General features: G+C 51.7%; 44 protein-coding genes (1 of these 44 only partly in view). 19 read left to right on the top strand and 25 right to left on the bottom strand.

What is annotated here, in order from left to right; translation table 11 throughout:
- Window positions 1–66: 66 nt before the first annotated feature.
- From HRH59_RS12950 to HRH59_RS12940, 3 genes are read right to left on the bottom strand one after another with little or no spacing between them, the layout of a single operon-like run.
- Window positions 67–1452, bottom strand: a complete 1386-nt coding sequence (locus tag HRH59_RS12950; protein WP_173501691.1) for an efflux transporter outer membrane subunit — start codon at window positions 1450–1452, stop codon at window positions 67–69.
- Window positions 1445–4624, bottom strand: coding sequence for an efflux RND transporter permease subunit (locus HRH59_RS12945; protein ID WP_173501697.1), 3180 nt, complete (start codon window positions 4622–4624; stop codon window positions 1445–1447). Before HRH59_RS12945 ends, HRH59_RS12950 begins: the two co-directional genes overlap by 8 nt.
- A gap of 6 nt (window positions 4625–4630) precedes the next feature.
- Window positions 4631–5902, bottom strand: coding sequence for an efflux RND transporter periplasmic adaptor subunit (locus tag HRH59_RS12940; RefSeq protein ID WP_173501690.1), 1272 nt, complete (start codon window positions 5900–5902; stop codon window positions 4631–4633).
- Between the two features lie 479 nt (window positions 5903–6381).
- On the opposite strand from HRH59_RS12940, the gene HRH59_RS12935 reads away from it, so the two are divergent.
- Window positions 6382–6996: a TetR/AcrR family transcriptional regulator gene (locus HRH59_RS12935; protein ID WP_173501689.1), complete on the top strand. Its 615-nt coding sequence runs from the start codon at window positions 6382–6384 to the stop codon at window positions 6994–6996.
- A 122-nt stretch (window positions 6997–7118) separates the two neighbouring features.
- Window positions 7119–8018, top strand: a complete 900-nt coding sequence (locus tag HRH59_RS12930; protein ID WP_218573516.1) for an AraC family transcriptional regulator — start codon at window positions 7119–7121, stop codon at window positions 8016–8018.
- Window positions 8019–8029: 11 nt separating this feature from the next.
- Here HRH59_RS12930 and HRH59_RS12925 read toward each other — a convergent pair whose 3' ends face one another.
- On the bottom strand, window positions 8030–8941 hold the full coding sequence (locus HRH59_RS12925; protein WP_173501688.1) for a LysR family transcriptional regulator: 912 nt from the start codon (window positions 8939–8941) through the stop codon (window positions 8030–8032).
- A gap of 104 nt (window positions 8942–9045) precedes the next feature.
- On the opposite strand from HRH59_RS12925, the gene HRH59_RS12920 reads away from it, so the two are divergent.
- Together HRH59_RS12920 and HRH59_RS12915 are read left to right on the top strand one after the other, a co-directional pair.
- Window positions 9046–9807: an SDR family NAD(P)-dependent oxidoreductase gene (locus tag HRH59_RS12920; RefSeq protein ID WP_173501687.1), complete on the top strand. Its 762-nt coding sequence runs from the start codon at window positions 9046–9048 to the stop codon at window positions 9805–9807.
- A gap of 89 nt (window positions 9808–9896) precedes the next feature.
- On the top strand, window positions 9897–10820 hold the full coding sequence (locus HRH59_RS12915) for a DMT family transporter (protein WP_173501686.1): 924 nt from the start codon (window positions 9897–9899) through the stop codon (window positions 10818–10820).
- Between the two features lie 30 nt (window positions 10821–10850).
- Here the strand turns inward: HRH59_RS12915 and HRH59_RS12910 are convergent, their stop codons facing one another.
- From HRH59_RS12910 to HRH59_RS12895, 4 genes are all read right to left on the bottom strand, one after another.
- Window positions 10851–11165, bottom strand: a complete 315-nt coding sequence (locus tag HRH59_RS12910) for a DMT family transporter (RefSeq protein ID WP_173501685.1) — start codon at window positions 11163–11165, stop codon at window positions 10851–10853.
- 146 nt (window positions 11166–11311) lie between these two features.
- Window positions 11312–12574 carry a serine hydrolase domain-containing protein gene (locus HRH59_RS12905; protein WP_173501684.1) on the bottom strand — a complete coding sequence of 421 codons (1263 nt, stop codon included), beginning with the start codon at window positions 12572–12574 and terminating at the stop codon, window positions 11312–11314.
- A 62-nt stretch (window positions 12575–12636) separates the two neighbouring features.
- Complete coding sequence (locus HRH59_RS12900; RefSeq protein ID WP_173501683.1) at window positions 12637–13467, bottom strand: DNA ligase; 831 nt, start codon at window positions 13465–13467, stop codon at window positions 12637–12639.
- 197 nt (window positions 13468–13664) lie between these two features.
- Window positions 13665–14087 (bottom strand): hypothetical protein, encoded by a 423-nt coding sequence (locus HRH59_RS12895; protein ID WP_173501682.1) that lies wholly within the window; start codon window positions 14085–14087, stop codon window positions 13665–13667.
- A gap of 228 nt (window positions 14088–14315) precedes the next feature.
- Between HRH59_RS12895 and bla the strand changes: the two genes are divergently transcribed.
- Complete coding sequence (bla, locus tag HRH59_RS12890; protein ID WP_173501681.1) at window positions 14316–15227, top strand: subclass B3 metallo-beta-lactamase; 912 nt, start codon at window positions 14316–14318, stop codon at window positions 15225–15227.
- Window positions 15228–15374: 147 nt separating this feature from the next.
- Here the strand turns inward: bla and HRH59_RS12885 are convergent, their stop codons facing one another.
- Window positions 15375–16016, bottom strand: coding sequence for a hypothetical protein (locus HRH59_RS12885; protein WP_173501680.1), 642 nt, complete (start codon window positions 16014–16016; stop codon window positions 15375–15377).
- Window positions 16017–16158: 142 nt separating this feature from the next.
- Here HRH59_RS12885 and HRH59_RS12880 point away from each other — a divergent pair, with 142 nt between their 5' ends.
- From HRH59_RS12880 to HRH59_RS12870, 3 genes are all read left to right on the top strand, one after another.
- Complete coding sequence (locus HRH59_RS12880; RefSeq protein ID WP_173501679.1) at window positions 16159–16644, top strand: hypothetical protein; 486 nt, start codon at window positions 16159–16161, stop codon at window positions 16642–16644.
- Window positions 16645–16816: 172 nt separating this feature from the next.
- Entirely contained in the window at window positions 16817–17254 is a 438-nt protein-coding gene (locus tag HRH59_RS12875) for a hypothetical protein (protein WP_173501678.1), read from the top strand.
- 263 nt (window positions 17255–17517) lie between these two features.
- The gene (locus tag HRH59_RS12870) at window positions 17518–18552 is read left to right on the top strand and encodes a hypothetical protein (protein WP_173501677.1); all 1035 of its coding nucleotides are present in this window, start codon (window positions 17518–17520) and stop codon (window positions 18550–18552) included.
- A gap of 431 nt (window positions 18553–18983) precedes the next feature.
- On the opposite strand, the gene HRH59_RS12865 is transcribed toward HRH59_RS12870, so the two are convergent.
- From HRH59_RS12865 to HRH59_RS12845, 5 genes are all read right to left on the bottom strand, one after another.
- Window positions 18984–19457 (bottom strand): ImmA/IrrE family metallo-endopeptidase, encoded by a 474-nt coding sequence (locus HRH59_RS12865; RefSeq protein ID WP_173501676.1) that lies wholly within the window; start codon window positions 19455–19457, stop codon window positions 18984–18986.
- Complete coding sequence (locus tag HRH59_RS12860; protein WP_173501675.1) at window positions 19417–19824, bottom strand: helix-turn-helix domain-containing protein; 408 nt, start codon at window positions 19822–19824, stop codon at window positions 19417–19419. Before HRH59_RS12860 ends, HRH59_RS12865 begins: the two co-directional genes overlap by 41 nt.
- Before the next feature lie 328 nt (window positions 19825–20152).
- The gene (gene tmpT, locus HRH59_RS12855; RefSeq protein ID WP_173501674.1) at window positions 20153–20800 is read right to left on the bottom strand and encodes a thiopurine S-methyltransferase; all 648 of its coding nucleotides are present in this window, start codon (window positions 20798–20800) and stop codon (window positions 20153–20155) included.
- 30 nt (window positions 20801–20830) lie between these two features.
- A complete protein-coding gene (locus tag HRH59_RS12850) occupies window positions 20831–23047 on the bottom strand; it encodes an exonuclease domain-containing protein (protein ID WP_173501673.1) in 2217 nt (738 codons plus the stop codon).
- 10 nt (window positions 23048–23057) lie between these two features.
- Complete coding sequence (locus HRH59_RS12845) at window positions 23058–24029, bottom strand: calcium/sodium antiporter (RefSeq protein WP_173501672.1); 972 nt, start codon at window positions 24027–24029, stop codon at window positions 23058–23060.
- Window positions 24030–24165: 136 nt separating this feature from the next.
- Between HRH59_RS12845 and HRH59_RS12840 the strand changes: the two genes are divergently transcribed.
- Window positions 24166–24354 (top strand): hypothetical protein, encoded by a 189-nt coding sequence (locus tag HRH59_RS12840; protein ID WP_173501671.1) that lies wholly within the window; start codon window positions 24166–24168, stop codon window positions 24352–24354.
- On the opposite strand, the gene HRH59_RS12835 is transcribed toward HRH59_RS12840, so the two are convergent.
- The 3 genes from HRH59_RS12835 to HRH59_RS12825 all read right to left on the bottom strand — a co-directional run bounded on the left by HRH59_RS12835 (window position 24323) and on the right by HRH59_RS12825 (window position 29458).
- Window positions 24323–27466: an efflux RND transporter permease subunit gene (locus HRH59_RS12835; protein WP_173501670.1), complete on the bottom strand. Its 3144-nt coding sequence runs from the start codon at window positions 27464–27466 to the stop codon at window positions 24323–24325. The genes HRH59_RS12840 and HRH59_RS12835 overlap by 32 nt on opposite strands.
- A 3-nt stretch (window positions 27467–27469) precedes the next feature.
- A complete protein-coding gene (locus HRH59_RS12830; protein ID WP_173501669.1) occupies window positions 27470–28552 on the bottom strand; it encodes an efflux RND transporter periplasmic adaptor subunit in 1083 nt (360 codons plus the stop codon).
- 87 nt (window positions 28553–28639) lie between these two features.
- On the bottom strand, window positions 28640–29458 hold the full coding sequence (locus HRH59_RS12825) for a M90 family metallopeptidase (RefSeq protein WP_218573515.1): 819 nt from the start codon (window positions 29456–29458) through the stop codon (window positions 28640–28642).
- A gap of 163 nt (window positions 29459–29621) precedes the next feature.
- Between HRH59_RS12825 and HRH59_RS12820 the strand changes: the two genes are divergently transcribed.
- Window positions 29622–30080, top strand: a complete 459-nt coding sequence (locus HRH59_RS12820) for a tellurite resistance TerB family protein (protein WP_173501668.1) — start codon at window positions 29622–29624, stop codon at window positions 30078–30080.
- A 157-nt stretch (window positions 30081–30237) separates the two neighbouring features.
- Here HRH59_RS12820 and HRH59_RS12815 read toward each other — a convergent pair whose 3' ends face one another.
- Window positions 30238–30543 (bottom strand): hypothetical protein, encoded by a 306-nt coding sequence (locus tag HRH59_RS12815; RefSeq protein WP_173501667.1) that lies wholly within the window; start codon window positions 30541–30543, stop codon window positions 30238–30240.
- Window positions 30544–30664: 121 nt separating this feature from the next.
- On the opposite strand from HRH59_RS12815, the gene HRH59_RS12810 reads away from it, so the two are divergent.
- Window positions 30665–31846, top strand: coding sequence for a cellulose-binding protein (locus tag HRH59_RS12810; protein ID WP_173501666.1), 1182 nt, complete (start codon window positions 30665–30667; stop codon window positions 31844–31846).
- Here the strand turns inward: HRH59_RS12810 and HRH59_RS12805 are convergent, their stop codons facing one another.
- The 3 genes from HRH59_RS12805 to HRH59_RS12795 form a co-directional block, all read right to left on the bottom strand.
- Complete coding sequence (locus HRH59_RS12805; RefSeq protein WP_173501665.1) at window positions 31847–33025, bottom strand: ABC transporter permease; 1179 nt, start codon at window positions 33023–33025, stop codon at window positions 31847–31849.
- Window positions 33022–33951, bottom strand: coding sequence for an ABC transporter ATP-binding protein (locus HRH59_RS12800; protein ID WP_173501664.1), 930 nt, complete (start codon window positions 33949–33951; stop codon window positions 33022–33024). Before HRH59_RS12800 ends, HRH59_RS12805 begins: the two co-directional genes overlap by 4 nt.
- Before the next feature lie 107 nt (window positions 33952–34058).
- Window positions 34059–36332 (bottom strand): patatin-like phospholipase family protein, encoded by a 2274-nt coding sequence (locus HRH59_RS12795; RefSeq protein ID WP_173501663.1) that lies wholly within the window; start codon window positions 36330–36332, stop codon window positions 34059–34061.
- 156 nt (window positions 36333–36488) lie between these two features.
- Here HRH59_RS12795 and HRH59_RS12790 point away from each other — a divergent pair, with 156 nt between their 5' ends.
- Window positions 36489–38819, top strand: coding sequence for a putative bifunctional diguanylate cyclase/phosphodiesterase (locus tag HRH59_RS12790; protein ID WP_173501662.1), 2331 nt, complete (start codon window positions 36489–36491; stop codon window positions 38817–38819).
- A gap of 26 nt (window positions 38820–38845) precedes the next feature.
- Here HRH59_RS12790 and HRH59_RS12785 read toward each other — a convergent pair whose 3' ends face one another.
- Window positions 38846–39073 carry a DUF2798 domain-containing protein gene (locus HRH59_RS12785; RefSeq protein WP_173501661.1) on the bottom strand — a complete coding sequence of 76 codons (228 nt, stop codon included), beginning with the start codon at window positions 39071–39073 and terminating at the stop codon, window positions 38846–38848.
- Window positions 39074–39242: 169 nt separating this feature from the next.
- Between HRH59_RS12785 and HRH59_RS12780 the strand changes: the two genes are divergently transcribed.
- Together HRH59_RS12780 and HRH59_RS12775 are read left to right on the top strand one after the other, a co-directional pair.
- Complete coding sequence (locus tag HRH59_RS12780; RefSeq protein ID WP_173501660.1) at window positions 39243–40193, top strand: D-2-hydroxyacid dehydrogenase; 951 nt, start codon at window positions 39243–39245, stop codon at window positions 40191–40193.
- Window positions 40194–40195: 2 nt separating this feature from the next.
- Complete coding sequence (locus HRH59_RS12775) at window positions 40196–42292, top strand: tetratricopeptide repeat protein (RefSeq protein WP_173501659.1); 2097 nt, start codon at window positions 40196–40198, stop codon at window positions 42290–42292.
- On the opposite strand, the gene HRH59_RS12770 is transcribed toward HRH59_RS12775, so the two are convergent.
- Entirely contained in the window at window positions 42289–43131 is an 843-nt protein-coding gene (locus HRH59_RS12770) for an RluA family pseudouridine synthase (RefSeq protein ID WP_173501658.1), read from the bottom strand. The two genes, HRH59_RS12775 and HRH59_RS12770, sit on opposite strands and share 4 nt — an antisense overlap.
- A gap of 85 nt (window positions 43132–43216) precedes the next feature.
- Between HRH59_RS12770 and HRH59_RS12765 the strand changes: the two genes are divergently transcribed.
- Both HRH59_RS12765 and HRH59_RS12760 read left to right on the top strand, forming a co-directional pair.
- Window positions 43217–43861, top strand: a complete 645-nt coding sequence (locus HRH59_RS12765) for a choice-of-anchor H family protein (protein ID WP_173501657.1) — start codon at window positions 43217–43219, stop codon at window positions 43859–43861.
- Window positions 43858–44793 (top strand): transglutaminase domain-containing protein, encoded by a 936-nt coding sequence (locus tag HRH59_RS12760; RefSeq protein WP_173501656.1) that lies wholly within the window; start codon window positions 43858–43860, stop codon window positions 44791–44793. Before HRH59_RS12765 ends, HRH59_RS12760 begins: the two co-directional genes overlap by 4 nt.
- Here the strand turns inward: HRH59_RS12760 and HRH59_RS12755 are convergent.
- On the bottom strand, window positions 44785–45852 hold the full coding sequence (locus HRH59_RS12755; RefSeq protein WP_173501655.1) for a hypothetical protein: 1068 nt from the start codon (window positions 45850–45852) through the stop codon (window positions 44785–44787). The genes HRH59_RS12760 and HRH59_RS12755 overlap by 9 nt on opposite strands.
- A gap of 103 nt (window positions 45853–45955) precedes the next feature.
- The gene (locus HRH59_RS12750) at window positions 45956–47347 is read right to left on the bottom strand and encodes a PhoH family protein (protein WP_173501654.1); all 1392 of its coding nucleotides are present in this window, start codon (window positions 47345–47347) and stop codon (window positions 45956–45958) included.
- A 241-nt stretch (window positions 47348–47588) separates the two neighbouring features.
- Between HRH59_RS12750 and rapA the strand changes: the two genes are divergently transcribed.
- The 3 genes from rapA to HRH59_RS12735 form a co-directional block, all read left to right on the top strand.
- The gene (rapA, locus tag HRH59_RS12745; RefSeq protein WP_173501653.1) at window positions 47589–50501 is read left to right on the top strand and encodes an RNA polymerase-associated protein RapA; all 2913 of its coding nucleotides are present in this window, start codon (window positions 47589–47591) and stop codon (window positions 50499–50501) included.
- 2 nt (window positions 50502–50503) lie between these two features.
- Window positions 50504–51157, top strand: a complete 654-nt coding sequence (locus HRH59_RS12740) for an RluA family pseudouridine synthase (protein WP_173501652.1) — start codon at window positions 50504–50506, stop codon at window positions 51155–51157.
- A gap of 170 nt (window positions 51158–51327) precedes the next feature.
- Window positions 51328–52192, top strand: the 5' portion of a protein-coding gene (locus tag HRH59_RS12735) for an OmpA family protein (RefSeq protein ID WP_173501651.1). The gene runs 230 nt beyond the window's last position; 865 of the gene's 1095 nt are visible here — the first part of the coding sequence; its start codon is at window positions 51328–51330; its stop codon lies off the right edge, out of view.

Raw genomic sequence — 52192 nt, 5'->3', positions numbered from 1 at the left:
AGAAAAATGCCGGTCAGCTTAACTGACCGGCATTAGGGCATGCCCGGCTTTCTCATTCAAAACACACTAAATCAACTGTATACCGCCACCAAAGCTGCGGTAGATGCCGACCAAACGGGTAAAGCTTTGCTGTTGCAGTTGCGCTAACTGATCACGGCTGCGCAGCAGTTCGCGCTCGGCGTCGAGTAAGTCTAAAAACTCACCTGAGCCTGCGTTGTAACGCTGGCGGGCAATTTGCACCGCTTTGTTACTGGCTTGCCATTGCAGTTCGGTGCTTAGCTGCTGCTCGCGGCTTAAGTTATAGCTGTTAAGCGATAACTGCATCTCGTTGATGGCGTTAAACACCTGCTGCTCAAACTGCGCCAGCGCCATTTGGCTGCTGGCCTCGGCCTGGCGGATACGCGCTTTAACCGAGCCTAAATCTGCCGCCTGCCAGCTTAACGTTGGTGCTACCGACCAGCTTTGCGTCTCGCCGCCCACCGTTAAGCCCGGGCCGGAGATAAAGCCTAAAAAGCCGCGTACCGACAGATTCGGATATAAATCCGCCGTGGCTACACCAATTTGTGCGGTGCGGGCAGCTAATACCCGCTCTGAACTTGCCACATCGGCGCGGTAACGCAGGTAGTTTTCTCCCGCTACCACTGCTACCGGCTGCTTAAGCTCCGGCAAATGCGGCACAGCACCCAGTTTTAACGTGCCCGGCCGCTGCGCCAGCAAGGCTGATAACGTAGCATCGGCGGTTAACAGCGCCACCCGGTAAGCCGGCACTGCTGCCTGTACCTGATGCAACTGCACGTCTATCTGCGCCAGCTCAAGCTCTGATGCCATACCGGCCTCTAACCTTGCCAACACTATAGCGCGGCTTTGCTGCAGGTTTTGCAGGTTTTGCTCTGCCACCACTAAACGCAGCTGAGCACCACGGTACTCACCATAACTGGTGGCAACCTGGCTGATTAGCTGCACCTGCGCATCGTGCCATAAAATATCGGCTTGCTGCGCCTGCGCCTCTGCTGCCTCTGTGGCACGGCGGATTTTGCCGAACAGATCGATATCCCAGCTTAAATTGGCACCGCCGCTGTAACCCCGGTTGATTACACCGTCATCCAGCGACGACACTGTGCCGTTTTCGCTGGCCTGATAGCCGGCGTCTACCGTACCCTTGGGTAACAAGTCGTTGTTGGCGTCGCGAAACACTGCCCAGGCCCGGTCGACATTGGCGCGGGCCTGCGCCAGAGTGCGGTTTTCCTGCAGTGCACGGCTTATCAGCTGATTTAGCGTGGCATCGTCAAACGCCTGCCACCAGCTTTGTGCCTGCTCTGCCTGTTGGTACGGGCTGCTAAAGCTGATATCCGCCACCCTGGCCGGGGTTTGATAATCCGGCCCGACGGCGCAAGCACTTAATGACGCCGCTACCAATAACGCCAGCGCAGAATGGTATAGAAATTTACGCATGATGTGCTCCTTTCGCGTCAGTATCGTGCTCATCAGTTACTGCTTTACGCTCACCACGCTTTGCCAGCATGTAGTAAAACAGTGGCGTTAAAATTAAGCCGAAGATGGTTACGCCTATCATACCGGCAAATACCGCTACCCCCATCGCCTGGCGCATTTCGGCACCGGCTCCTGAGGAGAATACCATCGGCACTACCCCCATAATAAAGGCGATAGACGTCATCAGGATTGGCCGTAACCGTAAGCGGCCGGCTTCCAGTATGGCTTCCATCGCGCTCATGCCATGGTCTTGCAACTCTTTGGCAAATTCGACAATTAAAATGGCGTTCTTCGTTGCCAGCCCCACCAGCACTATCAGGCCAATCTGGGTGAAGATATTATTGTCACCACCGTAAATCAGCACGCCACTCAGCGCCGATAACAGCGTCATCGGAATAATCAGTATTATCGCCAGCGGTAAGCTTAAGCTTTCGTACTGTGCGGCCAGCACCATAAACACCAGCAGAATAACCAGCGGGTAGATAAACAACCCGGCGTTACCGGCCAGAATTTGCTGGTAAGTCAGCTCTGTCCACTCATACGTCATGCCATTGGGCAAGGTTTCAGCCAGAATTTTCTCAATCGCGGCCTGGGCTTCACCGGTGCTGTAACCCGGTGCCGGGCCACCGTTAATTTCAGCGGTGGTAAAGCCGTTATAGTGCATTACGCGGTCTGGCCCGGCCGTATCAGTAACATTAATAAACGAACCCAACGGGATCATGTTGCCTGCGCCATTACGTACTTTTAACTGGCCAATTTGCTCCGGCGTTTGGCGGAACTGTTCGTCGGCCTGCATATTAACCTGATAGGTACGGCCAAACTGGTTAAAGTCATTCACATACACCGAGCCCATATAAGCCTGCAGCGTTTGGAATACTTCTGCCATGTCTACGCCCTGCTGCTTGGCTTTGGTGCGGTCGATATCCAGATCCAGCTGTGGCACATTCACCTGGTAACTGGAGAAAATGCCCGCCAGTTCCGGCGTTTGCCAGGCTTTCATCATCACCTGCATAGTCACCTTGTACAGCTCGTCATAGCCGTGGTTGCCGCGGTCCTGTATTTGCAGGCGGAAGCCACCAATAGTACCTAAACCCATCACCGGTGGCGGCGGGAAAATGGCAATAAAGGCATCTTCAATACCGGCAAACTGCTGATTTAGCGCCGCGGCAATAGCATTACCCGACAGCTCTGCAGAACCGCGTTTTTCGAACTCATCCAGGCCGACAAACACAATGCCGGAGTTAGGGCTGTTGGTAAAACCGTTAATGCTCAGGCCCGGAAAAGCAATCGAGTTAGCCACACCGGGGTAATCCAGCGCAATGCGCGACATTTCTTTAATTACCGCTTCGGTGCGCTCCAGTGACGCAGCATCAGGTAACTGGGCAAACGCCACCAGATACTGTTTATCCTGGCCAGGCACATAGCCGGTAGGCGTGTTGGCAAACTGCAGGCCGGTTAAGCCGACTAAGGCCACATACATTACACCGACAATCACACCATAGCGGATCACCTTTTTCACCAACCAGCCGTAACCATTGGATAAACGGGCAAAAAAGCGGTTAAAGGGGCCGAATAACCAGCCGCCAAACAGCTTATCCATACCACGGGTTAAGGCATCTTTTTTCTCGCCATGGCCTTTTAGCAGCAACGCCGACAGCGCCGGGCTTAACGTTAACGAGTTAATAGCCGAGATAAAGGTAGAAATGGTAATGGTTAAGGCAAACTGCTTATAAAACTGCCCGGTTAAGCCCGACATAAAGGCAGTAGGAATAAATACTGCGGCCAGCACCAAAGTGGTGGCGACAATAGGGCCGGTCACTTCTTTCATGGCTTTTTGTGTGGCGGCAATTGGTGACAAACCTTCGCTGATATTACGCTCTACGTTTTCTACTACTACTATAGCGTCATCCACTACGATACCGATAGCCAGTACCAGGCCAAACAGCGATAAAGCGTTCAGCGAGAAACCCAGCAACTGCATAAAGGCAAAGGTACCTACCAGAGATACCGGCACCGCCACCAACGGAATAATAGAAGCGCGCCAGGTTTGTAAAAACAGCACCACCACTAATACCACCAGCAATACCGCTTCAAGCAGGGTTTTTACTACCGCTTCAATGGAACCACGCACAAACACTGTCGGGTCATACACAATGTCGTAAGCCAAACCTTCAGGGAAGCTTTTCGCCAGTTCGGCCATTTTAGCGCGTACATTGTCAGAGATTTGAATGGCGTTAGAGCCCGACGCCTGAAAAATAGGAATGGCTACCGCTTCTTTGTTGTTTAACAACGAGCGCAGCGCATAGGTAGAGGCACCCAGCTCAACGCGGGCAACATCTTTCAGCCGGCTTATTTCGCCATTGCTGCCCACCTTGATAATAATATCTTCAAACTCTTCTACTGCCGCTAAACGGCCTTTAACATTGATTAGCAGCTGAAATTCAGCATCACCACTGGGCTGCGCACCTAAACTACCGGCGGCGGCTTGTTGGTTTTGCTCACGAATAGCCGCAGTGATCTGAGCCGGTGATAAACCCAGCGCGGCCACTTTGTTCGGGTCCAGCCAGATGCGCATACTGTAGTCGCCGGCACCAAACAGCCGTACCGCGCCCACACCTTCTATCCGCGCCAGCTCGTCCTTTACGTTCAACGCAGCATAGTTAGACAAATACAGCATGTCATAACGCTGGTCCGGCGAGGTTAAGTGCACCACCATGGTTAGATCCGGCGAAGACTTCTCAGTGACTACGCCCAAACGCTGCACTTCCTGCGGTAGCCGTGGCATGGCACGGTCTACCCGCGCCTGCACCTGGGTTTGCGCTAAATCAACGTCAGTACCGATAGCAAAAGTAACGGTTAACGTCATACGGCCATCCGAGGTAGCCTGAGAAGACATATACAACATGTCTTCCACGCCGTTAATTTCCTGCTCCAGCGGCGATGCTACCGTTTCGGCAATAACCTTAGGGTTAGCGCCCGGGTAGTTGGCTGTTACCACTACAGTAGGCGGCACCACTTCCGGATATTCAGTGATCGGCAGTTGCCATACTGCTATCGCACCGGTAATAAAAAACAACAGTGAGATCACAGCGGCGAAAATAGGCCGGCGAATAAAAAATTGTGACAACATAATGTTTCCTTAACCCCGTCCCGGCGTTTTGCCGGCATTAACTGTTACAGCTGTACTGTCTGCATTGGCGGTCAGTGCTGTACTGGTTTTGTCCAGTAATTGCTGTTCATTGCGCAGCTTCACCAGTTGTTCATTGCTGGCCATCTCAACCAGTTTTGGCTCAATCTGCATATTCGGCCGCACGCGCTGCAGGCCATTGACAACAATTTTGTCTGTCGCCGCCAGGCCGTTACTGACAATGCGCAAGCCATTTACCTTTTCACCTAAGGTGATGGCGCGGTATTCCAGCTGATTATCGGCATTTACCACCAATACAAACTTATTGTTCAAATCAGTGCCAACCGCTTTTTCGTCAATTAAAACACCGTCGTAACTGTCGCTGCCCACCAGCCGGATCCGGGCAAACAAACCCGGCAGCAAGCTGTTGTCATCATTGGCAAAACTGGCGCGGATACGGATAGTGCCGGTTTGTGCATCAATGCGGTTGTCAACAAAGTCAACATGGCCGACATTGCTGTAGCTGCTGTCGTCAGCCAGTGCCATATAAACCGGGTTCGCACTGGCATCACGGGTGTCAGCCCGCTTACCGGCTTCGTTCAGGCGTGCATATTTCAGGTAGCTTTGCTCATCAACATCAAAATAAGCGTACATTTTGTCGGTCGATACCAGGCTGGTTAACTGGCTTTGGCCGGCAGTAACATAGTTACCTGCCGTTACCTGAGCATACGACACACGGCCGCTGATTGGCGCGCTGATACGGGTGTAGCTTAAATCCAGCTCGGCGCGTTGCAGAGCGGCTTGCACCGAAGCAACAGTGGCCGCCGTTTGCTGTTTACGGGCTAAACGGCTGTCCAGTAATTCGGCTGAAATAGCGCGTTGGCTGCTGAGTTTTTCTGCGCGGCTATAGTCGTTACCGGCCTGCACGGCGGCACTTTGTGCACTTTGCAGCTCGGCTTTTAATCTGGCCACATCGGCAGCAAAGGGCCGCGGGTCAATTTGTACTAATAAATCGCCCTTTTGCACCAGGGCGCCTTCGCTAAAGTGCACCTGCTCAATATAGCCGGACACGCGGGGCATCAAATTTACCGTTTGCGGCGCTTGTAAGCGGCCGGTAAATTCGTCCCACTCGGTAATACGTTCATGAACAACCTGCGCCACGCTTACCACAGGAGCTGCCGGTGCTTGCGCCTGCCCCGCCGCTTCCGGATTGCCGCAAGCGGCCAGTACCATCGCAGCAACGCTTGCCAACATAAAAGTTCTTACTGTGTTTTTCCTGCTCATGACACTGTTCTCCACGTTTTTGCTCAAAGCTGCTAAAAATTACTAAAAAAACTTGTTTATTCTGTACCGCCCGGTAAATATATAGGACGGCAAAAAACTGTCAACCGATTTTTGTACCGAGCGGTAAAATATTTTAATTCTACGACAGAAGAATTTGTTCTAAGGCTGAAACAGCACTATTGCAGTGCCGACGACTTCACCAGGCCAGATGACCTCACTAAGCTAACAGAGGCTACTGTCAGGCTATGTCAGCATTGTACCGGGCCAGGCTTGCGGCTTTAATGCCGGATACCGGCGTATTCTTGCCTGAAACTCTTAAGCGGACGATTAACCAGCGCTTTACTGAACCATAACCAGCAGTTAGGGTCTGAGCTGATGTCAGTGGCAAGATATTTGTACTAGTCGGTAAATAACCCTTACTGGACAAGGGGTCTTTTGCTGTTTACTATATAAACAAGTTTAAAAGCAGGAGCTGAACAATGTCAGCAGTAAGTAGCACTGTGAATGTAGGCCGGCCGCGCGCTTTCGATATCGACACCGCGCTGGAAAAAGCGCTGGAAGTGTTTTGGCGTAAGGGTTATGACGGCACCTCGCTGTCCGATCTAACTGAAGCCATGGGTATAAATAAACCCAGTTTATATGCCGCCTTTGGTAACAAAGAACAGTTATTTTTAAAAGCGATAGAACTATACGAAAGCCGGCCGTGCTCGTTTTTTCTGCCGGCACTGGAAAAACCCACCGCTTATCAGGTGGCCGAACATATGCTGCACGGCGCGGCAATGAATATGGCGGATCAGGCTCACCCGCAGGGTTGTGTAGTGGTACAAGGCGCGCTGTCGTGCAGCGAAGCGGCCGCTACCGTAAAAGAAGCTTTGCTTAATCGCCGCGTTGAAGGCGAACAAAAACTGCGTGCCCGCTTCGAGCAAGCCAAACTTGACGGCGACTTACCCGCCAGCGCCGATGCCGAAACCTTAGCCCGCTATTTAGGCACTGTGCTGCAGGGTATGGCCATTCAGGCCAATAACGGCGCAACCTCAGAGCAACTGCGCCAGGTTGCCGAAATGACGTTGCAGGCCTTTCCGCGCGCCGGCTAGGCCGGTGCTGCCTGCCTTAAACTCCATTGTTATTGCCTATTCCTGCAAAGCGGCACTGCAGTAATAGGCAAAGCCCTGACGGCTGCTTATACTGCGTTTATCAATACCGTGGAGAAGCCGCTATGACTGACGAACGTGAACTCTTGCGCCGGCAAATGCTGCAGCCGCTGCTTGCTAAGTTAACCAGCACCGGCGTCAACGAAAGTTGTATACCCGGGCTGAAACTCTATCGCAGCAATGCACCAACATCTGCCACGCCCACACTTTATGAGCCAACACTTTGCCTGTTACTGCAGGGCAACAAACAAATATTACTTGGCGAAGAAATGCTGCAGTACAATCCGCTGCAGTATCTGCTGGTACCGGTGATGCTGCCGGTTAGCGGTAAAATTATCAGGGCCAGCAGTAACGAGCCTTATCTGGGTGTCAGTATCAGTCTGGATTTACGTGAACTGACCGAGCTGGTAATTGATTTAGGTGATAAAGTACCGCGCCAACCGGCACCTGCCCGTGGCATCAGTATCGGCGACGCCGACCTTGATCTGCTGTCAGTATTTCAGCGTATTTTTGCCTTGTTGGAACGGCCGCAGGATATCGCAGTATTGCATCCATTATTAAAGCGCGAGCTGCTGTACCGTTTGCTGTTAGGGCCTGCCGGCAGCCATTTACGCGAGTTTACCCTGCTTGACAGCCAGGCCAGCCGTATCGGCAAAGTAATTGATACACTGCGTCAACGTTTTAACCAGCCGCTGCGTATCAAAGAATTGGCTGACGTAGCGCATCTAAGTGAGTCAGCGTTGTTTCAGGCGTTTAAAGCGGTAACGTCGATGTCGCCGCTGCAGTTTCAAAAGCAACTGCGGCTAAACGAGGCACGGCGTATTATGTTGTACGAAGGGTTGGAAGCTGCCACCGCCAGCTACAAGGTTGGTTATGAAAGCCCGTCGCAGTTTAGCCGCGAATACAGCCGCTTATTTGGCGCGCCACCGAAAGCCGACGTGGCGCGTTTTCGCCAGACGTTGTAAACCCCGGCAACTTACTGACATTCCTGTAAATATTGCTGTAGTTGCTGTTCAAACCATTGCATAAACAGCTGCAGCCTGCGGCTGAGATGGCGTCGGTGCGGGTACAACAACCAAACAGGCATCGGTGCACAACGATACTGCGGCAGAATATCCAGCAAAGCGCCGCTGTCCAGATGCGCTACCGAGCCTATAACCGGTGCCTGTATAATACCCAGCCCGGCTAAGCAGGCGGAATTATAGGCGTCGGCATTGTTTACCGTTACCACTCCCTGCATCGCCAGGGTTTTATGCTGGCCGTGCTCCGTGTATTCAAACACACTGTTTTGTTGCCCAAGTACACTTACGTAGTGCACCAACCGATGCTGGCTTAAATCTGCCAACGTGTGCGGCATGCCATAACGTTCGATATAAGCCGGGCTGGCCAAATTACGCATCGGCAACTCTGCCAGCCGGCGCGCCACCAGGCCGTCATCGTCGACACTACCGACACGAATAACACAATCAAAGCCTTCTGCCACCACATCCACTTTACGATCAGTACTACTCAACTCCAGCTGAATATTCGGATATTGCTGTAAAAACGCCGTCAGACCCGGCATCAGCACATAACGCGCCATGCCGGTAGACATATCCAGCCGCAACACTCCGCTAACCTGCGCCGCCTGTAACTGAAATAAGTTTTCCAGCTCCTGATACTCCTCCAGCAACAGTTGGCTGCGGTCAAAGCACAGCTGGCCATCCTGTGTCAGGCGCACGCTGCGCGTGGTGCGGTGCAATAAACGACAGCCCAAATGCTGCTCCAGCTGCGCCACCACGTTAGATACATGGGTTTTTGATAAACCAAGACTGGCACCGGCTTTAGTAAAACTACCAAGTTGCGCCACGCGAATAAAAATTTGCAGCGCCTGTAGTTTGTCCTGCATCAAATTGTCCACTCATACAAAACAGTTCTACCATTTTTAGCATGTTTATCGCATCAAAAGCAATCAATACACTGTAGCTGTCTACCATCACACCGGAGTAAAACATGACGACAACCTCAATAGCACTGATCACCGGCGGCAGCCGCGGCTTGGGCAAAAATGCGGCTCTGCAGCTTGCAAGCCGTGGCACCGACATTATTTTTACCTACCAACAGAACGCGGCGGCAGCTCAGGCGGTTGTTGCCGAAATTGAATGGCTGGGCAGAAAAGCGGTGGCACTGCCGTTGAACGTCGCCGACAGCAGCAGCTTTAACGCTTTTGCCGGTGCCGTGCGGCAACAGTTACAACAGCATTGGGGCCGCACGCAGTTTAATTACCTGCTGAATAATGCCGGCATTGGCATTAATGCCCCTTTCACAGACACCACTGAGCAACAGTTTGATCAGCTGATGCAGGTGCATTTAAAGGGTCCGTTTTTCCTGACACAACAGCTGTTGCCATTACTAGCGGATCAAGGCCGTATTTTAAATGTGTCCACCGGGCTAACCCGCTTTGCGGTGCCGGGCTATGGTGCCTACGCCGCAATGAAAGCAGCCGTGGAAACTCTGACCCGCTACTGGGCAAAAGAGCTGGGGCCACGTGGTATTCGGGTTAACGTATTGGCCCCTGGTGCCATCGCCACCGACTTTGGCGGCGGCACTGTGCGCGACAACGACAGCGTAAATCAGTACCTCGCCAGCCAGACCGCACTTGGCCGCGTCGGGCAGGCCGATGATATCGGTGGTATGGTGGCGCTGCTGCTGTCAGAGCAAGCTGGCTGGGTCAATGCTCAGCGTATTGAAGCTTCCGGCGGCATGTTTCTGTAACGTAAAAAATATTATTACGCCGGCCACTGCCAGCGGCCGGAAAAAGCCGTATCATATGCGCCTCTGTTACCGCTGCAGTGGCGCCTTTTATGCAAAACATTCTGCTTTATCTGGTTACGGTTTTAATCTGGGGCTCAACCTGGTTCGCTATTGAGTTTCAGCTGGGTGAAGTGGCGGTAGAAGTATCACTGGCTTACCGTTTTGCGCTGTCGGCTGTGCTGATGTGGCTGTATTGTGTATGGCGCCGCCTGCCGATGCGCTTTAGTGCTAAAGATCATGGCTTTATTGCGCTGCTGGCGCTGTTTAACTTTGCGCTGAATTACATTTTGATTTATCAGGCGCAGCAGTATTTAACCTCGGCGATGACCGCCATTGCCTTTACCACTATGTTACTGATGAATATTGTCAACACGCGGCTGTTTTTCGGCAAACCGGTGGCCAAGCGCATTTATTTCGGCGCCTTAATGGGTATTGCCGGCATCGTGGTACTGTTTTACCCCGATTTAGACGGCCTCGACTTTACCAACGCCAGTTTAATTGGCTTAGTGCTGGTGCTGGGTAGCGCCCTTAGCGCCTCGCTGGGCAATATGGCCAGCGTACGTAACTCACGCGCCGGCTTACCTATTACTCAGGTCAATGCCTGGGGTATGCTGTATGGCGCCGTCGGCCTGTTGCTATTGGTGCTAATCAGCGGCACGCCCTTTACCTTCAGCACCGCGCCGGCGTTTATAATTTCGTTGCTGTATTTAGCCGTATTTGGCTCAGTTATCGCTTTTGCCACCTACTTTGCGCTGTTAAAAGGCATGGGGCCGGAAAAAGCCAGCTACACCATAGTGCTGTTTCCACTGGTCGCCGTAGTGCTAAGCACGCTGTTTGAAGACTTTGTCTGGACCGGCTACACCTTTGCCGGCTTCGCTTTGGTACTTGCCGGTAATGCACTGGTACTTACGCCGTTTGCCAAAATTAAAGCCCTGCTGTTTAAACCCACCGTACCGCAGGCGCTGGCTCCGTAGACGGTGCAGGGCTTTTTGCTGTCGCGCTGCCTAGCCCGACAGCTTAAGCCCGGCGACCCCGGCCAGAATAAGGGCAAAACACAACAGCTGTTTAGCACTGATGCTATAACCAAAAAACGCGTACTTTATCAGCGTAATAGACAACACTCCCACCGCCAGCCATACCAAATAGGCCATCGGCGCCGGGATCTGCTTTAGCGACACGCCAAACAGCAGCAGGCTGGCGCTCATGCAGGCCACCGCGAAGACAACGTAAGGAATTTTGCTGAATGCTTCAGACTTCTCAATGCCGATAAGCCAACCCGCTTCCAGCACGCCGGCAATAATTAACAGTAACCAGTACATAAACACACCCCATCTCAATTGGGGCCGTCCCCGTATGACATAGAGCGGTGAGGTCGTCCTCACTTCAAAGGCAGGTAAAAACGCCGGCATTTTGGCAAAAAATGTCCGGCACTTCAAGCGCCGTTAATGGCCAGGTAAAGCAAGGCTCAGGGAAAAAAATCAGAAAGTGCTTTAAGGAAACTGTATTCATCCAGCCCGGCGCGATGCAGTGGCTTAGACTGGGCGCTCCACATCGCCACCACCAACTGCTTGTCCGGGTCGACAAACAGATACTGGCCAAAAATGCCCTCGGCCGCATAACTGTTACCGTGCAGCGGCCACAGCATATAGCCGTAATCGACAGTTTTACCGCCAATAAGCTGCCGGCTGCCGGCCGCCTGCATCCAGCCCTTTGGCAACACTCTTTCGCTATGGGCTGCGGTTTTAATCACACCGTCATTTAACCAAAACAAACCTAAACGGGCATAATCGCGCAAGGTAGCCGACAAGCCGCTGCCGCCCACTTCCAGGCCATCAGCGGATTGTAGCCACCAGTTGGCATCAGCCTGCATACCCAGCTTTGACCAGATTTTTTCTGACAGATACTGCGCCACCGGTTTGCCGGTAGCCGCCCGCACTAAAGCGCCCGCCACCTGGGTTTCACCGGTACTGTAGTTCCACACTGTGCCGGGTGCTGCCGCGCGCGGTAATGACGCCATCAGGTTTAGCACCGCATCAGGCTGTTGGCTTAACTGCGCCTCTAACATGCGCCGCCGGTCTGACGCCGGGTCGGTGTAGGTTTCATTCCAGGCTACGCCCGAGCTCATTTGCAATAGGTGTTTTACCGTAACGCCATCATAGGCGGTGCCGTTAAAACGCGGCAGGTAGGTAACTATCGGGTCGTCAATACTGCGGATAAAGCCATCCTGTATCGCAGCACCAATTAACGTAGCGGTGATCGATTTAACCACCGACATCGACATCCAGCGCGTATCGGGGGTATTGCCCAGCAGGTACTTTTCAAACACAATTTCGCCGTTTTGAATAATCAGCAGCCCGCTGACACGGTTCATCGACAGCACGTCGTACAAATCATAGCTTTGGCCATCAACGCTATAAGAAAAATCCTGCAATGGTTGCTTGCTTAGCGGCAACTGGCTGACAGCTTTGCCTTTTGCCACGGTACGGGTAGGAAACAAGCGGTCAATATTGCGAAAGGTGTTTACCTGGATATCGGGGTACAGTTTACCGTCGTAAATCTGCCGTACCGTGCCGATGGGCTCGCCGGCATGACGATAGCCAGCCGGCGCTGAGCTATTTACAACAGCATTATTTGCTGCGGTGCTATCGGCTGCACCACTGTCAGCGCCTGTTGCGCTTAAGCTTAACAGCAGCGCCACTGCCGCGGTGAGTCGTTTATAATTACTCATAGTATCCGGCTCCTCTGTTACCCCATACCTGCATTCATGCTTTAAGCCCGGCTGCAGCCTGGCTAAAACGCTTGTCGCTGCCGTAAAAAGCGCGCAAAACGCGGTAAGCCGTGTTGGGTCAGACCGTTATAGCGGTACGTTACCACGGCACCAAGCGGCGGCGGCGTTTGGCGCAATTCGTCGGTTAAGCCACTGCCAATGGCAAAGGTTTTACCGTCCGGCGTTTTTACCACCAGCGCCCCCACCATGCCCTGATATTTACCCTTACCCGGCCGGTAGCCGATAACCTCGGCTTCGCTGTCCTGATAGCTTTTCAGCTTCAGCAAATCCGCGCTTCTGCCGGTTTTATAGTGTGCATCCTGATGATGCAACATCAGGCCTTCAGCGCCCGCCTGTTCCAGCTCGCTAAGCCTGGCCTGCAATGCGGCATTATCAGCAACCCGAAACTGCGGTACAAAGGTTAGATAACGGCTGTTTTGCTGCTGAACCAAAGTTTGCATAGCATTAACGCGAGCAGTAAAGTTGCCCTCAGCTTGCGGTAGTTCGAAAATGTAATAACGGATCTGCTGCCATTCACTGTCAACCGGCTGCTGTTTACTGACCACGCTTAGCGTAGCAGCAAACTGGTTGCGGCCCAACCACAGCTCGCCATCTAATGCCTGTGCCGGGAACCCGGCCACAAACCAGTTTGGTGCCGCTATAACATTGCCGCCGCGTGAAATCAGCTGTTTACCGTCCCAGTAAGCCCGCACGCCATCGAGTTTTTCACTTACCCAATACTGCCGCACATCAACAGTGTCGTTATACACTTGCGCCAATAACAGTTCAGGCTTGCCGGCAGCCATAAGCTGGCAGCAGGCCACCAGCAATAATGCAGTTAACGCTTTTATCATCACTTAGCATCTTTTATTTAAAATAAAAGTGTAGTAACAAAGCCGGTTTCAGCAAGAAAATAGCCGTAGCAATGCAGCTGGTAAGACGTAAATGGCGCGGCCTGATGCTGTGTTAGTAAAGCACCGGCTGTAAATAGCCGGCAACGGGCAAGAGTATAGGATATAGCACAGCAATAACACCCGCCTGTTGTTGCCGGTTAAAAACAGCCGGCAGACACCCGGCTAATTTCGCTGTCGGGTACATTAAAAAACAGCACATGGCCGGCAGCGGCTTCGGCCACGGCGAAAAAGGTAATAACCGGCGAGTCTGTCCGCTCCGGTATTTGCTCTGTCAGCTGATAAAAGCGCATCTCACGGTTATCTTTGCTTATCACCTTTAGCTTTTTTACCTGCATAAACTCTGTATTTGTGTCTTCGCCACCAGGGCTATAAGGTAATTGCATAAACTCTATCTGCTGATAGCCGCTTACATCGGCAAAATACAGGTTACCCACCTCATCAGCGTGCATACTGTAACTCTCGCCCACCTGCCACTGGCAACCGATAAAATCTACGGCGTGATGCTTAAGCAGTGGCACAGCAACCAGCGGCTGTAACGCCAACACAAACACAATTATCATCAGATACCGCATAACACTCCTACTCATGAACTTGTCCGCTGATTACAAATAACTACGGCAGCTAATATTAAACTGAAGTTTATCAGCTATTTAATTTTGTTTTAGCTAACTTCTGTTCCCCGCACCTGCCGGTGGTTGCAAAGCGGATTAAAGCCCGTTAATGTTTGGCGCATTAAATTTCCACGGCGGAGTCTTTGCAATATCCCGCCAAACTGTAAGGCGCTGGTTATGCCCCTGGCTAAAGGTTTTCACCATTTTTTATTGTGCGCTACATTAAGTTTTGCTGCCGTACTGGCAGGTTGCAGCACAGCAACGCTAACACCGCCCGCCCCACCGGTTAGCGACTGGGTTAACAACTGTACCGACTGGGATAAGTGGGACAAAGCCGGGCCGCCGTATCAAATTTATGGCAACACTTACTATGTGGGTACCTGTGGCATCAGCGCCATTCTGATCACCGGTGCTAACGGCCATATTCTGATCGATGGCGCCACGACAGCCGGTGCAGAGGTCATCGCCACCAATATCCGCACGCTTGGCTTTTCACTGCGCGATGTCAAACTGCTGCTGCAAAGCCATGAGCACTTTGATCATGTTGCCGGTTTAGCAAAGCTGCAACAACTCAGCGGCGCAAAGCTTTTGGCATCAGCTGCAGCAGCGCCGGTGTTAAGCAGCGGCGTGGTAGATGCCGCCGATCCGCAAGCCGGCATGCACCAGCCATTTCCGGCCGCCAGGGTGGATGGTTTGGTTAGAGAAGGCCAGGCAGTTACCCTGGGCCAGCTAAGCCTGATGCCGGTGGCAACGCCCGGGCATACCCCTGGCGCATTAAGCTGGCAGTGGACCAGTTGTGAAGCGCAGCAGTGTCAGGTGTTGGTGTATGCCGACAGTTTATCGCCGGTTAGCAGCGACAGTTATCGCTTCAGCCAGCATCTTAGTTACTTAAAAGCCTACCGCGCCGGGTTGGATAAACTGGCGGAGCTTGAGTGCCAAATTCTGCTTACACCCCACCCGTCGGCCAGTGATATGCGCACGCGGCTACAAAGCAGCGAGGGTTTAACCGATGCCAACGGTTGTGTGCTTTATTCACAGGCAGTAAAGCAGCGGCTGCAAAAGCGTTTAACAGAAGAAACAGCACAGTAAGGTCGTAGCTACGAGCCCATATTCGTTATCTTGTAGCAATTTATGTTGCTGCAACAAACAATATTACTTGCAATAAATAGCGGCGGGATTCAGATGCCACAGCGCTACAGCAGATCGAATGGCCTTCGTCCCATCAGCGCCAATAACTCAGGGCTGAAAATCCTGAGTTTCCAGATACAGTTGTTGTACCTTTATGCCTTGTTGCTGAATCAAGCCAGGTATCTGCTCTGGCGTGCTTTGGCTAAACTGCAGAACCGGCGGTAACGCAGATACCTTAAGAATATGATCGTAGCCCGGCGCCGCACCAATCTGATGCAGCAAAAACATTTGGCCATGGTGGCTAAATGCTGCATAGCTGCCATTGTCAGCAAGCTTATTTACATCTGGCAGCCGGCGTTGGTATAGCTGACGGCTAAATGTCACGGCAATACCACTTAACCAGCGCTCGCCGCCACGTTCAAAATGGCCCCGGTAAATGTCGGCATTAACGGTAAATACGCTGGCATTAATCAGCCGGCGCAAATCAAAATCGGCCGGTAATAATGTCAGCAATTTGTTCTGCTGTAGCGCGGCCAGCACAGCATGCTGAATATCGGCTGGTAGCGTCACTTCATACACCAGTTGGTAGTCGTGTGGCGGTCGGTACAGCGGTAAATGTGATACCAGCAGGCTGTCATTAGCAGCAAAAAGTACCATGCCGTGGCTGCCGGTATAATCATGCTGGTGCGGCGTTTGCGCCGCCTGCAGTGAAGGCAGGCAGAGCAACAATATCCATAGTAATTTTTTCAACGTGTCATCCGTATGGTAGTCACTGAAGCTGGCAGCTATGCTAAATCAGGCCGGCCGGCTTATCCAGTGCAAGTTGCAGTGTGACCAGGCTGGTATCCGAATAAAAGATCAATGTCACTATCGATTTGAATAAGAGGCCGTTATGACATCTATTGCATCACGTATTGGTTTTGCCATGCTGGCGGTATCGCTACTATTTACGCCTTTTGCAGCTAAAGTACTGGCGGCAGACACTATTAACCTGTCAGTAGCATCAACCTGGGGAGAGCCGGAGTTCAGCAGGTACGAGGCGCTGAATCAAAGCAGCGAATGGCGATACTCGCGTGACAATGCCACCTTAATTATCACTAAGGCGCAGTGCCCAGAGTGCAAAGCCATATCGCAGCGGGATATTGCACAGCATAACCAAACAGACGCAACTGCCGTTATGCTGCAGCACAAAGCCGTCCCCGCTATGTTGCGCTTAAGCAGCAGCCCGAAAGGGCAACTACTGCGCACCTTTCAGCTAAACAGCAGCGGTATGCATTATCAGTTTCAGCTGGGCATAAATAACACTATGCCGGTGGCAGAAAGCTTCGCGTTGGAACAAGAGTTTTTGGCGATGATTAACAGCTTTACAGTGGATTAAGCCAGAGCACTCCCACTCGCGATAAAAACTAAGGATAATTGGGGCGCAGACAAAAAATAAGTCCGAATTTCAGCTATTTAATTTTTATCTGACCCCATTTATCAATGACTGCAACATTAAATAACACCCCGGAAGCCAATATGGTTGCCAGACTCAAAAAGGTAGGTAGTTTATGAAGATGTTTTTGCTATTAGCGACAATGCTTTACAGCATAACTGTTGCTGCCTTTGATATTACTGAAAACAAGTTTGCTACCCCTGATCCGACAGCCTTGTGTACAAGCAACGAAGTAATGTTTGGTGGCGCTTCTGTTATCTACGCCGATTGCGATAAAGACATTGAAAGCATTGTTGTCAGCAAAATTGATAGCGGTCACAGCTTTGGCGACTTGCGGCAATTTGTTAGCCAATATCAGCCGGATGGTAGCTTTACCGACTATGACATTGCGGATGTATTGTTTGACGGCACTATAGTGGCAATAACTCCGTTTGACAAAAATATGCAAGTCGCCAGCAACGGTAAAGCATTACGCTTTTGCCTGGCAGATCGCACTGTTTACCTGGTCAGAAACGACAGTAACTGGGCATCCATTACGGTATTGTCTAAATAGCGAATAAAACACTGAGAACCTGGCTTCGCCAAAAGCTTCCGTTTTAAAATCAATGTCACTGACCCTACTGATTTCGATACATCGCAACCACCAAGTGCGACAGTTATAGGTTTGCAGGGATGAAAAGATACGCGCACTTAACCGTGCGCGCGGGTTTGGCTACGCTGTTGACTCCGAGAGGCTAATGGGTGACCCTATTGATTCTCAGTAAGTTCGTAGCTAACGCCCATATACCCTTTTTCAGCTTATGAGATGTTTAAACAATGGCCAAATCGAAGAAATTTGCTGATTTTATAAATGATAACGGAGAGTACGAACGCGTCAGCATTTGGAAAGTACGCAAAAAAGAACAGCAAGCACCTGGTCAATGGAATGTCGCTAAATACTATAGCACGCACCGGCTTGAAGAAAACAAATTGAGGATGACACCCTCGCATACTTACAACAAAAGATTGAACCGCAATACTCACTTCTTTAAGTATTTAGCGGGGCAGATCGAAAACGACAATAAGGGTGGCGATGGTGGAGAGTCTATGACACATATGGCATACAAAGATGCCATAAGCAGGCTTAAGAGAACAAAGCTGGTATTTAGTCACCGAAAACTATCTTTTGACATCGAAATAACCAAAGCAGAGTTAGAAAAAACCATCTTGCTGAACGGTAGAAAATTCCGACTAGATGTTTATATTGAGTTCACTTCTGAGCATGAATATTGTTTGAAGTGGAATGGCCGCATGGGTATTGAAGTCTGTCGTTCCAACTCGCTACATCTTGAGAAAATTGAGGGACTGGAAACGCTCGGTATCCCTGTAGTACAAATAAGGACGCACTCAAAGTTTGAATTTAATGAAGAGGAGCATGAAGACGACGAAGATCAGTACAACCAGCATGTAGATTATCTTGTTAAACGCTTTACACAGGAATTACGCGGCATGATTTATGTTGATCCACAGTCAGTAGAGTATCTGCAGCAATGTCTTGCTAGGAAAGACCAAGAAATTACATCGCTGAATGAAAAGTTTAACGGTTTACGGGACAAAGCTAACGAGATTGTGAAAGATAAATTAGCTGTTATTCAGCAGCAAGTCCAACAGATTGCAGACCTCAATGCAAAGATTGCAACGCAAAACTCGCAACTCAAACAGCTGAGCCAAAGTAACACCAAGTTGAAACAAGCAACTGATGAACAGCACGACCTGTTACTTAGCGCGTTGGATGCCGGTTTTTTTTCTGTGCGGAAGTTGAAGGCGAAAATACGGAAATATCTAAGCTTAGGCTTACCAAATAAGCACTAAATTATCCTTACTGTACATAAATTTTTGTAATATGCCTGATGTTAAAGTTTGCAAGGCATCTGATAAAAAACCGCCTTAAAGGCGGCTTTTATTATGACTTAGTAGCACAACGTTAATTAACGTTTTTGACATTTGCAATGAGGAATAACAAAAACCTTAGCCTTTTTAGGATAGCGGATTTTGCCGCCAACCTTTATATATGCAGCAAAGGTTATCTCACAAGCGTTACCACATTTACGACATGTTCCAGTCTTCATGGGGATTCTCCTGTTGTTGTACGCAATGCTTAAACCCACAAACATTTGCGAATTGCCCGGAGAACCGCTAAACTTACGTCGCTTGTTACGAAAGTGTAGTGGTTGGGTTACCTCCATACACACCGGTTGATGCGTCAACATCAGCCGCCCTAAGCCCTGATTCGTCAGGGCTTTTTAATAAAATTCAAAAGCTAACTGTTTCGTTTCATACCCTAAAAACTCCAATGCGTATTCAGCAAAAGCATCTGCTTGCCATTCAGTATCTTCGGCATATGTTGGTGGAGTTTTTGAGTAGTGCAGCGCTGCTTGGTGACCGAGTATCAGATGCCCAATTTCGTGCATCACTACGAAAAGTGCAGTTCGATCGCCTGCGCATGCATCAAAATATATAGATTCTGGAATGCTAATGGTACGGGTTGTAGGATCGAAATGACCGGATATTGAGCCGTAAGTCATTTCATTCCACTCATCATCAGCAACTGTATTTAGGGTAATACCGTAAATACTTAACTCTTCTAAATTTTGGTCGTATCGTTTTTTACGACTTTTTTTAGGTTTAAAATTTAAGAAACTACAGAAGCCAATAGCATTGGTTCTAATAACCTCTTCAGGGATTGCAGCTACGCGCTGACCTCTTAGTTGATACATTCGTGCTATTTCCTTCTTGTTTATTAATGTGTTCCAGTAAATTAGCAAACTGCTTAAGCTGTTCTGGAGTCCACTGTGATTTAGCAAAGCCTGCTACCAGCATTTTTTGCTGATGGGTTAAACCTTCAACCGGAACTATGTCGTTAGCTGCGTTAGCTAATTCTTGTAAGTTAGCCAAGTCCAAACCTTTTTCTGCAAAAAATGAATAGATTGCATCGACCCATTTTTGAGCAATTTTTTTGCTTCCTGTCTCCATAGCGCTCAGGAACGCGGGCGTCGTGCGTAATGCTGCAGCCATTGTCATTAGGGTTTGATCTGTATCAATTCTGGCTTTTCTTACTTCTTTACCAAACTCTGTAAGTGCCATTACCATTTCTCCGATTTATGAAACAAGGAACTCATGTTTGCAGCTACAACCGCTGCTTTTCTTGTCGTAGGCGACCTCAATCCGTATGGTCACGAATCGAATAATAGTCTCGCAGAAGATCTTTTTCAACCAATTTAGTTAAATTTTTTACTTAAGTCAGTTATGCGCATATTTCTACTTAACTCTCTTACACCATATAGCATTAGACATCCTGCAGTTAGTGACAATAGACGGTGAAAAAGTTGAAACAAAAACTAAGCATGTATTATTCGTATGAAATATTAAGGCCAGATAAAAATTAACCCTGATACCTCAGCCTAATTTAGTTTTACTCTGACTCTATTGGTGTTAACAGCCAACCACTCTCGCTGGCCTGGCACTTTCGTTTTAACCCACCGGGCACGTCGAGCTTTTCCAGACAGTTAAGGCTATAAACCTTGCTGTAGAGTGTATGCATCTCAGCGCTATCAACAGAAAACGGCGGGCCAGGCAGTTGCGTTTGATCGTACTCAAAGCAAATAACCAGTTGCGGCGCATTTTCGCTGATAGTTACAAGGTGCTGTGCATAACGCTGTCGCATAGCGTTGGGCAAGGCTACCAGCGCGGCGCGGTCGTATATGGCGGCAACCGGGCCGAGGGTGTGTTTTGATAACTGAAAAATATCGCCGACAAACACCTGCAACTTGTCGGCATGATAATGCTGCAAGGTACCCGCACTGCTAACAACAGGCGTTAACCCCAGTTCAGCAAACAGCTCTTGCACCGCCATTTCGCTTAACTCGGCGCCAATAACCTGATGCCCTTGCGCCAGTAGCCAATGTATATCGAGGCTTTTACCACATAGCGGTAAAAAAACCGTGGCACCGGGTTCGATGGCCAGTTGGTTAAACCAGCTTACCAGTAATGGGTTGGCCGCGGCCTGATGAAAGGCTATTTCTCTTTTTTGCCATTTTTCCTGCCAGAACTCCGGGTTCACATGCTCTCCTTTTACGTTGCCGCTAACGGCTTACAGTATCTGCCGTTTGGCATTAATCAGCTTTAATAACTCCACCGTGGCGGTGGCGTCTGCCAGTGCGCGGTGGTGGTTGGTAAGTTTAATGTCGAACTCTGCGCACAGCTTGCCCAGACTGTAAGATGCCAGGCTGGGATAATAGCGGCGCATATTCACTACCGTGCACAGCTGCGGCATATCAAAGAGGATTTCACAGCGGGCAAACTCACTGCGGATAAAGCCGTAATCGAACTTGGCGTTATGGGCAACAAATACCGCGCCTTGTAAAAACTCGCTTAGCTGTGTAGCTATATCAGCAAATTTGGGCGCGCCGGCTACCATGGCGTTGCTGATACCGGTTAAGCGGCTGATAAAGGACGGAATATGCCGCTCAGGGTTTATTAGTGTGTTAAAGGTATCCAGCACTTCATCAGCCTGCAGTTTAACTGCGCCGATTTCAGTAATGCGATCAGTACCCGCTTTGCCGCCGGTGGTTTCCACGTCCAGCACCACGTATAACCGATTCGGATCGACTATCCATTGCAGTTTTTCTATCCGCGCGCTAAAACCGGCGTTATTAAGCGCTAACAGCCGCGCTAACTGATGGCGCTGTATTTTATCGCCCGGCGCCTTTACTTCAATAAATTGCAGTTGCTGATCTTTAATTAACAGCAGATCCGGGTAACCGCTGCTATGGCGGTTAAAATCCTGCGCCATGGCGCGTAATATCGGCGCTAAGCTGCTTCTCCCGTCCACTTTGGGCGCATGTTGCAATAGCGGCAGTAACTGCTGTGCCAAATCGCTGTGCCAGTAAAACAGGCTGTTGGCTTTGCCGTAATGCGCGGTTAACGCGGCCAGTAAGGTGGCGCTGGCACCCGGCGCGGCCAGTTGCTCTAACTTGTGCTCTATCTCTGCCTGAAACTGCTGATAAAAGCCGCCGCTGGCCAGGTTACGTGGCCGGCGCTCAAACGGGTTATGCAGCGCACTGTCATTGTGCTCGAATAATTCATGCCAGAACCACAGGCCAAATAACGCCAACCACAGGTTATTCTCGGCGTGAAACACCGTATACCCCTGCGCCGCATAATGCGCCATTAAGCCCTGCTCGGCCTTGCCTAAATACAGCTCGTCAATGCCCACCTGCGGCGCGTCGTGCAGCAATTGCGTAAGCTGCGAACGTTTGCGGCCAGTGGTGGACTCTCCAAATTTGCGCCGGTAAAAATATTCAGCAAACAGCCATTCTTCGTCACAGCCCGGGTCATCTAACAGCTGCTGTAAATACTGCCGGCACCGTTGCTCGTCGCCGGTTTGGGCGTAAAGCCTGGCTAAACGTTCACTGGCCGGAAAGCCATTACTGTGCTGATAAAAGGCGATGGCCAAATCATTAAGCTTGTATTGTTCGGCCAGCTTACCCAGGCTGTAACAGCGCTCGCTGCGTTTAAGCAGTAAGGCGTTATCTTCTGTTTGCGGCCAGCCAGTGACCTGCTCCAGCCATGGCGTTAGCAACGCTGCGGTATTATCCGGCTGCTTTTTCAGCTGCTTGCCCAGTTCAATAATCGCCGGTTTGGCTTTAGCTAACTGATACGCCAGTTGCGCCTGCGCCGCTTCGGTAAAACGCGGGCGAAATTGCTGCTTAAATTGGCCGGTTTGCCGAATGCCTAAGTCACGCAAAGTAAACAGCGATAAATTGGCCTCGATACGACCAAAATAGAGGAAGTAAATATAGTTAAGTGCATCCTGGCGGCGCAGCGCGACATAGCGCTGCGGCAGCTTGCTAATAAGTGCCAGCCAGTTAACCGGCAGCTTTAGCGCCGCGCCCAGCAGCTGCGGTTTGGTGTGGCTTTTTTTTGCGCCGGTGATGTCTGGCAGCTCTGCTTGCGCCAGCTGCAGTAATTGCCACAGCGTGTCTTTGGTTAGCCGCAGCCAAAAATCAGCTAAATCGTCTGTGGTTAAGGCGGTAATAAAGCCGGCCCGGCTTAATTCGTCCAGCAGCGGCGCAGTGGCGCCAATTTCTGCATAATTAAGTTCAGTATCGGCAAATACGTTGCCTTTGCGGTTTAGCATGCGCACCAGCAGTTGCTGCGCGCTGTGGCTAAGCCGATAAAAATCGCTGATAAAGGCCGCACTATCGGCGTTTAACACCGCCTGATAATGCTGCCTGACAAACTGCAGCAGCTCGTCAAAGTGCTGCAGGTAGTAGTTGCTGTCGAGCTCCGGCCGTGGCTGAGACATCCGTCCGCCGTTACGCTATCACGGTGCTGATCAAATAACCGGTATAGCCGATAAACACCGCCAGTAATAAGCCGCCTTCTGCACGGTTAATGCGGCCCTGCTTTTTATAGCCGTAACCCATCACAAACACCGCCGCCGTTAATACCGCCATTAAGGTCCAGTCACGGGTTAATACCACTGCATCCACTGCCATTGGCTCTATCATGGCAGCGATACCTACTACCGCCAGCGTATTAAACAGGTTAGAGCCGATAATGTTACCCAGTGCGATATCATGCTCGCCCTTTTTAATGGCGATTAACGACGAAGCCAGCTCCGGCAGCGAGGTGCCGATAGCCACTACGGTTAAACCGATGACCAAATCACTGACGCCTAAGCCCTGCGCAATAAATACGGCGCCGTATACCAACATACGCGAGGCGATGATTAACAGCACCAGCCCCACCACTAACCAAATAATGGCTTGTTTTAACGTCATTTTTGGCTGACCGGCCAGGTCTTCCGTCATTTCAGTGGCCAGCGCATCCTGCGGGTTACGCATACCCTGCCAGACTGACCAGGCCATCAGTGCAAAAAACAGCCCCAGTAAACACCAGGCATCGAAGCTGTTGAGCTGATGGTCAAACAACAACCAACCGGCGAACAAGGTCACCAGCATTAAAATCGGCAGCTCTTTGCGCAGTACCTGCGAGTGCACGGCGATGGGGCTAAGCAGTGCCACCAAACCCAGAATAAGCGCAATATTGGTAATGTTAGAGCCGTAAGCATTACCCAGCGCCAGCGCCGGGTTACCATCGCTTGCGGCCATGGCCGACACCACCATTTCCGGGGCCGAGGTACCAAAACCAACAATGATCATCCCGATTAATAACGGCGGCATACCGGCATAACGCGCCGTTGCTGCTGCCCCATCGACAAAACGGTCGGCACTCCACACCAGCAGTGCCAAACCGGCAATTAACGCCACTACTGCTAATAACATTGCTATTTCCTTAACGCTGTTATGAATTGGGCGCAGCATAGCATGCGGCTAATTTGCCGCGAAGCGGCTGCACGGCGTTTTTGAAACTAAAGTTGAACCGGGTTAAGCTGCGCCAATCTTGCTGACGGAGCACCCTATGACCACCTTAATTATTATTTTAGCCCTGCTGTTTGCTGCGCTGTTTATTTTGGTAACCCTGGCAGAAAAATTCGGCAGCCGCGACCAGCAAAAAACGGCCAAACTAAGCCGCTATATTATTCCGCTGATGGTAGCGCTGGTGGCCGCTCAGGTAATTAAGTACGTGTTTTTCCCTGAACACGGTTAAGTAGCGTTACCAGTAGCGCCGGCAAAAAGGTCAGGCTGATAAGGGTAGAAAACAGCAAACCACACAGCACGATAATGCCGACACCGCGATACAGCTCGGTGCCCTCGCCCGGAATTAACACCAGCGGAGCCAGGCCGAAAATAGTGGTGCTGGTCGACATTAAAACCGGCCGTAACCTGGTAGAGACCGCCTGCATTACCGCGTCGGTTACCGCCAACTGGCCGCCGTGCAGATTACGCCGGCTTTGGTCGACAATTAATATCGGGTTATTCACCACAGTACCGAGCAAAATTAAAAAGCCCAGCATGGTGATCATATCAAACGGCTGGTGAAAGCCCCCCAGGCCAATCAGCCCCAATGCACTGCTGATGCCGTTTACCGTGGCCAGGCCAACCAAAGCGCCGGCCAGCCCCAGCGGCACCGTGGCCAGAATAAACAGCGGATAGCCCCAGTGGCTGAAAATGGCCACCAGCAACAGGTAAATTAATACGATGGCGATAGCAAAGTTACCGCCCAGCGCGGCTTTGGTTTCGTCCAGTTGATCCGAGGCTCCGGTAATATCCAGCGTAACATCGCCGGCTACTGCGCCATCGCGCTGCAACTGTGGTACCAGTTGCTGCTGCACTATGGCCACGGCAGTTTCCAGTGCCACCGAGCGCGGCGGAATAATATACAGCGTAACGGTACGACGGCCGTCGACGCGGCGCAGGGTGTCGCTGTCGGCCACTTCAACCAGCTCTGCCAGACTGTTAAGCGGCAGCACCGCCCCGCCGGGGGTTAATACCGGCGTTTGTGCCAGTCCGGCCAGGCTTTGCTGTGCACCGGCGTTGCTGAACAGAAAAATATCTACCTTGTCGTCGGCGATAAAAAACTCATCGACAAAGGCGCCGTCGCTGAGTGCCGATACGGCAAAGCCAAAATCAGCCGCGCTGAAATTAAGCTCGGCCAGGCGTTGCCAGCGCGGGCGGATCTCAACCAACGGCTGATCCAGCGACAACGACGCCGGCGCCGAATTTAACTGCGGATTATCAAACAGTTGGCCTGCTGCCACATAGGCAGCGTCAGCAGTGGCATACAGGTTGGCTAAATCGGGCCCGGAAATATCCAGTGCCACCGCGCGGGTACCACCATCATTGCTGCTGATAATAGAGCCGCGCGACGAAAACGCCCGCATGCCGGGATAACCGCGAAACAGCTGCGTTATCGCGTCCATCATAGCGCCAATGTCCTGTGGCCGCGTGGGCTCACTTAACACACGGATACGCCCCACCGACACGCTGAGCGAATAATACTTCAGCGATGGCATTGCCGTTTCGCCACGGTCAAACAAGGCCGGGTCAGCAGCGACCTGTGCAGTTAAATAGGCTTTGATTTCTTCAGCGATGCCGGCCATTTCCGACAGGTTGTAACCGGGCGGCGCTATCATCGAGGAAAACGCCTTGGGCTCTTCGCCTTCGGGTAAATATTCAGCCGGTGGCAGCAGATACCAGCCGGCGCCTAAGGTAGCCAATACAGTAATAACCAGGGTTGCCCGCCGCGTACTGCTGTTACTGATAATAGCCTGCACCAGGCGCAATATCCCGCCGGGCGCCGGATTTTGGCTGTTCTTGTGCATAACGGCGCCGGAGCCAAAGCCCAGTTTAGCTATGGCGGCCGGCACTACAAATACCGCCACCAGCATTGACGCGATAATGGCGGCAGCGATGGCAATAGCAATATCGGAGTACAATTGGCCGGCTTCCTGCTCAACAAACAATACCGGCATAAACACCAATACCGTGGTTAAGGTAGACGCCAATACCGCCGGCCAGACATCACGTACACCGGCAATAGCGCCTTCTATGCGGTCCAGGCCGCGACGGCGCGCCTGCTCGATGCTTTCCAGCACCACTATGGTGTTGTCTACTGTCATACCGATGGCAAAGGCAATGCCGGCCAGCGAGATAACGTTAATGGTACGGCCAAATGCCAGCAAGCCCAAAAACGCCGCTATGGTACAAACCGGCACGCCGATAACCCCCACCAGGGTGGCGCGGCCGGAGCGTAAAAACAAATACATCACCAGGGTGGCCAACGCAGCCCCCAGCGCCAGATTGGTCCAGACATTGGCGATAGAGTCCTCGACGTAGCGCACATCGTCACTGATCAAGGTCAGCTGCAGGCCATTGCCGGCCAACATATCCTGATTGACCTGTGCCACCACCTGCAGCATCTGCTGTTTAATGTCGATGACATTGGAGCCCGGTTCACGCCGCACCGACAAGCTCAGGGTGCGCTCGCCATCGGCAAACGCCAGCTCGCGTACTTCAAAATGGTCCAGCACCAAAGTGGCGACATCTTTCAGCCGCACCTGGTTATCGCCCTGCTGCGTCAGGATCAGGTTTTCCAGCTCGTCGATGCGATCAAAGCGGCCAACCATTCTGAGTAAATAGCGCCGTTTGCCGCTGTCGATATCGCCGGCCGAACTGTCACGGTTACGGGCGCGGATAGCATCGCGCACATCGGTAAGGCTGATGCCACGCTGGGCTAATTTTGCCGGGTCAATCAAGATTTGAATTTGTCGCTCGGCGCCGCCGCTAACACCCACTTCCGACACGCCCTGTACCCGCTCCATTCGCGGTCGCACATAGTCTTCGGCGTAATCGCGCAGCATATCCATATCCAGCTGCAGCGGGTTGCCTGGCAAGGGCATCAGGCGAAAATACATAAAAGCGTTGTTAGAGAACGAGCTGCTGAACAACCGCGGCTGGTCGACATTTTCCGGATAAGCCGGCACCTGGCTTAAGGCATTGCTAACGCGGATCAGCGCTTCGGTGACATCGACACCAAACGGAAATTCCAGTTCTATTTCTGCCGAACCGGTACCGGCGCGCGACACCATACGTTTTAAATTCGGTAAGGTGCGCAGGTAGCGCTCCTGCTCTATCAGAATTTCTTTTTCCACATCTTGCGGCGTCGCGCCCGGCCAGCCGGTTACCACGCTGATAGTGCGCACTTCCAAATCGGGGATCATCTGCACCGGAATGCGCAGCGCCGCCACTATGCCCAGCACGCAAATAATCAGTACCGTGACGGTAAGAATGGTACCGCGGCGAATGCCGGCTTCCAGCATGGCTTACTCCTTATTGCCGCGCGCGGCGCCGCTGTTGTCCGTCAGCACCCGCACCGGCTGGCCGTCGCGCAAAATTTCATTGCCGCGCACCACTACCGGTTGCTGTTTCGGTAAGCCGGATAAAATTTCTACGCCCTGTTCATTACTGCGGCCTGGCGTAACATTGTGCCGCCTGGCGATATTATCCTGCACGGTAAACACGCTGAAATTACCATCCGGGTGGCGCAGCAGTGCGTCCGGCGGTACTACCAGCGCCGTGGCATCGTCCCGTTCAAAGTACAGGGTTGCGCTGGCAGAGGTGCCCGGCAGCAGTGTTATGTCGCTGTCGGCAATGGCCAGCCTGGCCAGAAAACTGCGGGCCCCGGCGTCACCCACCGGTACCGTGGCCAGTAAGTTGGCGCTGAGCCTGGCCCCCGGCAGCAAGTCAGACTGCACCTCTATACGGCGCAGGGTTGCCAGCGCGGTAAAATACTCCTGCGGCACCTGCACATCCAGCAGCAGCGGGCTTAAACTAACCAGTTGCAATACCGGGGTACCCAATGCGATCCACTCGCCGACATCGGTATAGCGCCTGGCAATGACGCCGGCAAAAGGTGCGGTAAGGGTATGGCGCTGCAGTACTTCCTGCTGCTGTTGCATGGCGGCCTGCGCCTGTTGCACTGCCGCTTCAGCTTGGGCCAGTGCCGCACGGCGCAGCGCCAGCTCCGTTGGCGGAAATAGTTGCTGTTGAATAAGTTGTTCGGCTTCACCCACCAGCCGCTGTTGTTCATTTTGCAGCACCTGAGCCGCGCTCAGGGCCGCCTTACGCTGGGCTAACTCGTGCTGCGCCAGCGCCGTGTCAAGTTGCAGTAGCGGTTGGCCTTTGCTTACCGTGCTGCCGGCATCAACCAGCAGCGCTGACACTAAGCCGGCGGTGCGGCTGGATAAGCCGGCGTCCTGCTGCGCAGTTAAACTGCCGCTTAGCCGCAGTTGTTGCGACAGGCCTTTCTCTTCCGGCAGGCTGACTCTTACCGGTGCGGCTTCCTGTGCCTGCAACACCATGGCGACCATACTGCATGCTAACGCTGTTGCTATCCGCCAACGCATAACCTTTCCCTAACTAAATAAGAACTGTTCTTGTTAAGCTACAGAGTATGGCGCAAAGCCGGCTTCAGATCACTTTTTTCTGCGTTGTTACCAGCTTAGCGGGTTCAGCCGGTAAAAACGGCTGAGCTGCTGATACAGTTGCGGGTGCAAATTGGCGAGTGGCTGTGGTTGCTCAAAAAACACTTCGCTGACAACAGCAAAAAACTCGGCCGGGTTAGTGGCGCCGTAGTGATCAAACAAACTGCTTTGGCCACTTTGCGCCTGCAGCTGCAAACGGCGGAATTCCTCTGCCATTATGCCGGACCACTGTTGATAGTCGCTGCTGCGTTCCAGCAACGGTGCGCCGTTGGCAATGCCTTTTTCCTGATCCAACTGATGCGCAAACTCATGGATCACCACATTGCGGCCATCAGCAGGGTTAGCCGCGCCGTCCAGCGTATCGGCCCAGCTTAAAATAACCTTACCAAGGCCCCACGACTCACCCGACAGCACCCGGCGCTGCTCGTGCATCACACCGGCTGCATCGGCCTGGCTGCCGCTGACAATAAACGCGGCCGGATACAGCAGAATTTGCTGTAGTTTCGGGTAGTAATAATCAGGCCGGTTCAGCAGTAACAGACACGCCTGAGCGGCTATGGTCACGCGCATTTCATCGGTTACCGCTAAACCATCGCAGCCAATAAACTGCTTTTCGGCGACAAACACCTGAATATGCTTTTTCAGCTGCAGCTGCAAATCGGCCGGTAATACTCGAAAATATGGCAACCGGCGCTTTAATATGTCGCGCCATGCTGCCGGGAAGGCTTTTGCCATGATCTGCCGGCGCTTATAACGTTGCCGGATTGGCATAAACAACACCAGCGCGATGATCGCTGCGCCCAGTAACAGGGTAATAAAGATAGCCAAGCTTCACCTCAGGCGTTAAGCGCAGTATGCTGCCAACAGTATGATTTGAACTTAATGCGGTGCCGGCGGGCGTTTTTCAAGCGCTGAGGCCTTGGCCGCGCTGTGCCACAGAACTTTGTGCCGGCAACAGCCTCTAACGGCGGTAATCAATAAAGGATCTGCAATGTTTCAGTTATTTAAAACGCTATTGGATAAAGTAAACGACGGCTTGGCCCCCGCAGCAGCCGGGCAAAACCGTTATGGCCTGAACGACGCCGAGCTGGCTTGCGTATCACTGATGCTGATGGTGGCACATGCCGATTTTGCCGGCAGTGATGCGGAATTAGCGCTGGCACAGCAGTATGTAAAAAGGGAATTTGCGTTAACAGATGCTGACGCCAAAGCGGTAGTAGCGCTGGCGGAAAAGCAGGCAACAGAGGCTATATCACTGCATGAGTTTACCGCTCAGTTAAAGCAGCTGAGTTACGACGCCAGATTGACGCTGCTGGACAGTTTATGGCAACAAGCCTATGCCGATGGCGTACTGGACCCGAACGAAGAGGCCATGCTGCGCAAAATTGCTGATTTACTGTTTATCCGCCACAGTGACTATATTCAGGCCAAACTGGCGGTGTGTGGATAGCATTACTAACCAACATAACATTGCTACCCGACGACGAGCCGGCTTGCCCTAAACCAACCGTTGAAGGCATGGATGCCTGAATCGAGCCTATAGGGACATATTTACGGCGTGTTGGTGTGGGCAAACCGGTTCGTCAGACTTGACAGTTTGCATCAGGTTAATCTTCGCGCTTATGCAACACTTCGCCTTCAATCACACTGCGCGGCTGCTCTGTGCCGGGTTGGCTACTGGCACCGGCTTGCTGGCGTTGTTGCCAGGCTTTAACTTTGGCGCGGTGACGAAACAGCAGGATGGGAATTAAAATCCAGCTTAGCAGCAGCATAAACACCAAAATAGCCGCACCGGCCAGCAGCATCAGCCCCAGAATTAACCATGCCAGCAGGCGCTGCAGCGGCCCGGCATTTTGCCGTCTGGCAAAATGTTGTTGCCACTGACTACTTTGCTGTTTAAATGATGAAAACATAACTACCTCAATTCAGATACTGTGCTATTAGTCTGGGCTGACATGGCTAAGTTCAAGCTTTAGCCAAAGTTATATTCCATGCTGCTATACTTTAGCGGTGTTTTATCCGGTGCAGCCCTTTATGCTTACGATACTGATACTCAGTAGTGCCTTAACGTTTTTGCAAACATCCGGATTACAAACATCCGCCCGGGAACCGCTGCTGCTTGGTACCAGCATTCCCGCCACGACAAACAGTACCAGCCACCAACAAATACAATGCATTATGCAGCAGAAGCAACAAGCTTATCAGCTGCTGTCGATGCCATGGCGCCGCGCGAAGCAAGAAGTAAAAATGGGCCGCATTGACGGCTATTTTACTGCGATGCCAACTGATGATATGCAGAATTATGCCCAATTGTCGGCACCGCTGTTTCTGGAAAACTGGTATTGGTTTTGGCATCAGCGCCACGCCGGCCCCCGCAGCCAAACCAAAATACGTTACGGTGCTATCCTCGGCAGCCATCAGGCTGATTGGTTTAACGCAAAAAATTACAAATTAGAGCTGGAGGTCGGTGATATTGCCCAGTTAGTGCAACTGCTGGCAATAGGCCGTATTGACGTTATATTGGCTGACCTGGACGATTTTAACCATGCCATACAGCGCTTAAAGCTACAGCCGGAGCACTACCGTCAGGCGTTTTTACAATATGTGCCGCTGGGGGTGTACTTCTCTGCAGCACGCTTGGAGCAGCAACCGGACTTTATGCCGCAATTTAACGCCGGCGTGCATTTATGTGCCTCTGCCCCTTTTGCGCTGGCAGAAACAGAGCAACAACTGATTGTGGCGCAGCTGCTGGACGCCGGCAGTGAGCTGGCCCGCGACCGCCTGCTGATCAACGCGGTACAACAACAAAACCGGCTACAACTGCCACTGGCTGATATTCTGCAGCGCGATACGCTGTGGCAACAACAGCTGCCTAACGACCTGAGCAACGCCGTACTGCACTCTGCCGCTGCCGAACGCCTGCGTAACTGGCAAGCCAACAACCAGCCGCTTATCACCGAAGTAATATTGATGGATAACCGTGGTGCCAATGTCGCTGTCAGCGATATAACCACCGACTATTGGCAAGGCGATGAAACACCGTTTCTCGGTATCTTTAACCAACAACATGACTATTTTATTGACGTAGTAGAATATGACCAGTCAAGCCAGCGCTTTCAGGTAAAACTAAGCCTGCCGCTCAGCGATAACAGCGGGCAACATATAGGCGCACTCAGCATCGGTATTGACGTTGAGCGCGCCCTGACCCGCGATTGATTATTCGGTTTTGTTGCTCAGAGCCCAGCGCACTATGTCGCCCCAGGACGGCTCTTTACCGTACATTTGCATACCACGCAGAAAAACGCGGCCGGCAACACGGCGCATCCAATATACTGTCGCCAACAGCAGCAGTAATGACAGCAACGGTTGCCACCACGGCACCGTTACCATCGCCATTTTTACCGGCATGGCGGCAAAGGATGTTAACGGCACAAAGCTGAGCAATGTCATGCCCCAACCGGCAGGGCTGTCGATCACCATAAAGGTAAACACCATAGGCAACCAGGTAATCATCATTACCGCACTTTTGCCGCTGTTGTTCGGATCGTCTATTGAGGCGGCTATCGCACCCATAAAGCTGGCACACAATACCACGCCCAGCAGCGCAAACGGCACCAGCCACAGCACTACGCCGATGTTAAGCCAACTTAAATCAATGGCTTTTTCAGCAAATAAGCTGACCACCGCAAAAGCCAGCAGCATCACCAAACCTGAGGTGATCATGGCTTTAAGTGCGCTGAAGCTATGCCCCAACACCTTACCGTCCATCCATTGCTGCGGGGTTACTATGGCGTACAGCTGCTCGGTAACCCGTTGTTGTTTCTCGCCGGTAATACTTACCAGCACCTGACCAAAGGCTGTACTTAAACCGACAAACAACAAAATAAGCGCACCCAGCGCAATCATTTTCTCCGGCGTATCTTTGCCTTTGTAACTCTGATCCAGATAACGTGTACTGATGCTGACAGGTTGTTCCAGCTGGCTTAACTGAGTGGCACTGAGGCCCATTTTCTCTGCCGACAGCTGGCGGTAATGTTGCTGCAATACCGCCTCTAACTGTGCCAGCCACTTTTTGCCGGTAAGGGTATGTACTACCAGTTCGCCCTGCTCTTCACTGATCACCGCATGCCAGGAGCTGTCACTGCGCATTTGCGCCAATTGAGCCTCAAAGCCAATGCCGGGGCGCTGAAACTGAAATTGCTCTGTATTAACAATCTGCAGTTGTGCCGGCACAGCAATACGATATTGTTGCCGGCTTTCGTCGGTAAAAAAGCTCCATAATGCCACAGCGGCCATTACGCCCAGCATCAGCAAATACGACACCAGCTGTTGCTTCCACTTAAAAAAACGCAGAAATTCCCATTTAGCTACAATTAAACTCTGTCGCGATATCATGCCGCCACCTCCGGTTTGTGCTTCGCCATAGCAGCCAGATACAGCTGGTGTAAGTCCGGCGTTTGCATTTCAATCAGCGTCAGTTCTGCGTGTTGCAGCAATTGTTTCAGGCAATCCGACACACTGACGTCACCGGCGAGGGTAAGTAAGAAATGTTGCGCCTGCAGCGGTTCGACACTCAGTACCCCATGCAGCTGTTGCAGCTGCTCAGCGGTTACCGCGCTTGCAGTGGCTATTTTCATCCGTTGCTGCTGTTGGCTTTGTTGTTGAATATGCTGCAGGGTACCGGCCAACACTACTCTGCCTTGTGCCATCAGCAACATATGGTCGGCCAGCTTTTCGACCATCGCCATCTGGTGAGCGCTTAAAATAACCGTCATACCTTTGGCTTTCAGTTGCTTTAAAAATACCACCACTTTTTCCTGATTAATCGGATCGAGGCCGGAAAACGGCTCATCCAGAATAACCAATGCCGGCTGGTGCAATACCGCAGCAATTAACTGTACTTTTTGCTGGTTGCCTTTGGACAGTTGCTTTAAGTCTTCGTGCCGCCGCTCTGTCAGCTCAAAAACGTCCAGCCAGTAGTCCATTTCTGTCAGCGCTTTGCTTTTCGTTAAACCATGCAGCTGTGCCAGATACAGCAGGTTTTTCTCGATACTTTTATCCGGATACAGGCCGCGGTCTTCCGGCAGATAGCCGAGAAAGCGCCGCGGTACATGGTCAAAATGCTGATCCTGATAACTGATCATAATGCTGCCGCTGTCGGGCTGTGTCATGCCCACCAGCATACGGATGATGGACGATTTACCGGCGCCGTTCGGCCCCAGCAAGGCAAAAATTTCGCCACTGTTGATTTGAAAACTGACCTGCTTAACTGCCTGCACGCTGGCGTAAGCTTTACTTATTGCGGTAACAATTAACTGCATTATTGCTTCCTGCTTATTAACCTGCTGTTATCTTAATTTTGCAGTTTATCATTGGTAAAAGCGCTAACGCCAACGGCAAAGTGTGAGCAAATATGTAACCACGCAGCTTAGTAACTTTTACCAAACGACAGATACACCGCATCGGAATACTCTGTGGGCCCCTGTTCGGCCATACCAACGCCGAAATACAGCGGCCCCAGTGGTGTATCCCAGCCCAGAAACACACTGCCGGCCCACAGCCAGTCGGTGGCGTCGGCGCCGCCGGAAGCACCAAACACATCTTTACGTACACGGCCGCGTTCCAGCGAAGTGCCAAAATACAGCGGCGCATTAATAAACGAAATGCTCTGCTCGTTTAGCCGGTACAAATACACCAGGCTGCCAAACTGGATTTGGCTGCCAAACAGCGACTCTGCCGGATAACCGGATAAGTTTAGAAAACCGCCAAGACTGAATTGCTCCAGCGCAAAGCCGCTGTCATCTTCCGGGTTGTAATGATCAAAGCGCCAGCGCGTGCGCAGGGTATGTTGCTGCCAGCTTTTAGCAGCCAGTAACTCAGTGCTGCTGGCGGTACTGTTCAGCCGTGTGCCCGGCACCTTATCGGTTAAAAAGCGGTAACTGCTGGCTAAACGGATACCGCGGGTGGGGAAGCTGCGGCTGTTTAAGGTATCCCAAATCAGTTCTGCCTGTGGCCCGCTGCGGCGGTAATCTATTTTTGCTGTCATCAGCTGTGCGGCATACACCGCCGGTAGCTGATATTCACCGTCACGCCACAGCCAACCAAACTGTAACCGCGCATGATCAGAAATATTCCAGCCGCCACTGAGCTGAAAAGCATGTTCGATATTTTTCAACTCGCCGGCCGACAGCTGTAATTCATCCTGTAAACCTTGTATATCGCGCCGGTGCACAAAACTGCCACTGGTATACAGGCCGCTGTTCGCCAGTGGCCAATACAGCTCTGTCGATAGATATTTATTGCTGCCCAGCGCTAATTCAGAATGCCATTCAGCGCCCCAGGGCGACAGGTTGGTGCGGGTGTAAGCTGCCGCCAGTTGGTACTGGTGGTTGTTGCGAAAATCATCTTCAAACATCAGCCGGAAATTCAAATAACCCGGCCCCCAGCTTTTTTCTTCCGCTTTGACGCTCAGCAAAGTACTGCCGTCTTCTGTTACGCTCAATTGCTGGCTGACCCGTTCAAAGGTGTCCAGGCCATATAATTGACGCAAGCCACGGCGAATACTGCGCTCGGTGTATAAATCACCGGGTTTTAACTCCAGCCGGTCAAACAGCAGCTGATCTGCCAACCGCGAATTATTTTGCAGTTGCAGCCGGTCAATGGCGATTGCCGGTGTGGCGGTCTGCTCAAACCTGGCAAACCAGGCGCTGTACACTTTATGCGGCTGACTGAAATCGGCCAGTGCCTGCACAAAACGAATAGCACTTTGCCGGCCCGACGCCACCGCAACGTCAATGCGATCAAAATCCAGCGTGCCGATATCCACCAAATCCGGCTGTAACAACAGGTCTCTGTCGCTCAGTAATTGTAACTGCTGCTGCAGTCCGGCACGCACCAAAAAGCCGGTAAGTTGCTCAGTAACACTGAACGCCGATTCCAATTGTTCACGCCGCAACAGTGGGGAGTCGATACTGACCGCAATGATACGGTCGACCCCAAGTTGGCGGGCTACGCTTATCGGCAGGTTATTGACTACGCCACCGTCAACCAATAACTTGCCATCAACTTCCAGCGGCCGCACTACCCCGGGGATGGTCATCGACGCCTGCACAGCCTGTACCAGGCTGCCATTGCTGAGCACCACTTCCTGCTGTGTCAGTAAATCAGTTGCTACCGCACGAAACGGTACCGGTAAGTCATCAAAATGTTTCAGATCGGCATAGATACCAAAGGTGCCGTGTAAAATCTCAGCCAACGCCTGGCCGTTTAAAATACCCTTGGGCAGCTTTACACCATTGTCTGAAACACCAAGATCGGTATGCAGCGGAAAATCATCACTGATTTGCTTGCGTCGCAGCGGCATTTCATCGCGATATACGCGGTCACGAAAGCCACTCGCCCACGGCGTGCGCTCAAGCCGCTGTGCAATTTGCTCTGCGCTGTGGCCGCTGGCATACAAGCCGCCGATAAAAGCGCCGATACTGGTACCTACCACCAGATCGACAGGAATTTGCTGGCGCTCCAACTGTTCAATTACGCCCAAATGCGCTCCGCCACGCGCGCCACCACCGCCCAGCACCAGCGCAACACAATCACGTTGTTGTGCCCGTGCCTGGCGACATACGTCGGTATCTGTGGCTAAAGCGGTAAAGCTGCATAATAACGCGCCCGCCAGCAAGGTCGGGCTAATCCCTGTCTTCATTTACTGTCAGTCCATCTCATTGCGTGGTGGTTAGTGTTCAATTCTATTTGAGCCTGCCACAGGTTATTGCTATTGTTAACCGAATATTCCAGCCCGGTACTCAGTATTATGCCTGTTTCTTTGCACCTTGCACTGTTGTTATGCGGTGTCTGACCGATGCCATTTAAGTCGTTACGCAGCAAACTGATATTTATTCTGCTGTTATTATTAAGCTTGCTGGCGGTTGCCACCGGCTTTGCCACGTTAACAACACTGAAACACGACAGTGAACTGCAGGCACGCCACATGCTGAACGTGTCCACCAAGGTGTTACGTCAGGCGCTGGATACCCGTGCAGATCAACTGAGCAACAGTGTGCGTATTCTGGCTGCTGATTTTGGTTTTCGCCGCGCGGTAGCAACGGCTGAGCAGGAAACTATTGCCTCGGTGCTGGACAATCACGGTAACCGCATTAACGCCAGCCTGATGCTGCTTTTGGCGCCGGACGGCGCTTTACTGGCCAGTTCAGACGCGGAGCTTAATATCAGCGATATCGCACCGCTGTTTCAGCAAACAGCCACCAATGACAGCACAGTAGCCGACATTATCAGCCTGAACGGCAAACCGTTTCAGTTGGTACTGGCACCGGTTAAAGCACCAAACCTGATTGCCTGGGTTGGTATGGGCTTTCCACTGGACGGCCCGCTGGCACAACAAATAAAAGGTGTCACCGGACTGGACATCAGTTTTACCGCCATGCAAAACGGCCAGCACCGTATCGGCAATTCCACGCTGGAATCATCACATCAGCAGCAACTACCCGACATACTCAGTGCGCTTACCAGCCAACCCGACGCCATTCATAACAGTCCGGAGCAAGATTTTGTCTCAGTGGCATTGCCGCTGGACCAGCAACAGCAACTCTGGGCGCTACAACACCTGTCTAACCAACGCTGGCTAAGCAGCTACAGGCAGTTGCGCGGCCAGCTGTTTTATATTTTTGGTGCCGCCTTGTCGTTGTCTTTAGTAATTGCCTTTATTTTTGCCCGCAGTATTACCGGGCCGATACAAGCACTCAGCCAGTTTGCCATGCGTATCGGCCAGGGCTTTGATGCTACTGCACCGGCGGGTGGCAATGATGAAGTAGGCTTACTCAGCCGCACATTAAGCACCATGCAACAGGATATTAAGCAACGTGAACAGCAATTACAGTTTAACGCTGAACATGACTCTGTTACCGGCCTGTACAACCGCACCGCGATAGAACGCTTATTGCAGCAGTGGCTGGATAACTGTGATGGCAGTTTGCTGCAGTTAAATATTCAGCAATTTAAAAGCATTAATGATGTATTGGGCTTCAGTAACGGCGACTTGTTGTTGCAGCAACTGGCTCAGCGCCTGCAACAAACACTGCCGGCACCGGCCCTGTTGGCAAGGCCGGGTGGTGATGAGTTTGTACTGTTGTATCCCCACACTTTGCTGACAGAGCAAGTGCAACAGCTTATTAAGCCGCTGCTTAATGGTTACAAACTGCAGCACTCGGCTATTAATTTAAAATTGTACGCCGGCATTTATAATTTTGCCGCCGGCCAGCTTAGCGTCAACGATGCGCTGCGGCGGGTTGATATCGCACTGGAAAACGCGCGGCAAATGCCGGACGGCCTTGCCTTTTATCAGCAAGGCCAGGATGAAAGCCACCAACGTGAGTTGGGGCTGATCCGCGATTTGCCGCAGGCACTGCACAACGGTCAGTTTTTTGTATTGTATCAACCCAAAGTGAATATTAAGCAGCCGGGCTGCAACAGTGCTGAAGCGTTGATCCGCTGGCAACACCCGCAGTTGGGCCTGGTGCCACCGGACAGTTTTATTAAGCTGGCTGAGCATTCCGGCAATATCGGCCTGATAAGCCAATGGATGCTGCAACAGGTTATTGCTCAGGCTGCACGCTGGTGGCACAGCACTACGCCAATGCAACTGGCGGTAAACTTGTCGGTGTTTGACTTACTAAACCCGCAACTGGCCGACGACATTGCCGCGCTGTTACAACAACATCAGTTACCGGCGGCGGCACTGGCTCTGGAAGTAACTGAAAGTGCGGTGATGGACGATACCGAAACGGTTATTGCTCAGCTGCACCGGCTGCGTAAGCTGGGTATTACATTATCGATAGATGACTTTGGTACCGGCCAGTCGTCATTAGCGTATTTAAAACAGTTACCGGTACATGAGGTGAAAATAGATCGTGCTTTTGTCAAAGACATTGAACACAACAGCAACGATGCCCTGATTGTCAAAGCCACCACTCAATTAGCCCATAGCCTGGGTTTCTCGGTAACAGCAGAAGGGCTGGAGAATCATGCCGGGCTGCAACATCTGCAAAGTTGCGGTTGCGATAAAATACAAGGCTATTACTTTGCCAAACCTATGACACCACAACAGTTAGATGCCTGGCTGGCTAAGTTACCGCAACAGCTTAACCTGTGGTTTAACAACAACAGCATGGTTTGAAGTGACAGAGTTTAACCGAACACGACCTAAGCGGTTTTGCTCAACATACCGGCCAATTTACGGCTTAGCGGCGCAAAAATAAACACCAGCGGAAAAGCACAGGCATGGGCGTACAAATAAGCTTTCATCCAGGCACTGAAAAATGCAGCAAACCAGCCCAGATTAATAAAGGTAAGAATGCCTGACATCAGAAACGCCATAAAACCAGACATAATAAAAGCAAACAACACCGGCTGAAAACGTGCTGGAAACATAAAGCGACTCCTGAAAAACTAACGCCGTGGCGTGATTCTACGCGAACAGATGCGACTTTAGCATAGTTTAGCGCAGCAAACGTTTACCCGGCGCCAAAGCGCTGGTATAACGCGGCAAGAGATTATTTGCACCTTATTAAGGTACAGAGCTAACCAAGGAAACACAACAATGCACACTATGGTTTTTCTTGATGCCGCCACGATGGGCGACGCGGATTTATCGGCCTTACAACAGCAAAACGCGACATTAGTGTGCCATTCGCATACCCTGGCTGCTGATATCGTACCCAGGTTGCAACACGCCACTATCGCTATTGTTAACAAGGCAGAACTCACGGCTGACATACTGCAACAGCTACCGGCATTAAAACTGATTTGTGTGGCGGCTACAGGGGTAAATAACGTTGACCTGACTGCCGCAGCGGCGCTTGGTATTACTGTCTGCAATGTACGGGGTTATGCCGACACGGCAGTGCCGCAACATGTGTTTGCCCTGTTGCTGCAACTGACCAACCAGGTGCAACAGTATCATCAGGCAGTACAACGCGGTGATTGGCAGCGCAGCCGGCATTTTTGTTTATTGGACTATCCGGTAACCGAACTGGCCGGCAAATGCTTTGTGGTTATCGGCTACGGCGCTCTGGGTAAAGCCACTGCGGGGCTCGCCGCCGCTTTTGGCATGCAGGTAGTGATTGCCGAGCAACCGGGCGCAGCGATATGCCGCGAGGGCCGGGTCGTGTTTAACGATGCCCTGGCACAAGCTGATGTTATTTCGCTGCATTGCCCGCTAACCGCTGATACAGAGCATTTATTTAACCGCCACACCTTCGCGATGGTAAAGCGCGGCGCGCTGTTGCTCAATACTGCCCGTGGCGGCCTGGTTGATGCCGCCGCCCTGTTAAATGCTCTGCAAAGCGGGCAGTTGGCCGGTGCGGCACTGGATGTGCTGCAGCAAGAACCGCCGGCAGCGGACGATCTTTTGTGTAACAGCAGCCACCCCAACCTGATCATCACACCGCATATGGCCTGGGCCAGTGCTGAAGCACGCCGGCGTATGGTGCAACAATTAGCCGCCAATGTGCAGGCTTTTATCAGCGGCCAGCCGCAACACAAGGTATAGCCGTGTTGCACAATACCCGTTACACTGCAGTAAAAACCATTACAGCCGTGACTATGCTATTACGCCTTGCCCTTGTGTTACTGTTGTTACCCGGCAGTGTAGCCGCAGAGCCGCTGGTCCAGCGATTAACGCATGCCGCCTCGAACGCCGAGCAGGTAAGTAATCACTTACTGTCGCAACCTACAGATAGCCTTAGTGCTGAAGATTGGCTGGTATTAACCGAAGCCCAACTGCGTTTGCGCAATAAGGATGCAGCTATAGACGCTGTAAGCCGCGCGCTGACGCTGACGCAAGACAGTTATTTACGTGCGCATGCCTACCTGCTCAAAGCTCAGGTTTACGGCATCTTGTACCGTGATACGGTCATTGCAATTACCCAGCTGGAACAGGCAGAGCAGTTAATACAACACGCCGAAGACGCTCAAGGCCGCGACTTGTACAGCGATGTGCTGCAAAATTTTGCTCAGGCCTATAACCAACTGGGCAATATTCCACAAGCCATTCCATACGCTGAGCGCAGCCTGCAACTGGCGCAACAAACTCAGCAACCCGCTGCAGAGCTTAAAGCCCGCATTACACTTGGCCGTTTAACCCTGCAAAATAACGCCTATGGCGAAGCCTATCAACATTTAAACCAGGCGCTGGCACTGGCCACGGAATTACAGGATGACGAAGCACTGGCATCGATCCACTTCCGCTTAGGCATGGCGTACCGCAAAATTGAAGATCATAAACAAGCACTGCATCATCTGCAGCAGGCCAGGCAGCGTTACCATGCGCTGCAACGCCACTCCAGCTATACCTATACTTTAATTTATATTGGTGAAACCTACCTGGAAGACAGCAGTACTGCAGCACAGGCCGCCGATGTTTTACAAGAAGCGCTGACATTAGCACGCCAGCAGGATGATCTGTTACGTGTCGGTATTGCCCTGCAAGGGCTGGGCCGGTTGGCTGAGTTGCAACAACAACCGGAGCAGGCCCAACAGTATTTCAGCGATGCGCTGCAGCTGTTTCGCCAGCAGAATATTCAAACCTATCTGCAGGAAAGCAGTATTGCGCTGGCCGGATTACTGTTTAAGCAACAGCAGTTTTCCCGGGCAACCGCGCTGCTGCAGGACATTGCACCGCAGATAGAGCAAACCCCGGCCTATCTGAAGTTTCGTTACAACGAATTGGCAGCGCAACTGGCCGCACAACGCGGTGATTGGCCGTTGGCTTATCAGCATATGCAGCAAGCCGGCAGCCTGCGTTTTGAACAGTTCAGCGAACAAAATAAGCTGCAGTTGAACATGATAAACAATGGTCTGGTGCAAGTAGCAACCAAGGTGCAACATCAAGCCGCTCTGCAACAGCTACAACAAGTAGTGCAACAGCAGCGTGCCGCCATCGTGGCATTGCAAGTGACATTAGCGCTGTTATTGCTCAGTACTGCCGTCCTGCTGCTGTGGTATCGCCGCCGCGTTAAGCAACGCGCTAAAGTGCAGCCGCTACTCTCGCCCGGCTGGAATTCTTTTTGCCAGCGTCTGCAACAGCACAGTAATAAAACCAATCTGACGTTAATGGCGTTTGCAGGCAACAACAGCCAGCAGCTGAAGCTGCAGTTTGGTGAGCAGCGCTTGCATTTGGCAACGCACAGTTTTTTGCAGCAATTAGCGCCGGAGCAAATAGTGGCCAGCTGTGTGCAGGATGATGTGATCTGGCTGGCCGTAAACGCCCCGCAGGCTGAAGCTGCCGTTTTGCAGCAGCAACTGGCGCGGCAGTTACAACAGCTTTTACTGCCGCATTTAGCAAAAGGTACCATAGCCGGGTTAATCAGTTTGCGTTTAACACTGGCACAGGTGCTGGAAAAACCGTGGCAGATATCAGAACTCAGTGCACTGCGTGAGGCTTTGTGGTTGTGCTGGTCGCTGGCCAACACTCAGGACGCTGTGGATAACTGCCGGCTGTTATGGTTAGACAGTTCCCAACCGGGCACCTGTGAGTGGCGCAGCAATATGGTACGCCAGGACTTAATTAATGCTATCCGCCTTGGCAGCATCAGCCTCAGCTGCAACAGCCTGGTGTTGCCGGCCACCATAGTCGATCATCTGAACTAATTGCCGCCGGTAAACAGCAATAAAGGCGTTGTCAGGTTATAATTTACCGCTTTGCGCTGCAGCGGGCAGACAAAACTCAGGCTAACCGCCTGCAAGGCCAGACCGGCGGCGTCTTTATTGGCTTTACCGTACTGCGGATCACCCATTACCGGGTGGCCTGCGGCAGCAAAATGCCGGCGAATTTGGTGTTTACGCCCGGTTACCAGCACAATATTGAGCCAACTTTGCTGCAGCTCTGCATCATACTGCAGCAGGCTGAATTGCGTCAGGCTGGCTTTACCATCGAGCGGCAACGCGATTTCGCCCTGTTGCAATAAGCTGTCACTCAGCTGCCCCTTTACACGGATCTGATACTGCTTACTGATTTTGTGCTCCGCAATCAATTTGCTCAGCGCTGCTGCGGCAGTTTTAGTATGCGCCAGCAACACCAGGCCGCTGGCTTCCCTGTCCAACCGGTGCAGTAAAAATACCGGCCGTTTGGCGGCAAAGTACTGCTCAACAAAGCGCATTAACGACAAATGATCGCCCCATTCGTTGCCCTGCGACAACATACCTGCCGGTTTAAACCACACGCTGTACTGCTGTAAATCACTGATCAGTACCGCATCGGCACATTGGCGTTGCAGCAAATCGTCATCGTAATGCAGTTGCAATTGCTGCCCGGCCTGCAGTGTGGTTTGTGCACGGCGCAAACGTTTTTGCGGTTTACCACTCAACAATACCGCCCCTTTGGCCATAGCATCCTTTAAGCGGCCTTTAGATAACTGCGGCACACTTTTACTAAGCAAATCAATCGCATTGTCGCCATTCTCCGCCACCAAAGTGCGTACTACTTTCATTGCTTTACACATCCTTTACGTTGGGGTTCAGCCAAAATTCATGCCGCCAGCCTGTAATAGTAACAAAGCCAACGGAGATGTCGTTATGAAAAATATTATTATCTGGTTCCTTAGCAGCAGCTTACTGCTGGCAGCATTGCCGGCTGCCGCCGACAGCCGTACCACTGAACGCCACGGCACTAACACTGCTGTCAGCCTGAAAAGCAATAAACCACAAATGGCCGGTGTGCAGGGTTACCAAAGCCACGTCTGGTTTCATAGCGTAGATGTGTTTCTCAGCGGCGATTTAGACAGCAATGGTTATTACCACCGGCTGGAGGTCGAGTTGGATGCCGACACGTCTGAGCGCTACCAGCAGGTGTTTGCTGAATTCAGCCTGCTACCCACTTACGGTGGCGAACGGATTTTTTATACCAGCAGCGTATTTGAATTGTACCGCGACAGCGCCGACGACTGGCTGGCGATAGACACCATTTTGGAAAACCGCTTTGCCGCCGATGAGTACCTGCTGACTATCCGTCTGTTTGACGCGGCCACCGGCTATCTGCTGGCCGAAATATCCGGCTTTGATGACGCTAATCTGGACCTGTTACCGCTGGAAGATTATGGCCGCGACAGTTACGTCAGCAGCACTACGGTAGAAGTGTCGGGCGGCAGCACTGGTATCTTGCTGCTACTGGCATTATGCTTAGTGCTATGGCAACGCCGTAACACCCATGGAGCCGGATGAAACCATTGATAACGCTGTATATTGTGCTGGTAATGCTAAGTGCGCCGGTATTACCGGCCACACCGATGCGCTTTAGCCTGCAGCCACAACAGCAACAATTGCAGTTTAGTTATCAGTTTGATTTTAACGGCCAGCCACAGCAACTGCAGTTTGCTGTAAGTAATACCACCATGGCAGAACATTTCCGCCAATTCCGTAGCTTTCAGCCGGCATTACTGCAACAATATTTGTGGCAAGACTTGCGGGCGCATACGGCACAATACGCCAATGTCCGCTTGCAGCGTTTACCGCAGTACAGTGGCCTGCGCTATAACATCCGCACCCGCGACGCCGCGCTGCAAAAACAAGTAGCCGCTGAACTGCAACAATTAACCCTGGAGCGCACGGCCTTTTATTTGCAGCGCGATTACTACTATCAGCACAGTACGCTGTTGGGTGAACACTATATTATTCCCGACCATCAGCGTCTGATGGCCGACAGTTTAGCCGACTTGCTGCCGCTGGCACAGGCACTGCACGCCAAACTGGCTAATACGCCCAGCCGTGACTCGCTGGCTTATATCAGCAGCTGGCTGCAACAAATACCCTATCAGGATTTATCTGATCGCAGCAAAGCAGCCGGTTACAGTTTCAGCCCACCGCTGAAAATGCTGCAACAACACCGCGGCGATTGCGACAGCAAGGCGGTATTACTGGCGGCGCTGCTGCGCATGCTGTTGCCGGATGTCCGGCTGGCCATGATTTACCTGCCGCAACATGCCATGCTGGCCGTGCAATTACCGGCACAAGCAGAGGATATGACAGTGACGATTGAAGGCCGGCAATACCTGCTGGTAGACCCGACAGGCCCGGCGCAACTGCCACCGGGCACCATTAGCCCGCAGTACCAGATGTACAGCCGCAATAATCAGTTTTCTTACCGCTTACTCTGAGGGTTTGTCTTTGTGCAGCTGGCAAATACGGTCAAAAATGTCCTGCCAGCCGTCCGGCACGTGCCGTACTCCCTGCGATTGGCCGTTTGCCAGCCGTTCCAAATGTATGGTCAGCCGGTGCACCGCCGACAAGGTGCGACGGCGAAAGCGATACTGTAACGCCAGCAACAGGGTGCCAAGCAATACCGCATAGCTGCACCAATGCCAGAGAAAATCTTTTACACCGGCCGCAAATAAGCTGGTTTTTTGCTCCAGTAACGCCAGCGACCACGGCATAGTGTTCAGCCGTTGTATTTGCAGCATATGCTCGGTAGTACTTTGCGGCGGTTGTGCCGTAGAGTGGCTGATCAACTCGCCGGCCTGGTCCAGCAACATAAAATCGATATCGCTATGTTGCTCATACATCGGCGCTAACATCGGCTCCAGCGATAAGGCAAACAGAAAACTGCCTAACCTGCGCTCGTCAGTATACAGCGGTAATAACACCGCCGCTTGTTGCGGCATAAACTCTGTGTAAAATACCATACCGCGCTCATAGCCATTTTCTCTGCTGTTAACTGCGTGCTTATGCCACTGCAGCAGATGGTCGGCCATGTAGTCAGACCATTTATTCTGACCGTTGTAAGCTAAACCGCGTTCGGACAAATAATAGACGCCAACTACAGACGGCAGCGCTTCGACGACCATGTCAAAATGCGGCTGCAAGTGCATTAACATCTGCAGCTCAGCCTGCAGCGAGCTGTCATCAGAGGTAAGCGGCAATTGCTGCGTTTGTTCAGCGTCCAGATCCAGCAGCAGTATGCTGTCTTCTGTTGTCAGCGGCGGCAATGCTAACTTTAGCTGCGCTACCTTGATAACAGCGGCGCTGTATGCCAACACAGGCGCAAACTGACTGTCCAATTGCGAACTAACGGCTACCAGCCTGGTGCGGGTTTGCAGCACTTTATCATCGACACTGCGCAGGTAATGCAAGGTTGCAGCAAAGGTTGACAGCAGCAGCACCAATATCAGCCCGAGCAAACCGGTTCTGCGGTATTCAGTATAACTTGGGTTATGCATGCAACTCCTTTGCATGTCCATCCGGACGGGTGTGGGATCAAAACAGCAATAAGCCTGGCTGATTTATCATATTAGTCAAACAGGCTTATTGCCTTATTGTGCGTTACAAATTGGTCTCGGCAAACGAGGCTAACCGGCTGCGCACAACGCCATTTAAATTCATCGTGGTACTGCCTTCAAAGTTTTTAAACCGCTCAACGATGTAAGTCAGACCAGATGTTACAGCTGTTAAATAGTTGCTGTCAATTTGTGATAGATTGCCGGAGCAAATCAGTTTGGTGCCTTCTCCGCACCTTGTAATGATGGTTTTCAGCTGGGCCGCACTTAAGTTTTGACATTCATCCAGAATAACAATGGCATTTTGAATGCTGCGCCCGCGCATAAAGTTAACTGACTTAAACTGAATATTGGCCTTTTCCATAATGTAGTTAACACTGGCATGCGGATGCTCATCGGTTTTATGCAGCACTTCCAGTGAGTCGGTAATGGCCGCCAACCAGGGCGCCATTTTTTCCTCTTCGGTGCCGGGCAGAAAACCGATAGACTCGGCGATTTCCGGCGTATTACGGGTAACAATAACCTTGTCGTACATGCCTTTTTCTATCACCAGCTCCAGCGCTGCCGCCAGTGCAATCAGGGTTTTACCACAACCGGCCGGCCCGGTCAGGATCACCAAATCCATTTGCGGATCAAGTAAAGCTTGCATGGCCATGGCCTGATAGATATTTTTCGGATGAATACCCCAGGCATGGCGGTGCATTAAGCGCTCATAGCCAAAATCCAGAATGCGGATTTCTTTATCGGTTATTGCGACGACCTTGCCGGCAAAGCCTTCCACTTCATCAATCAGATATTCGTTGATATAGGCATTCGGCAGTACGCTGCGGTTAACATAGTGATAGGTTTCCCGGCCTTCGTTCTCACTGCGGCACTCCCCTACCTGGCTCCAGAAATCGCCGGGGAATTTGTAATAGCCTTTGTATAAAAACCGTACGTCGTCTATCAGTTGATCGGTACGGTAATCTTCTACCAATTTTAACCCGGCGCCTTTAGCCTTTAGCCGCATATTGATATCTTTGGTGACCAGGATTACTTTGGTCGGACTTTTTTCCCGCTGCAGATACAAGGCAGTATTGATGATCAGATGATCGTTTTCACCGCCTGGCAAGCCCGGAATTTCATCAGTGATATGATGGTCATTGACAATAAACAAATGCCCGCCCTGCTTTTGCTCACCCTGACGGGGCATAGCCACGCCCTGTAACATTTGATCAGGAGAGGCATCTCTTAACACATCTTCCAGCGCACGAATGGCAACGCGGGCGTCACGGCTGACGTCTTTGTTGCGGTCTTTAATATGGTCAAGTTCTTCCAGTACCGTCATCGGGATAACAACGTCATGTTCTTGGAAGTTAAGGAAGGCAAAAGGTTCGTGCAGCAGGATATTAGTGTCGAGAACGTAAATTTTCTTTTCTTTGCTTTTTCTTCGCGCCATACGGGGCTCCTCTTCGCCTGACACCGGCCGCTTACCGGTGTCATAAAACAAGCATAGTGCAACTGTCACACTTTGCTCAGCCATTAACTAAAATTTACAACAAGCTCAGGTATTAACACTGTGCCTGGCCTGTGTGGCAAACTTATGACATAGAAAAACGCTATATTTATGACTAATTCAAGGTGCAGTACCGTCTGTTACCTGGTACCATAGCGCCCCATTTTAGCTGATAGGGTACAAGATGAAGTTTGCTGCGGGACAACGTTGGATCAGTGATACAGAATCCGATTTAGGTTTAGGCACTATAGTCGCGCTGGAAGGCCGGCATTTAACCTTACTGTTTCCGGCCAGCGGAGAAACGCGGCTGTATGCTCAGGCAGAAGCACCGTTAACCCGGGTACAATTTAATGTTGGCGACGAAATTGCTGCCGCCGACGGTTTTAAGCTGTTGGTAAGCGCCATAAAAGAGCAACACGGTATATTGGTGTACTGCGGCACTCGCACGGACGATGGCAGCTATGCTGAATTACGCGAAACCTTCCTTGATCACTTTATCAGCTTTAACCAACCCCAGGACCGGTTGTTTGCCGGTCAGATCGACCGCTTTGACTGGTTTACCCTGCGGTATCAGGCATGGCAACACTTGCACCAACAGCAGCAAAATCCGCTGCGTGGCTTATCCGGCGCCCGGGTAAATTTAATTCCGCATCAGTTGCACATTGCTAACGAAGTAGCACAGCGCTTTGCACCACGCGTATTGCTGGCCGATGAAGTAGGTCTGGGTAAAACCATTGAAGCAGGCTTTATTATTCACCAACAACTTATCAGCGGCCTGGCCAGCCGGGTGTTAATTGTTCTGCCGGAGTCATTGCAGCATCAGTGGTTGGTAGAAATGCTGCGCCGCTTTAATCTGCATTTTGCCGTGTTTGATCAGGAGCGCTGTGAGCAGTCATTGCTGGACAGCGACAACCCGTTTGATACAGAGCAACTGGTATTGTGCAGCATGGCGTTTTTAAAGAACCATCCGCGCTGGCAACAAATGGCAGTAGCAAGCCAATGGGATCTGCTGGTGGTTGATGAAGCGCATCACTTGCAGTGGAGCGAGCAGGCGCCAAGTGAAGAATATCAATGCATCAGCGCCTTAGCTGCCAATACGGCCGGCGTAATTTTGCTGACAGCCACACCGGACCAACTGGGCCACGAGAGCCACTTTGCCAGACTAAAGCTGCTCGACCCGGCACGATTTCACAGCTACGACGCCTTTTTACAGGAAGAACAGAGCTATCAGCATATTGCGGCTATTGCCAAGCCATTGCTACAGCAACGCAGCCTTAGCAAAGCTGAAGCTGAAGCACTGCAACAGGCATTACGCGAGAGCGATATCAGCGCTGAATTAGCGCTGCTGTGCAGTGAACACCATGATGACGCCGCCCTGACACAGGCGCGTCAGCGAGTACTGGCGCAATTATTAGACCGCCACGGCACCGGGCGTATTTTATTCCGTAACAGTCGTGCCGGCGTTAAAGGCTTTCCCAAGCGTTTTGCTCATCTGACGCCGCTGCCATTGCCGGAGCAATATCAGAATGCGTTAAAAGTGCATTTCAGCCTGAATCCAACCCTGACAGAACAACAACGCATCAGCGCCAATTTGTTTCCTGAGCAGGTTTTTCAGCAATTGGATGCACAAAGTAATTGGTGGCAATTTGACCCCAGAGTAGAGCATTTACTGCAACTGCTGAAAAGCCATAAACAGCAGAAGTTTTTACTGATCTGTGCCCGTGCTGAAACCGCCATTGCGCTGGAAGAAGCGGTGCGGGTGCGCGAGGGTATTCGCGCCGCCGTGTTTCATGAAGGCATGAGTATTCTGGAGCGCGATAAAGCAGCGGCCTACTTTGCCCAGGAAGAATACAGTGCTCAACTGTTACTCTGCTCCGAAATCGGCAGTGAGGGGCGTAACTTCCAGTTTGCTCATCATCTGGTGCTGTTTGATTTACCGCTAAACCCGGATTTACTGGAGCAACGTATCGGCCGGTTAGACCGTATCGGTCAGCAAGCCGACATTCAGCTACACCTGCCTTATTTTGCCAGCCATGCCCAGGAGGTGCTGCTGCAATGGTATCAGCAAGGCCTGGATGCGTTAGAGCACACCTGCCAAACCGGCCGCAACGTATTTGAACACTTTGCACCGCAGCTGTTACCGTTACTGGCGCAGCAAAGCATCGATGAAACCGCGCTGCAACAACTGATTAGCCAAAGCCGCGAGCTGAACCAACAGCTAAAACAACAGTTGGAGCAGGGCCGCGACCAATTACTGGAAATTAACTCAGCCGGTGGCGCTGCAGCAGCACAGTTGGCCGCGAAGCTTGAAGCGCAGGATAACGACACCGCATTACCAATGCTGATGTTTAAAGCCTGGGATATGCTGGGTATTAATCAGGAAGACCGCAGCGACACCAGTATTATTCTGTCGCCGTCAGAGCATATGCAGTGCAGCAGTTATCCGGGCTTACAGGATGATGCCGTTACCGTAACTTTTGACCGTGCCACAGCGCTGGCCGAAGAAGATATTCAGCTACTGAGCTGGGACCATCCGATGGTGCGCGGTACCCTGGATATCCTGACCACAGAGCCGCATGGCAGCAGCTCAGTGGCCATTTTGACTAACAAAGCCTTGCCGGTCGGCAGTTATTTGCTGGAGTTTAACTTTATTGTTGAGGCCAGCGCGCCACCGGCACTGCAATTAAACCGCTATTTACCGGCAACGCCAATCCGGCTGTTACTGGACAAAAGTGGCAACAACCTGTCAGCTAAAGTCAGCTTTGAGCAGTTAAATAAGCAACTTAAACCGGTCGGCCGGCAAACCGGCAGTAAACTGGCCGGGGCGTTGCAAACCACTATTCACCCGTTAATTGCCACTGCCACTGCTATGGCCGAAAGCCAATTGGGCAGCATAGTGCAGGCTGCGCAGCAAAGTGCCATGCAAACGCTGAGTGAACAGCAGCAACGCTTAACCGCACTGCGTCAATACAACCCGTCGGTACGCCAGGATGAAATAGATGCGCTGGTGCAACAGCAGCAACAGCTGACAGAGTATATTGGCAAAGCGCGGTTAAAAGCAGATGCGATCCGCTTGATCGTCGTCAGCCACGACTGATTATGCTGCTGCATTACGCACCACCGCTGTCGCCTTATCTGGATATTTTGTATCAGGATGAAGCCTTGGTGGTGTTTAATAAGCCCAGCGGCTTGCTGACTGTGCCCGGCAAAGCGCCGGAACATAAAGACAGCCTGGAATACCGTGCCAGGCTGGTATGGCCCGGCATACGGCTGGTGCACCGGCTGGATATGGCAACCTCCGGGGTGGTAGTGATGGCACTGAGTGCTGATAGCCAGCGCGAACTGAACCGGCAATTTCAACAACGCGAAACCGAAAAACACTATATTGCCAGAGTAAGCGGCCAGATTGACGCAGACAGCGGCAGTATCGATTTACCCCTGATTTGTGACTGGCCGAACCGGCCCAAACAAAAAGTCTGCTACGAGCACGGCAAAGCCTCCCTGACGCATTATCAGGTATTAAGCCGTGACAGCAGCAGCAGCCGTGTCAAGCTCACACCAGTCACCGGCCGCTCGCACCAGCTCAGGGTACACATGCAGTGGTTGGGGCATGCCATCCTCGGCGACAAGTTCTATGCTGATACCCCTGCCCTGCTGGCAGCTGACCGCTTACAATTACACGCCGAAAAACTTCGTTTACAGCACCCTATCAATAAACGCTGGCTGGAATTTATTTCAATCTGTCCGTTCTGATTATTAAAATCGCTTTTTTATTAACCTAAGGTTCATCTGAGCGGTGTAACATTATTAAATAATGTTGTTACCACAATCAAATGTACTACATTTTAAATGTCACAATTTAACATGCCATATAAAATATTAATGTGGCAGGGAAATTGTCGGGTGAGTCTAAGGAGATATGGATGAAACTTAAAAAAACGTTTTTAGCTGTCGCTGCGGCATTACCTTTATTAAGCGCCAATGTGTTAGCTGATACCGTAACTGCGGCAGATTTAAAGGAGCGCGTATTCGGCTCACTGTTTGGTGAGTATTACATGCCGGATACTGATAAAACAGAGTCTGCCGCCTGGAGCTACATGGAAAAAGACTGGGGCTATGGTATTGAGTTGGGCTACTACCTGACCGAAAACTGGGCGCTGCGCGCAGAATATGCGCGGATGGAAATGCAATCTAAACTTGATGGTACAGATGTAAACGGCAACCGCTACGGTATTGATGCAATGTATCATTTAAGCAATATGCCGGCATTATATTTAGTGGGCGGTATAAAACGCATGGATGCCGCACAGAATACTACGGCATTCAATCTTGGTGTTGGCTACAAGCATTTCTTTAATCAAAACTTTGCTTTATTTGCCGAAGCTAACCGTTACCAGGGCATCGATGAAAGCTACGGTGATGCCGGTATCAAGCTGGGCATGAGCTATTTGTTTGGCTCAGCAGCAGCAAAAGCAGCACCAACTCCGGCGCCGGCACCGGCGCCTGTAAGAGCACAACCGGTAGCTCCGGTTCCGGTGGCAGATACCGACGGCGATGGTGTGCCGGATAATATCGATAACTGTGCCGGCACCCCGGCGGTGCATAAAGTCGACGCATCAGGCTGTACTGTTTATGTTGAGAAAATGGCTGCGGTAGGTGACATTGATATCGAAGTGCGCTTCCCGTTTGATTCTGCCGTAGTGGGTGCAGAACAGCGGGATGACGTAGATAACCTTGGCGCCTTTATGCAGCGCTTTACTGAGTCTACAGTAATGATTGAAGGCCATG

The organism is Rheinheimera lutimaris (genome assembly GCF_013283795.1).
Taxonomy (GTDB): Bacteria; Pseudomonadota; Gammaproteobacteria; order Enterobacterales; family Alteromonadaceae; genus Alishewanella; species Alishewanella lutimaris.
This window is presented reverse-complemented; position numbering and strand designations above follow the sequence as displayed.

What these genes read in the sequence shown, in the direction of transcription:
- HRH59_RS12950 (WP_173501691.1), bottom strand. Translation starts at nt 1,452, where the DNA reads ATGCGTAAATTTCTATACCATTCTGCGCTGGCGTTATTGGTAGCGGCG.
- HRH59_RS12940 (WP_173501690.1), bottom strand. Translation starts at nt 5,902, where the DNA reads ATGAGCAGGAAAAACACAGTAAGAACTTTTATGTTGGCAAGCGTTGCT.
- HRH59_RS12935 (WP_173501689.1), top strand. Translation starts at nt 6,382, where the DNA reads ATGTCAGCAGTAAGTAGCACTGTGAATGTAGGCCGGCCGCGCGCTTTC.
- HRH59_RS12930 (WP_218573516.1), top strand. Translation starts at nt 7,119, where the DNA reads ATGACTGACGAACGTGAACTCTTGCGCCGGCAAATGCTGCAGCCGCTG.
- HRH59_RS12925 (WP_173501688.1), bottom strand. Translation starts at nt 8,941, where the DNA reads ATGCAGGACAAACTACAGGCGCTGCAAATTTTTATTCGCGTGGCGCAA.
- HRH59_RS12920 (WP_173501687.1), top strand. Translation starts at nt 9,046, where the DNA reads ATGACGACAACCTCAATAGCACTGATCACCGGCGGCAGCCGCGGCTTG.
- HRH59_RS12915 (WP_173501686.1), top strand. Translation starts at nt 9,897, where the DNA reads ATGCAAAACATTCTGCTTTATCTGGTTACGGTTTTAATCTGGGGCTCA.
- HRH59_RS12910 (WP_173501685.1), bottom strand. Translation starts at nt 11,165, where the DNA reads ATGTACTGGTTACTGTTAATTATTGCCGGCGTGCTGGAAGCGGGTTGG.
- HRH59_RS12905 (WP_173501684.1), bottom strand. Translation starts at nt 12,574, where the DNA reads ATGAGTAATTATAAACGACTCACCGCGGCAGTGGCGCTGCTGTTAAGC.
- HRH59_RS12900 (WP_173501683.1), bottom strand. Translation starts at nt 13,467, where the DNA reads ATGATAAAAGCGTTAACTGCATTATTGCTGGTGGCCTGCTGCCAGCTT.
- HRH59_RS12895 (WP_173501682.1), bottom strand. Translation starts at nt 14,087, where the DNA reads ATGATAATTGTGTTTGTGTTGGCGTTACAGCCGCTGGTTGCTGTGCCA.
- bla (WP_173501681.1), top strand. Translation starts at nt 14,316, where the DNA reads ATGCCCCTGGCTAAAGGTTTTCACCATTTTTTATTGTGCGCTACATTA.
- HRH59_RS12880 (WP_173501679.1), top strand. Translation starts at nt 16,159, where the DNA reads ATGACATCTATTGCATCACGTATTGGTTTTGCCATGCTGGCGGTATCG.
- HRH59_RS12875 (WP_173501678.1), top strand. Translation starts at nt 16,817, where the DNA reads ATGAAGATGTTTTTGCTATTAGCGACAATGCTTTACAGCATAACTGTT.
- HRH59_RS12870 (WP_173501677.1), top strand. Translation starts at nt 17,518, where the DNA reads ATGGCCAAATCGAAGAAATTTGCTGATTTTATAAATGATAACGGAGAG.
- HRH59_RS12865 (WP_173501676.1), bottom strand. Translation starts at nt 19,457, where the DNA reads ATGTATCAACTAAGAGGTCAGCGCGTAGCTGCAATCCCTGAAGAGGTT.
- HRH59_RS12860 (WP_173501675.1), bottom strand. Translation starts at nt 19,824, where the DNA reads ATGGCACTTACAGAGTTTGGTAAAGAAGTAAGAAAAGCCAGAATTGAT.
- HRH59_RS12850 (WP_173501673.1), bottom strand. Translation starts at nt 23,047, where the DNA reads ATGTCTCAGCCACGGCCGGAGCTCGACAGCAACTACTACCTGCAGCAC.
- HRH59_RS12845 (WP_173501672.1), bottom strand. Translation starts at nt 24,029, where the DNA reads ATGTTATTAGCAGTAGTGGCGTTAATTGCCGGTTTGGCACTGCTGGTG.
- HRH59_RS12840 (WP_173501671.1), top strand. Translation starts at nt 24,166, where the DNA reads ATGACCACCTTAATTATTATTTTAGCCCTGCTGTTTGCTGCGCTGTTT.
- HRH59_RS12835 (WP_173501670.1), bottom strand. Translation starts at nt 27,466, where the DNA reads ATGCTGGAAGCCGGCATTCGCCGCGGTACCATTCTTACCGTCACGGTA.
- HRH59_RS12830 (WP_173501669.1), bottom strand. Translation starts at nt 28,552, where the DNA reads ATGCGTTGGCGGATAGCAACAGCGTTAGCATGCAGTATGGTCGCCATG.
- HRH59_RS12820 (WP_173501668.1), top strand. Translation starts at nt 29,622, where the DNA reads ATGTTTCAGTTATTTAAAACGCTATTGGATAAAGTAAACGACGGCTTG.
- HRH59_RS12815 (WP_173501667.1), bottom strand. Translation starts at nt 30,543, where the DNA reads ATGTTTTCATCATTTAAACAGCAAAGTAGTCAGTGGCAACAACATTTT.
- HRH59_RS12810 (WP_173501666.1), top strand. Translation starts at nt 30,665, where the DNA reads ATGCTTACGATACTGATACTCAGTAGTGCCTTAACGTTTTTGCAAACA.
- HRH59_RS12805 (WP_173501665.1), bottom strand. Translation starts at nt 33,025, where the DNA reads ATGATATCGCGACAGAGTTTAATTGTAGCTAAATGGGAATTTCTGCGT.
- HRH59_RS12800 (WP_173501664.1), bottom strand. Translation starts at nt 33,951, where the DNA reads ATGCAGTTAATTGTTACCGCAATAAGTAAAGCTTACGCCAGCGTGCAG.
- HRH59_RS12795 (WP_173501663.1), bottom strand. Translation starts at nt 36,332, where the DNA reads ATGAAGACAGGGATTAGCCCGACCTTGCTGGCGGGCGCGTTATTATGC.
- HRH59_RS12790 (WP_173501662.1), top strand. Translation starts at nt 36,489, where the DNA reads ATGCCATTTAAGTCGTTACGCAGCAAACTGATATTTATTCTGCTGTTA.
- HRH59_RS12785 (WP_173501661.1), bottom strand. Translation starts at nt 39,073, where the DNA reads ATGTTTCCAGCACGTTTTCAGCCGGTGTTGTTTGCTTTTATTATGTCT.
- HRH59_RS12780 (WP_173501660.1), top strand. Translation starts at nt 39,243, where the DNA reads ATGCACACTATGGTTTTTCTTGATGCCGCCACGATGGGCGACGCGGAT.
- HRH59_RS12770 (WP_173501658.1), bottom strand. Translation starts at nt 43,131, where the DNA reads ATGAAAGTAGTACGCACTTTGGTGGCGGAGAATGGCGACAATGCGATT.
- HRH59_RS12765 (WP_173501657.1), top strand. Translation starts at nt 43,217, where the DNA reads ATGAAAAATATTATTATCTGGTTCCTTAGCAGCAGCTTACTGCTGGCA.
- HRH59_RS12760 (WP_173501656.1), top strand. Translation starts at nt 43,858, where the DNA reads ATGAAACCATTGATAACGCTGTATATTGTGCTGGTAATGCTAAGTGCG.
- HRH59_RS12755 (WP_173501655.1), bottom strand. Translation starts at nt 45,852, where the DNA reads ATGCATAACCCAAGTTATACTGAATACCGCAGAACCGGTTTGCTCGGG.
- HRH59_RS12750 (WP_173501654.1), bottom strand. Translation starts at nt 47,347, where the DNA reads ATGGCGCGAAGAAAAAGCAAAGAAAAGAAAATTTACGTTCTCGACACT.
- rapA (WP_173501653.1), top strand. Translation starts at nt 47,589, where the DNA reads ATGAAGTTTGCTGCGGGACAACGTTGGATCAGTGATACAGAATCCGAT.
- HRH59_RS12740 (WP_173501652.1), top strand. Translation starts at nt 50,504, where the DNA reads ATGCTGCTGCATTACGCACCACCGCTGTCGCCTTATCTGGATATTTTG.